The sequence below is a fragment of the Paenarthrobacter nitroguajacolicus genome (assembly GCF_051027655.1).
GTDB classification, from domain to species: domain Bacteria; phylum Actinomycetota; class Actinomycetes; order Actinomycetales; family Micrococcaceae; genus Arthrobacter; species Arthrobacter nitroguajacolicus.
Genome location: NZ_CP073234.1, coordinates 3938644 through 3994001, shown reverse-complemented (window position 1 = coordinate 3994001; position 55358 = coordinate 3938644). Strand labels below are relative to the sequence as shown.

Below are 55358 nucleotides of genomic sequence, written 5' to 3'. Positions count from 1 at the left end.
GTTTCGCGGCCGTCAATGGTTCCAACTTGCTTGGTCTTAGCATCATAGAAAACGAAATAACCGCCGCCACCGATGCCAGCGCTGTAGGGCTCGGTAACTCCAAGGGTTGCTGCCGCGGCGACGGCGGCGTCGGCAGCATTCCCACCCTTCCTCAGTACTTCGATGGCGGCTGCGGAAGCTTCGGGATCGACGGTGCTCACCGCACCGCCGTAGCCCGTGGCCGTCGGGTTTTTCTCGGTTTCGCGGGGATCGGCGAAGGCCGGACTGGCCAGCGCGCCGCTCGTCGCGGTTAGTGCCAAGGCTGCCGTGACAGCAGCCAGTTGACGTCTCACATGTGTCATGGTGTCTCCCAGAGTTGTTCCAGACGATGATGTGGGTGGACGGTCCGGTCACCCTATCGCGGGGTTAGGCGAGGAACAACGGTTGAAATCTGGAGCATAATCGGCATAAAGCGGGCCGTCACCACTAACTTTGAGGCGCCGTGGCGCCGCGACACCCCTTGAAAGCGGCGTGTCGGCCCGGACTTGAAATCAATGTAGGTGGTGGCCGTACGAAGGCGAATCAAACAACCAACCGCAGCGGCCGCTGCCCCAACTGCACCGTGATCTCCTGCCCCCACGACGCCGTCAGCCGGTCGTCCTCCATGCCGTCGCCGAACACCACCAATTGGTCCGACGCCACGGTAATTCGCAGGGCTTCGCCGGTTTCCAGGATGCCTTCCGTCAACGAGGCTCCCGTAACGGGTGAGGGCCACGCTTCCCGGACGAACCACGCGAGCCGCGGATCGGTGGGGGAAGGTAGGGCACGTCCACCGCGTTCCAAGGCGATCGAGGCGCACCACCCGGTAGCGCCGGTGCCGGTGGAAACGATCAGGCCCGACGACGACTGCCGCTCAGTTTGTCCGCCGGGCTGGGTGAAACTCGGCGCTGTGATGGAGTACTTGGCCGACTGGTGCGAAGCGTGCCCGACGAAGACTTCATTGAGCGCCGAAAGCTGCTGGCCGTCGTCGAGCGTTGCCGTCACGGTGGTGAGGCTTTGGCAGCGCAGGCGTCCAACGTCGCCGGCACCCAGAAGGGCAGCGGCTGCCGACGGTGTGTGCCGGACAAGGATGCCGGGGTTCGCGCCGGGCTCGGGGTCGATGCCGATCACCGGTTGGCCGTTCAGATACTTGGCAACGTTCGCCACCAGGCCGTCCTGCCCCACCACGGCGATGATGTCTTCTGCAGTGAGCAGGAAACGGCTCAGGTCCGCGCGTTCCACTTCCGCTTGCCGCCAATCGGACGGTACTGCCGCCCTGATGGTTGCGAGGGCGGAGGTTAGCCGATCATGCCGGTCTTGCGCGTCCTGGATGCTGCGACCGCGGCTACGAAGGAAAAACTCGGCTTGGCCGCGGGTGGCGTGCCGGTCCAGGAGTTCCTGCAGTTCGGTTCGCCGGTGGACGATGACGATGCGCGGGGTTGCCATGACGGTCCTTACTTGGTGGCTTCTACAGGAGCGGTGGGTTCCTTGAACAGACCGGCAAGTGCTCCGCTGAGCAGGTCCGGAGTGATGGTGAGGTTCCCGATGTTCGGCAGGCTACCGGCTGCATCCTTGAGCGCCAAGGCGAGGAGCGTGGCCTGTTCCATACCGCGGTAGACCTCCATGGTTGCGGCTTCGCGGGCTGCGGCTGCTTCGCCAACCAGCCGGATCTGGTTTGCCTCCGCGGCGGCGCCGATGCCCTTTCGTTCAGCAGAGCCTTGGGCCTCAATCAAACCAGCAGCGGCCTTCTCTTCGGCAGCGCGGCGGGCGTTGGCACCTTCCTGCGCCACCAGGTTCTCGCGGCGGACAGCCAGTTCGATTTGGCTCGCCATCTCATTCTCGGAGATCGTGCGTTCACGCTCGACGGCGACCGCCCGCCTTTCGTACACGGCGCGGTCCGCTTCGGCTTGGAGCTGCTCACGAACCGGAGTTTGCAGGGCACGTTCAACATCAGATTCGGGCCGCACGGCCAGTACCTGTACTCCGAGAATTTCGATGCCGGTGGACTGCAATCTGGCGTCTGCCCGGAGTGCTTCGGTGAGGACGAGCCGGAGCTGGCTCACTCCACGTTCGAGTGCTTCGGCGAGTGTTGTGGTGGCGATCTGGTCGATCGCGTGGCTCTGGCAGAGCTGCCCGATGATTGTGGAGACCTGCTCACGGCCGGTCGCCGGAGCCTTGCCAGCAGTTTGCAAACCGAAGTCGAGCCGCATCGAAACCGCCACGGGATCGATGAAGCGGTACGTGACGTTTGCTTGAACGCTGACGTCCTGGTGATCGCGGGTGATGGCGTGGAACAGGGTCGGCAGTTCCTGATCGTCTACCGGAACCTCGCTCAGTACGGAGCTCGCCGGACGGAACCAAAATGCCTGGCCTACTCCTTGGTGGCGCACGGCACCCTTCTGTAGGTGCACGACGTAACCGGTGGGGCTGCCGAGGAAGTGGCTGATCCAGGGGTAGCGCTTGATGTTGGCCATGATGTTCGCCTCTTTCTTTTAGTTGTCGTCAAGTTGACGATAACTAAACATTAGGGTCAATCCGGCTTTATTGTCAACATGACGATAATTACCTACGATTACTTCATGCCTGAAACCCACGCGGCGCCTGAGCGCTTTCCGGTAACCGTCGACGTCGTAGCCCTCACGGTGCGCGACGGCGAGCTGCACGTCCTCCTCATCACGCGCCTCCTCGAGCCTTTCCGCGGAAAGCTGGCGCTCCCTGGTGGTTTCGTCCTCGCGGGTGAGGACCTGCTGGAGGCGGCTGGCCGGGAGCTCGCGGAGGAGACCGGCGTTGAACATCTTCCGGGGCACTTGGAGCAACTGGGCAGTTACGGCCCGAAGGGGCGCGACCCCCGCGGTGACGTCCTCACCGTGGCGCACCTGCTGCTGGCGCCGGATTTTCCGGTGTTGTCGGCTGGAAGTGACGCTGAACAGGCTGCGTGGTACCCGGTTCGCGACGTCATGGAGGGGAGGCTTGAACTAGCTTTTGACCACGCGCGGATCCTCGACGACGCCCTGGAGCGGGCAAAGTCGAAGCTTGAATACTCGCCCTTGGGCGCGGCCTTCTGCGGCGAGGAATTCACCATCGCTCAACTCCGAAGCGTGTATGAGGCTGTGTGGGGCACGCGCCTGGACCCGCGGAACTTCCACAGAAAAGCCACGGGGACGCCAGGTTTTCTGGAGGACACCGGTCGAATGACAACGGGCGACGCCGGACGGCCGGCTGCGTTGTTCAGGCTCGCCCCCGAAGCGCGTCCGACGCCGGGCCAGCCCACCCGGGCGGTACTCAACCCGCCGCTGATGCGCCCGCGGGACTAGGCTGCGCGCCTCCCGCCGGTGTGGCTCAGGATGGCCGCGGCCGCGGGCTCGGGATCCGGCGTTGAGATCATCCATGTTCGGTTTGTGGTCTCAATTGTGATTGCCGGCCCGCCAACCAGAATGCCCCACGTTTTCTGCCCCAGATAGCGAATACCAAACCCCTCAGTGAGCGAACTGGAAGGACTGGGGGAGGCGTCAACGATGTCGTCCCACGGGATAACTCTGGAATAGAACGGACGGCAGCGAAGGACCAAGTTCTGGTCCGTCGCTTCAATAGTTACGGTCAGGCGCAGCACCAACGCTGTAATGAGCAGAATGGCAACAGCTAAGGCAATGGTGATCAGCAGGACGCCACTGGGGACCGCAGTCGCAATGATGAAGAAGCATGCCACTCCGACGACACTCGCGATGACCTTCTGCGACTCGCGGCCGATCTTTGCTTCTGAAATCACCCTAAACGTCCCGTTCACAGTTCGCCTACCAGCACTGGACCCTTGCCGGCATGGGGCGAGCCTACTCTGCAAGCGGGATCATGCAAGTCAAACGTCGCGCTGCAGGCGTTTGGCTAGGCGCCGACCGCCACCTTGGCCGCCATCATGCGATTGACCTGAGCCATGACTTCGTCAGGTTCGCCGTTTGCATCCACCACCACAAAGTCATCGAACTCAGGCAGCGAACGGTAAGCATCCCGGAACGCCCGCAGGTCGGCCACGGTCTCCTGGTCGGTGCCCCGTGCCGTGACCCGCTCGTGCGCGACAGTGGGATCCGCGTCGAAGTGCATGTGAAGATCAGCGGCAGGGAGCTTTTCCAGCAGCCATGGGAGCAAACGCCCACGCTGCAATCCACTGGCCTGGCGCAGCGCGAGTTGGCAATGCAGATGGCGATCCATGACTACCAGGCCGTCGAACTGCCGGGCGCGCGAATGGTTCACCAACACGTTGAATAGGCGAACACCTGTTTCGATGAAGTCCGCAACCCGTGGCGCCATCTTCCAGCCATATCGCGCCGAAAGAAGCGACATCCTCCTGCGTGCGGCGTGATTACTGAGCAGCAGGGCGCTTCGTCCTTCAGCGCTAGCCGAATCGACCAAGGCATGGGCCGCCGTCGTTTTTCCTGAACCGTCAATGCCTGTCAGAACAATGAGCATGAGCCCTCCCTTCGTCTTCTGTGGGACTCGTTCCATGTACAACGCGGGGAGTGCTTCAGTTGTGCCGAGTGAGGCATAGATCACACGCTGGCGCTGTCCGCTACGCTGCGTCGTGCAGTGGGGCTGCCCCGAAATGGGTAATAAGTTTCCTGTCCAAATACTTCGCGCCAGCGGAGTGCGCGCCTATCATGATGCTATGTACGTGCCCCTTAAGGGATGTGGTTTCGGTTTGAACCTAATTCCGCGGGGGTACGTAAGCGATATGGAGAGCAATTCTCCGATCGGTGCCCGTTGGCATGGGTGGCGCTTCAGAAATGGAGTACCAGCGGACGCCTTCCTGAATAGACAACCGTTATTGAAGGGATGCGTAGCTCAATGAATACACTTTTGATAATCGCCGGTGTTATAGCGATCATCTTGCTCCTCGTCGGCGGATTCAACCAAGCCCTCAGCTTCCTCCTGTGGGTGGGAATTATCCTGCTGGTGTTGGCCCTTATTGGCTGGGTACTAGGCCGTGGCCGGTCGCGCGTATGACGACTGATCCAAGCGAGGTTGCCGGTTTTACGCAGGTTCGCGATGGGACAACCACGCCCGGACATCCCATTCCCAGGGATCCCGGGACGCCGGAAGCAAGCAACCAGGTGCCTGTGGGTGATTCGTCGTCGGAAAGTCCGGAAGACTCCGTCGACGCTGGTCCCAGCGAATCAGCCAACCCGCCCGGGCCGGCAGAAGAGAAGGACGAAAAGACTGCGGACCATCGCGGTCTGACGACCGAAACCAACCCTACGGATTGAGCAGGGCAGACGCGGCTGCGGACGGGAGGGATCCTGGTCCGCGGCCGCGTTTCTTTGGTCTTCGACACTTTTGTCAGTATGCTTACTAATAGCTGGGGGTTATCAGTTCAGCGATTGGGGTAGTGATGCGGATCGGGTCGATTGTGGGGCTGTTCGTTGTGGTGTGGCTCATTATTGGGGCCGTAGCAGCGGGTCAGCGCGGGTACTTCACGGCTCCGCCCGCTCAGTGCTCGCAGCTTGCCACCATCACACTCAATATTGTTGCGGGTCCATTAAATTACATGGGTTTGGATCCTCAAGGTGGCTGTGAAATTCCACAGCCGTCTTGATGCGCAAGTGTTTTCAGGGTCGTACGGTAACGCATTCACCCTCAAATTGCTAAGATTGCTGACTAATTTCGTCAGAGCATGGACAGGCCACCAGCTGCACTTATAGGTTCGAAGTGTTCCATAAACACGTTCACCGCTTTGGAAAGGACAGGTCTCATGGACAAGCAAAACGCCACACCGGAAGAGGAAGTGGGAGGCTACGGCACTCCTACGGCTGAGCAAGAGGCCGGCGGCGGCCAGGCACAGCCCCGCGTGGAAGAAGACATCGAGGAAGCCGCCCTCGGAGAAGGCACCGGCGCCCCGAACCTTAGCCACTTGGATCCGGAGGACTCCGACAGTTCCGGAGAGCCAGGCGCGGGCCGCTTTGGCGGAACTGACGAGCAGTACTTGGCCGAGCAGTCCACCCAGCCGGACGGAAACGACGGCGACCTGCCTGACGGCAGCGGCAACGACCTTCCCCAGGAAGAGTCACCCAACGACGATGACGAAGAAAGTTTCGACGCCGGCTAAGAGCTTTGGCTGGCGCGCTTTAGACAGGCGCGCCACTGGTTAAGCAGCCAGCTGGCTGGCGCGCCACCAGCATTACCGCATGAGCACCCGAGACACGATCGAAGGAGCAAAACCTATGGCTACGGTAAATAAGTCAATCGAAGTAGATGTACCTGTATCTGTTGCCTACAACCAGTGGACGCAGTTTGAGACCTTTCCACAGTTCATGAATGGAGTGGAGGCCGTCGAACAGATCGATGAAACGGGCCTTCATTTTTCAACCAACGTGGGTGGTGTGAAGCGGGAGTACAACGCCCAGATCATTGAGCAGGTCCCTGATTCCTTGGTCAGTTGGGCAAGCGTGGACGGACCCCGCAACGGCGGAACGGTGAGCTTCGAGCCCCTTGACGGCGGCAGGACCCGGGTCAACGTGGAGATCGTCTGGGAGCCGGATGGCCTCGCGGAAAAGGCCGGCTCCGCACTTGGTGTGGACAGCCTGCGCGTCGGTGCGGACTTGGACAAGTTCAAGAAGTTCATCGAAGCCCAGGGCCATGAAACGGGCGCCTGGCGCGGCACGGTTTCCGGTGGCGATGTTGACGACACCGGAGAAACCTTCGATAGTGGTGGAGTCGCAACGGCTGAGTTCCCGCCCGTCGATCCGGATCTCGCAGCGCCGGCCGCCAATGAAGGGCCCGCCGAGCCGCCCCAGCCGCGCACCCCGGGGATCTAGCGCGTTGGGTTGATCTAACTCAAACTGGACATGGGACCAAAATAAGCAGCTCCAACGAGGGCCGGCCATCACAACGGGCCGGCCCTCGCGGCATATCCCCGAAAGGCAGGAATTCCGCGGCCATGGCAACCTCCAGCAATGTGGAAGCTGAACAGAAATTCGACGCCGAAGCGTCCACTCCGCTCCCTGCCCTCGAAGCAATTGACGGGATAGGGAGTGTGGGTGAACCCGCGAGCCACAGCCTGGAAGCCATTTACTTTGACACCCGCCACCTGGCCTTGGCATCCCGCGGAATCACACTGCGCCGCCGGACCGGTGGACCGGACGCCGGCTGGCACCTGAAGCTCCCGCACAGTGCGGGCAAGCGAACAGAGATCCAGGCACCGTTGGGCAACGCCGACGCTGTCCCGGTGGAACTCATGGACCGCGTGCTTGCCTACACCCGGGGTCACGCAGTGGCGGCTGTCGCAACGCTGAACACGGAACGAACCAGTTACGCCTTGTACGGCGAGGATGGCCGCCGACTGGCTGAATTCGTGGATGACTACGTTCGTGCCAAAGCGATGCTTGGCGAGCCCCGCGAGCTGGAGTGGAGGGAGTGGGAGGTGGAGCTGGCACCGGAAGAGGCCGACGACGGTGCCGACACCTTGCTGAGCACCCTGACACAGCAACTCTCCGACGCCGGAGCAAAGCCGAGCGAGCGCACGTCCAAGCTGGCCATCGCGTTGGGCGACTTATGGCCTGCTTCGAAGCGAACAGACCGCGAAGAGCTCAGCGGCAACGGTCCAGCCGTCATTCCCGTGCTCAAGTACCTGGACGAGCAAGTGGCCGATCTGCTCCTTCAGGACTCCCATGTCCGCCTTGCGCGTGACGATTCAGTGCACCAAATGCGGTCACAGATACGCCGAATCCGTGCTGTCCTGCATGGTTACAGGGATCTCTTTGAACCGGACCCGGTGAAGGATATCGAAAAGGAACTGAAGTCGCTCGCCAAGACCCTTGGCCGGTACCGGGATGTGGAGGTCTTGCACGAACGCTTGAGGAGCAGCTTCGATGAACTGCCAAGAAAGCTCGTCCTGGGTCAACTCCACAATGAGCTGCAAGAGCGTATGGCATTGAGGGCCGAAACTGCGATGTCTGCCGTAAGGAACAGGTTGAACAGTCCCCGCTATTTCAAGTTGCTGGACGCGGTGGAAGCTTTCATCGACGCTCCGCCCACAACGTCAAAGGGTGAGGCAGCGGCAAAGGAGACCACGGCGAAGCTCGTCAACAAGGCCGGCAAAAGGCTCCGCAAACGGCACGACGAAGCGGTGGGTGCCGCCGTCGGGCCTCAACGCGATAGGGCATTCCACGAAGTACGGAAGGCCGCCAAGAAGCTGCGCTTTGCCGCAGCGGCTGTGGAAGGCATCCACGGCAAACGTGCCGTGAAGTTGGAAGACGCGGCGCACAGGATTCAGTCAATTCTTGGCGACCATCAGGACAGTGTGATGGCGCGGGCGGAACTGCTGAAGCTGGGCTCAGCGCCGGGCGTCAGCAACGGTGCTTTCACTTATGGAGTGCTCCACGCGATGGAGCGCACCGCCGCTGACGCCACTCAGCAGCAGTACCTGCGGAAGGGCAAGAAGGCGCGGAACCTACGCCTCAAAAAGTAGCTCCAGCTTTTACTTCTTGAGGAACGCCAGCAGGGCCTCGTTGATTTCTGCACCATGCGTCCAGAGCAAGCCGTGCGGTGCGCCCTCGATTTCAAGGTACTCGGCGCTGGGCAGGGCATCCTTGAATCGCCGACCCGTGACGTCGATAGGCAGGATGTTGTCCGCCGTGCCGTGGACGATCAAGGCCGGGACATCGATCTTGGGAATGTCCGATCGGAAGTCCGTCAACCAGGTGGGCTGGGCGGCTACTGAGGCGAACGCACCGGATTTGCTGGCAAGGTTCCAGCTGGCATCCACTGATTCCTGGCTGAGCCGTGCGGTGCCAAGGAAGGTGTCCGAGTTGTAGAAGTTCTTGAAGAAGTCGGTGAAGAAGGCGTACCGGTCGGCCTTAACGGACTCGGCGAGGCCATCGAAGACCTCCTGGGGGACGCCGTCAGGGTTGTCGTCGGTCTTCAAAAGGAAAGGCTCCAGCGAACCGAGGAACACGGCCTTTGCAACGCGCGCCGAGCCGTAAGTGCTGATGTAGCGTGCAACTTCGCCTGTACCCATGGAGAAGCCCACCAAAACGGCGTCGTTCAGGTCCAGGGTGTCCAGCACGGTCTTCAAGTCTCCTGCGAAGGTGTCGTAGTCGTAGCCTTCGGTCGGTTGGCTGGACTTGCCGAAACCGCGGCGATCGTACGTGATGACGCGATATCCGGCGTCGAGCAGTGCGGCCGTCTGCTTCTCCCAGGAGGATCCGTCCAACGGGTAGCCATGAATCAGGACCACTGGCTGGCCGGCTCCATGGTCCTCGTAGTAAAGCTCAATCTCAGTGCTGTTTTCGTTTCCGACGGTGATGTAAGCCAAAACTCAAGTCCCTTCGATGCAGTTCAACTCGAACGTTTCCAGCCTACTGTCCGGGGCTGACACTGACACCGGCTCCGGCTCAGGGTGGTGTTCCCACCACCACCATCCGCGGACACTGGTTGCCGACGCTGTTGCAGTGGATTCTTGGATCACCGCCGATGACGAAACCAAGGAACACTCATGCCCCTTGCCCTACGCCCCGCCACCGAGAGTTACGCCTCAATCGACGACCTCTTGGGCGACGGACGCCGCCGCTTCTTCAGCCACGGTTACAAGACCACCAACCCGCGGCTGCGGAACCTTCGCGTTGCCCACACCGTCGCTGAGTCCACGCTGACTGCCCGAGCCAGCTTGGGTGTCGCGGGAGTTTGGTCCGTCAAAGGCAATCAGGAGCAAACACCGCACCTTGGCACCACGGACGTCCTTGTCCTTGCCTGCAGAATGGCGGAAGCCCTGCTGGCCAGCAGGTTTTCGCCGGATATATTGCCGGCCGCTTACCTGACGTCCGTCACCATCTCCGGCGGCAGTGAACCGGTGGAAGACACCTTGGGTGATCTTGGCTGCAAGGCTACGCTGCAGGACCACGGTGACGGGTCCGTCCTGCGATGCTCGGTGGCCTCCATGAGCGCGGTCCTTGAAGTAACCCACGCTCCGGCTGAACTTGGACTTGCTTCCGTCGAGTCACCCTCAGAAGAGGCGTTGGTGGGCGACGCCGCCACGCGACTCTATGGTGACCTGTGGGCCGAACGGCAAGTCACGTTGTCAGACGTGGTTCTCGAACCGGCACAGGGTGCAGCCCACGCGCAGCTCTCGTTTCGCCAGCAACCCACGTTGGGCCACCAGCTGGGTGACCGGCGCGGCCTGGAAGCTGCGTACCCGCAGGCGCTGTCCGCCGTCGAGTACTTTGTGGCCACCCTGCAACTAGGGCAGGTCCTGCTCTACAGCTTGGACGCCATGAACCGTTCCGACAGCAACACGCTCTGGATGCGCAAGACACGGGTTACTTTTACCGGTCCCGGCCCGAAGATTGGGGGCGGGCAGGGAACCGGTCTGAGTGTGGGGTTGCAGAAGAGCCGGCTGATCGGAAAGGACGGCGGGTCCTGGCGCTGCGCCGATGTAGTGGGAACGTTCGACGGCGGCGAGGTAGTCTGCAGCGTCGCCCACCAACTGCCGGCAGGGGCTGTTCAATGAGCGCGAAATCCGCGGTGGTCCGGGGCCTGGGCGGCGCGCTTCCCGAACGCGTGGTGACGAACGAGCACCTCTCCTCCGTCATGGATACCTCCGATGAATGGATCAGGCGCCGGACCGGCATCGCCGAGCGGCGCCACTCGGACGAATCTGAGAGCACCAGCGTCCTTGCCACAACAGCTGGCCGACGAGCGTTGGCAAGAGCCGGCGTCGATACCGTGGGGCTGCTGATCGTGGCGACCTCGACGCCGGACAAGGTCTGCCCTGCCACCGCACCGAAGGTTGCGGCGAACCTTGGGCTACAAGGGATTGCCGCGTTCGATATCTCGGCGGTTTGTTCAGGATTTGTCTACGCGCTCGCTACGGCCAGCTGGGCCATTACCTCCGGCTCCGTTGGCTCTGCACTGGTGATTGGCGCGGACACTTTCACCCGGCTGCTGGACCCGACGGACCGCACCACGTCCGTGATCTTCGGCGACGGAGCAGGAGCTGCCTATCTCTCGGCCGGTACCGCAGAAGAACCCGGGGCCATCCTTGCTACAACGCTGCACTCGGACGGGGACGGGGAAACGCTGATTCATGTTCCACGCAGCGCCGGTGCCTTCTTTGAGATGCAGGGCAAAGAAGTGTTTACGCAGGCGGTGACGGCGATGTCGGACTCCGTGCAGACCGTGCTGGCGAGTGTTGGCTGGACGGCTGGCGACGTCGATTCCCTGATCGCGCACCAGGCCAACCTGCGGATCCTCAACACGGTGGCCTCGGTGACCGGAATACCCGGTTCCAAAGCCGAGGTCCACTTGGACAGGGTGGGAAATACTTCAGCTGCCTCGATTCCACTGGCCATGACCGATGCTGGCACCAAGGGCCACAGGTCTCCCGGGGACAAAGTGGTCCTGACGGCCTTCGGCGGGGGAACCACCTGGGGTGCCATCGCCATGACCTGGCCTTCGATCTCGGTTGTGGACCCGCATTAGGGCCACTACCGATTCCTGCGGGCAGGGTGCCTTGCGGGATCACCGTGGCCCGGCCATCCCGGGCCACACTACAAAGGGGGAAACCAAATGGAAATTACAGCTTTGGACGTCGTTGAGGCTATCCGATCCACCATGGACGAGCTCAGCCACATGGGCCCGGACGACTCCTTCGCGGACCTGGACATCGATTCACTGTCCCTCGTTGAAGCGGCCGTCATCCTCAGCAACAAGTTCGGCGTGCGCGTGGACGAATTCGAACTCGCAGACGCAGGAACTGCCCGGGTTGCGGCCGGACTGGTGACCGGGAAGCTTGCCCTGCAACCCGCCGTCTAACCGGAACCCATTAACGAATCACCTAGCCAGCACATAGACACAGATACGAACATTGAGGACACCCATGGCCACTCCGGCAATTGCAGTTGTTTACTATTCAGGCTCCGGTCACACCAAGGTCCTCGCGGACGCAGTGGTGTCCGCTGCAGCCTCCACGGGAGCCACCGCAGCCCTCCTGCGTGTGGATGAACTTACCCAGGAGTCCTGGGACTTCATCGATGAAGCCGATGCCATCATCTTCGGCGCACCCACTTACATGGGTACTGCACCTTCAGCGTTCCACGCCTTCGCAGAAAAGACGGCAGGCCGTTGGGCTGTGCAGAAGTGGCACAACAAGCTGGGTGCGGGCTTCACCAACGCCGCTTGTAAGGCAGGAGACAAAAACTCAACCCTGGATTACTTTGCTACTTTTGGCGCCCAGCACGGCATGAACTGGATCAACCTCGGCCTGCTCCCGGGCTGGAAGAGCACCAAGGGTACCGAAAACGACCTCAACCGCTTCGGATACTTCAACGGCGCTGCCGCGCAAACCTTCTCGGACGTTGGCATCGAGGGCGTCCACCCCGCGGATATCGCTACGGCCGCCCACTTGGGCCGACGCGTTGCGGAAATCACTGCGGTCTTCGCTGCCGGAAAGGCCGCCCTGGAGAACCGCACCTCAGACAGGGAACTCATCAGCACGGGAGCCTAGCCGTCCTCGCGCCGAGGAGCGGGCTGGACACGGATAAAGCCTGGTGACACGGATAAAGCCTGGTGACACCCATCTTTGGGTGGCGCCAGGCTTTATCCGTGGCGCTGATCCGTCTGGGCGTCCCTACTCGGCTCCGGGGACAGGGTCTTTTCCACGAGTAACCGCACGGCAGGGTTGCCCAAGTGGAACAGATGACCTCCAGTGTCCAGTTTCATCAACCGTGGCTCGGCCGCGCACCATGCCGCCCAGCGGAGGGAGTCGGCAACAGGCACCACGGGATCGTCGGCGCTGTAGAGGACGGTGGCTGGAACTTCCAACTGTTTCCCGGGTGGTCTTCCCGGATATCCCGCCAGGAGATCGAGGTCCTCAAGGAGGACTTCCCGGGCGCGCGGGGACAGTGCGCCCGCAGCGGCAACTGCGGCAGCACCGGCGTCGTGCATTCCCGACGGCGGGCGCGTGGCGGCAAGGAAGACATGGGAGACCCGGCCTGTGTGCTGGAGCCGCAATGCGATCTCGAAGGCGAGGATAGCCCCCATGCTGTGGCCGTACAGGGCTAGCCGGGCAGACGCCGACGCCGTCACGCGCTCTGCGAGGGCATCAGCAGCCGCCCCCAAGGACATGAAGTCCCAGCCACGGTAGCTGAGTTTGGTCACCGTCACGCCGTCGAAGCGCCAGCCTGCGAAACTGGCCGTGGTCCCACCGGCATGGTGCAGGCAAAACAGGTGCACGCCGGGGTCCCGGCCGTCAGTTGAAGGCGAGCCGGTGGCGGTCGTGCTCCAAACGGGACGCTGCAACATCATCCATGTGCTCCTCCGCCCACTCCTTCATTTCAAAGATGATGCGCAGCAGCGAGCGGCCGCGGGGAGTGAGTTCGTAGTCGGTGCGAATAGGAACTGACACCGTGACATGACGGAGGACCAACCCATCGCGTTCCAGGGAGCGGAGGGTGGATGTCAGCATCTTCTGGCTGGCACCTGGTATGAGCTTCCGCAGGTCACTGTGGCGCTGCTGTCCATCCTCAAGGGCAAGCATCACCAAGGTGACCCACTTGCTGCTGATGGCCTCCAGCAATTGCCGGGCCGGGCAAAGGTCCAAGGACGCGTTGTAGTGCTTCCGGGCTTTCTGGCGTTTCTCTTCAGCCGTGAGAGTCATATCCCCAATACTTTCCTCATCAAGTGGACTGCTGGGCACAGTTTACTTGGGGCCTCTGACAGCTGGGGGAACGGTGTCGTAAACCTTAACTCACCGGCGTGGCTGAGACCCTCAGCTTGGCGTCAACCAACAGGGATTCCCCTGCCAAGGCCATGAATTGTAGATCCGAATGATGATCCCCGTAAGCGAAGCTGCCCGCGAGATCAACGTTGTTCGCTAACGCGTGGGCCAGGACGGCACGGGCTTTGGCATCACCCACCAGTGCTTCCTCGATCCCACCCGTGTACTTGCCACCGGCCACCAACGGGCGGGTGCATAACAGCTCAAGGTGGGGCCACCGCCGTCGAACCCGTACCAAGGCCGGCTCGAACGATGCCGTGACTGCCACCAGTCGCCGCCCGGAGTCCGCATGGGCGTCCAGGATGGACACCACAGGCTCCAGGAAAGCCCAGTCGGCCGCCCGCCCATCCTGCAGATCCGCCCAGCGCTCGCCGAGTTCGGCCACCTCTGTGACGCTTCGGCCGCGCCACCAGCGGAAGTAGCGGGCGTTCGTCACCGAACGTGGGACCCCGTTCTCCGCTGCAGTGCGCAGACCTGCGAGGAACTCCTCGGCCTCTTCAGCGCGGGCATGTTCGGCGGCGTCGAAGCGAAGGAACTCGAAAATGGTGTTGTAAGCGGTGACGGTGCCGTCGATGTCTGTGTAGGCAGCTTGGATGTGGCTGCGGGAGGATTCTTCCACAGGAAGAATCCTAGGGACCGATCCGCCGTTCGGAAGCCCCTAAGGGCAGGGCACTTTGAGGTGCCCTAGGCACAAAAAAGTGCGTTCTTACGCGGCGCCGCGCTGTCAGTGAGGATCGATGACGGGGCACAAAGCGTCCCCGAAAGCACAGCCTCGAAAGGAAGCCAATGCCTACCATCCTCCACATCAACGCCTCTCCGCGCTACGCCAACAGCGACTCACTGCGGTTGGCCCGGCACTTCATCGATTCCGTCCAGACTGCCGGTGCGGAGAGTTTCGAAGTGGAGACGCTGAACCTGTTCGACGACGGCGCGCTGCCCGTTTTCGGTCGCGTCGCCGCCGCTGCGAAGATGGCTGTTTTCACCGGACAGGACCAGACTCCCGATCAGGTTGCTGCGTGGGAATCTGCCCGTGCAGTATTCGACCAGTTCGCTGCCGCCGACGCCTACGTCTTCAACATCCCCATGTGGAACTCGGGCGTTCCGTATGTCCTGAAGCAGTGGATCGACATCATCACCCAACCCGGCTGGAGCTTTGGTTTCGACCCCGAGCAGGGCTACCGCGGCCTGCTGGAGGGCAAGCAGGCCCTGGCAATCCACACCAGCGGCGTTTACGCACCGGGCGTTCCGGCCGCGTTCGGCTCTGACTTCAGCAGCACTTTCTTTGCCGACTGGCTGAACTTCGTGGGCATCGAGGACGCCACGCACGTCCGCTTCGCCCCCACGGTGCTCAACGGAGACGTGGATGGCACCCGTAAGGTTGCCGAGGCGGACCTCAGTGACGCCGCCATCGAGTTCGCCGGCAAGCTCAGCGCCGCGGGAACCCTCCAGCTCGTCAACGACTAAGGCGGACGCAGTGCGCATCGGCATTTCAGGTACCTACTCCTCGGGCAAGACGTTCACCTCCATGGCCTTGTCCCACTACACGGGGCTGCCCCGGACCCGGGCAAGGACCATGCGTGAAATCCTCCCCGAGGCCGCGCCGGGCAAGACCCTTGAGGAGTGCACTGCCGCGGAGCTTATCCAGATGATCGTGACACGCCATGTTGAGCGGGCCGTTTACGAGGACAAGCTCTCGGCAGGGTTCATTTCCGACGGATCATCCTTGCAGGAATGGATCTATGGGTCCGTGCGGGTTTCGCTTGGCCTGAATCCCAGTGCCTCGGCGCATCTTTCGGCGGGCGAAACCGTGGAGAAGACGCCGGAACTCGCCTTCTTCGAAGAGGTGATGACCAGCCTTGGCAACAGCTTCAAGAGGCACGTGCAGAACTCCTTCGATGTGTTCGTGCACCTGAAGAACGAGCTCCCGCTCTCCGCCGACGGGCACCGCCCGGTCAATGATCAGTTCCGGAACATGTCCGACGCCATCTTGCAGCAAACCATGGACGAGCTGGGGATGCCGTTCCATGTGGTGTCCGGTTCCGTGGAGGAGCGACTCGAGCAGATCGCTTCCCTGTTCAAGCTGGAGCCACGCATGAGCCCGGAGGATGCTGCTCGTTTGGCCTCCGAAGAGTACGCACAGTTGGACGTCCGTTCTGAAAAGGAACGCGTCCTGCAGTAATCCGCCTGACCCAGGATTCCGGATTCGACTCACCCGTTCGTCCGGCCGACTGCCATAAAGCGGTCGGCCGGACGCTCGTCATTAGTGGAGAACCCATGCCCACCCATCCTTCTGCTTCCCACCAAGCGCGGTCCAACCACGCGCGACTAGGCGAGTTCTTCCGCACCCGCCGCGGGCAGACCCAGCCGGAGGACGTCGGGTTACCGGTCAGCCCACGACGCCGGACTCCCGGACTCAGGCGGGAAGAGGTGGCCGTCCTGGCGAACGTTGGGGTCTCCTGGTACACCTGGCTGGAGCAGGGGCGGGCCATCGGTGCCTCCGCAGAAATTTTGGACGCGATAGCCAATGCCCTGCAGCTCAGCCCGGAAGACAGGAACTATGTCCGCAGGCTGGCGTCCGGGCGTCGGCCCAGCCCTGACGCCGGCAACAGACAAGCCGCTCACAGCGGCTTTGAGGGGACCGGGGAGGGGGGACAGCGTTTCGACGTCGACAACACCCAGCTGGCGCTTCTGCAGCAACTGGTGGATGCCATGGCAAATCCCAGCTACATCGCAGACCCGTTCTGGACCGTCGTGGCAATGAACCCGGCCGCGGCTGACACCTTTGATACCCGGGTGGGCGAAAGCTGCCTCCACCGCTTCTTCACCGATCCGGAGCTTGCCCGGCCCCACGTCCACAAAGAGATGATGGCCCGATCCATGGTTGCCCAGTTTCGTGCGCAATCAGCCAAGTTCCCTGACGATCCCCGGTTCGACACCATGGCCCGGAGCCTCTGTGAGGTCTCGAAGGCCTTCAACGAACTGTGGCAGCGCCAGGTGGTGAGCGACTCGTACCATGTGGACGTTGTCTACGACCACCCAACACTCGGCCGGCTCAGCTTCGCCCCCATGGTTCTGGGCGTGCCGCAGTTTCCCGCCCTTCGCCTCTTTACCTACCTGCCCAAAAGCGGGACAGGGACGCAGGCGGCACTGTTGGGGCTTGGCCGGAAGGCTGTTGTCTAGTGCGGGTCAGAGGTTTGTCATCCGTTCGCCGGCCTCGTTGTAGCGCCCACCCTCCACGGTGATTTTCGCTGCGGCGGCTTCGATCTCGTCAAGCTCTGCAGGCGAAAGTTCGACGTCGGCCGCCGCCAGGTTTTCTTCGAGGCGGTGCAGTTTCCGTGTGCCTGGAATAGGCACGATCCACGGCTTCTGCGCCAGCAACCATGCCAAGGCGATCTGGCCCGGCGTCGCACCTTTTCGTTCTGCGATGCCGGCGAGCAGGTCCACCACAGCCTGGTTATTTTGCATGGCCTCCGGGGTGAACCGGGGGATGGTGCTGCGGATGTCGTTGCCGGATTCGAAGTTGGTGGAAGCGTTGATGGTGCCGGTCAGGAAGCCCTTGCCCAGCGGGCTGAAGGGAACGAAGCCGATGCCAAGTTCTTCGCAAACGTCCAGGACTTCTTCCTCCGGTCGGCGCCACCACAACGAGTACTCGCTCTGGACGGCAGCCACGGGAAGGACTGCATGGGCCCGGCGGATGGTGCCGGCCGCAGCCTCGGACATGCCGAAGTGCTTCACTTTTCCGGCGTCGACGAGTTCCTTGACGGCACCCGCCACGTCCTCGATGGGGACGTCCGGATCAACCCGGTGCTGGTAGTAGAGATCCAGGGCGTCCACTCCCAGCCGCTGCAGTGATCCTTCGACTACCTCTTTGATGACCTCGGGGCGGCTGGTGACCTTGCCGCTGGCTTTCCGCGCGGCGGGGTCAATGTCCCAACCGAATTTGGTGGCGATGACCACCTGGTCCTTGAACGGGGCCAGTGCTTCGCCGACGAGTTCCTCATTAGCGTAGGGTCCGTAGATCTCGGCGGTGTCGAAGAACGTCACGCCGCGCTCCACGCCTGTGCGGATGAGCGAGATCATTTCCTCGCGGTCCGGCCTCTCGCTGTAGCCGCCTGTCATGCTCATGCATCCCATGCCAATGGCGGAAACCTCAAGGCCGCCGGTGCCGAGTGTGCGCTTTTCCATGGTTGGTCTCCTATGGTGTTCGAGCTGATTGCTACCTCGACGGTATGGCCATGCTGAGATGCGAGGGAGTCCCTGGCATTACCCCTCAGTTCCCCTAGTTGCCCACAGCAACCAGACGTAAACTGGCCTTCGGTTCACATCGCCTGGCTCGGAGATTCCATGCTGTGGAAGGTACTTGTTCGCTTCCTGCGGCCGCATCAGCGGCTGCTGATCGCCGTCGTCGTCTTCCAGCTGGCCCAGTCCATCGCTTCCCTTTACCTTCCCACCCTGAACGCCGACATCATCGACAACGGGGTGGCCACCGGGGACACCGACTACATCCTGCGCATGGGCGGCCTCATGCTGCTCATTACCTTGCTGCAGATCGCGTGTGCGGTGGTGGCCGTGTACTTCGGCGCGAAGGCAGCCATGGGAATGGGCCGCGACCTGCGGGACGCCGTGTTTGCAAGGGTGGGGGAGTTCTCGGAGCAGGAGGTCACCAGGTTCGGGGCGCCGTCCTTGATCACCCGGTCCACCAACGACGTCCAGCAGGTGCAGCAGCTGGTCCTCATGTCCTGCACGCTCATGGTCGCCGCTCCCATGCTGAGCATTGGCGGCGTGATCATGGCTGTGCGGCAGGACGCGCAATTATCCTGGCTGATTGCCGTTTGCGTGCCTGTGTTGCTGGTGGCGGTCGGGCTGATCGTGACGCGGATGGTGCCGCTGTTCCGGAAGATGCAGGTCCGGATCGACGCCGTGAACAGGGTCCTCCGCGAGCAGCTCACCGGTATTCGTGTGGTGCGGGCTTTCGTCCGCGAGGACATGGAGGCTGCCCGGTTCGGCAAAGCGAACGACGACGTTACTGATGTTGCGCTCCGGGCCGGCCGTTTGATGGCGCTCATGTTCCCTGTGGTCATGCTTGTCATGAACGTTTCCAGCGTGGCGGTCATTTGGTTCGGATCTTTCCGGATCGAGGACGGCTCCATGCAGGTGGGCACCCTGATCGCGTTCCTAAGTTATCTGATGCAGATCCTCATGTCCGTCATGATGGCCACGTTCATGGCCGTGATGATCCCGCGCGCGTCCGTTTCCGCCGACCGCATCGGCGAGGTCCTGGACACCGAGTCAAGCGTCCAGCCGCCGTCGAATCCGGTCACGGGCGGGATACGCCGCGGCGAACTGGAAATGCGCGACGTCGGATTCGCCTATCCGGGTGCCGAGCAGCCGGTGCTGAGCGGGCTTTCGTTGACCGCCCGGGCGGGGGAGACCACCGCCATTATCGGCAGCACCGGGGCTGGCAAGACCACTTTGGTGAACCTCATGCCTCGGTTGTTCGATGCGACCAGCGGATCCGTGCGGATGGATGGCGTGGATGTTCGGGAGCTGCACCCGGACCTCCTGTGGGGGCACATCGGCCTGGTGCCGCAGCGGCCCTACCTGTTCTCCGGGACGGTCCGCAGCAACCTTCAGTATGGCAAGCCCGATGCCACTGAGGACGATTTGTGGCAGGCGCTCCGGGTGGCCCAGGCTGAGGACTTCGTGCTGGAAATGGAGGGCGGCCTGGATGCGACGATCTCGCAGGGTGGTACCAACGTCTCCGGCGGGCAGAGGCAAAGGCTCGCGATCGCCCGGGCACTGGTGAAACAACCTGAGCTCTACATCTTTGACGACTCCTTCTCCTCCCTGGATACCGCCACCGACGCCAGGCTCCGGCAGGCCCTCAAGCGCCACACCAACGGCGCCACGTTGGTGATCGTCGCGCAGCGCGTCTCCAGCATCGCGGACGCGGACCAGATCCTCGTGCTCGACGACGGCAGGATCGTTGGGCGCGGAACGCACGATGAGCTGTTGGAGACCTCCGAAACCTACAGGGAAATCGTGTCCTCCCAGCTCGCGGCGGAGGACGCGGCATGAGTGCTGTGCCAGCCGGTCCCCGTGGTCCGCAGCGGCCGGCGATGGGCCCGGGCCGCGGAGGCCCCTTCGCCGGAATGAACATTCCTGCCGAGAAAGCCTCGAATTTTGGCGCCTCGGCACGGCGTTTGCTGGGGACACTGCGGCCTGAACGCTTTTGGTTAATAATGGTGCTGGTCTTCGCGGTGGTCAGCGTTACTTTGTCCGTCATCGGCCCCCGGTTGCTGGGCGAGGGCACCAACCTGATCTTCGCCGGCGTCGTCTCCAAACAGCTGCCCGAAGGCGCGTCCAAAGCCGAAGTGATCGCAGGCTTGCGTGCATCCGGCGAGGACAGCAAGGCCGACATGCTGGGGGCCATGACCCTGACCCCCGGCGTCGGAATCGACTTCACGGCGCTGGCCTCGGTGCTGCTGTGGGCGCTGGCGCTCTATGTCCTGGCCTCGGCGTTCGGTTGGATTCAGGCGTACGTACTCAACGGCGTCGTGCAGCGGACCGTGTACCGCCTCCGCCAGCGAATTGAAGCGAAAATCCACCGGCTGCCCCTGCGCTATTTCGACTCCATCCAGCGCGGTGAGCTGCTGAGCCGGGTGACCAATGATGTGGACAACATCTCCCAAAGCCTGCAGCAATCCATCAGCCAAGTGGTCTCGTCCTTGTTGACGGTGGTGGGCGTGCTGGTGATGATGTTCCTGCTCTCGCCGCTGCTGGCGCTGATTGCCTTAGTAACTATTCCGTTGACGCTGGGGACTACACTGCTGATCGCCAAGCGCTCGCAGAAACTGTTCGTGGCGCAGTGGAAGAACACCGGCGAACTCAATGGCCAGATCGAGGAAACGTACACCGGGCACGCGCTGGTGAAGGTGTTCGGACGGCAGAACGAAGTCCAGGAGAGGTTCCGAGCGAAGAACGGCGAGCTGTATCAGGCGAGCTTCGGGGCGCAGTTCGTGAGCGGTCTGATCATGCCGGCCATGACGTTCATCGGGAACCTGGTCTACGTGGGGATCGCCGTGGTTGGTGGCCTGCAGGTGGCCTCGGGCTCAATGCAGTTGGGCGACGTGCAGGCATTTATCCAGTACTCCCGGCAGTTCACCATGCCGTTGGCTCAGCTCGGATCCATGGCGAATATGCTGCAGTCCGGTGTTGCCTCGGCCGAGCGGGTTTTCGACTTGCTGGATGAGGAGGAAGAGTCGGCCGAACCTGACCCTGTTCCGCCGTCGGGTCCGTCGCGCGGGCGCCTCGTATTCGAGAATGTGTCCTTCCGGTACTCGCCGGACAAGCCACTGATCACGGACCTCAGCCTGGTGGCGGAGCCGGGGCAGAGCATCGCGATAGTTGGGCCGACGGGAGCTGGCAAGACCACCCTGGTGAACCTGATGATGCGCTTCTACGAACTGGACTCAGGACGGATAACGCTCGACGGCGTGGACGTCGCCTCGATCCCGCGGCACGAACTTCGGTCCCGCATGGGCATGGTCCTTCAGGACACTTGGCTGTTCGGCGCGACGATCCGCGACAACATCGCCTATGGGCGCCCCTCCGCTTCCGAGACCGAGATCATGGAGGCCGCGCAAGCAACGTATGTGGACCGGTTCGTAAAGTCGCTGCCCGAAGGGTACGACACCTTGCTCGACGACGAAGGCGGCAACGTATCGGCAGGTGAGAAACAGCTGCTCACCATTGCCAGGGCCTTCCTGTCCCGCCCATCGGTGCTGATCCTTGATGAGGCCACCAGCTCCGTGGATACCCGCACAGAGGTACTGGTCCAGAAGGCCATGAACGCGTTGAGGTCCGACCGGACCAGCTTCGTGATCGCCCACCGGCTCTCCACTATCCGGGACGCCGACCTCATCCTGGTGATGGAAGCCGGGCAGATCGTTGAGCAGGGGACCCACGCCGAACTGCTTGCCTCGGGCGGGGCGTACTCCCGGCTGTATGAGGCGCAGTTCGCGGCACCAGCTGCGCTTGAACCCTAGATTTATTGGGCCTGTGGCTTCTGGCCCAGCTACCCGCGTCGGCGGGCCAACGCGTAGGAAGTTTCACGCAGTCGCCTCGTCCAGCCGTACGTTCCTGCTGTTGGAAGCGGATTGAGGACCGGATCATATCGCTCAGCGGTATCTTGGCCCACGGAGTCGGCGAGGCTGAGGGTCAACGTTCCGAACCTGGTCCACGGACCCAGCGGACTGGCGTGATGGAGTTCAAGGATCCACGAACCGCTGCCAAGGAGTGAGCGGAAAGCGCTCGGTTCGACGGGCAACCTGTTCGGGCTCCTGATGGTCCTTGCTGCTATCAAAACGGGGCCGTCATCAGACTTGTAGGGCATCATGCTGGAGAAAACCGCCGCCGCGGCATCCCGACGGAGCCGGAGGATGAAACGCCCAAGTCCTGTCGGTCCGGTGGTAGCAAGGAGCATGTCCGAGAGTTTGTCCTGCTCTGTGAAGCGCACGGCCAGTCCGATGATGTCCGGGAAGGCGTCTGGCAGTCCGATCGAGCGGGAAAGCCTGGCATCCACCACGTTGCTCCCGGCGGTGTCCAGCCAAGGGATGCCCGAGGGCGTGCGCACACTGGAGTCCCTTTCCAGAGTTCCGACCAGCTGGATGCCCTTTGGGTGGATCGGCCTCTGCGGACGCACAACCTTGATGGCCCGGAAGACCGCGGCAAACGCGGATCCGGCGACGACTTGCACTTTGCTGCTCACGGTATCCACCTGACCACCCTATGCGGCGAAACGCTTGATTGACAGGCTCCTGACTTTCGCGGGTGCATCTTTTGCAGGCGCAGGGTGGAGATGCTTAAGGCAACCGCGACGGGCGCAGCACGTTGGCGTCCCCGGCCGTCCTTGGGTCGAGCGGCACAGGACTACTCAGCACGGCGGGACCCCGATGCAACACGCCTCCAGCGATGACCTGGCATCGGACGCCGCCACGCCCACGCATCGCCTTATGGGCGCCCGGGGCAAGCATTTCATCCATCCACGCGCAAGGATGGGCCGGTCGCCCGGCTTTGAGCCGCACAGTGTCCTCACCGGACTCAAGCGTGAACTCATGGCCAAGCAAAGGCGCCAACTCTACTCCACGGAGGACAACGTTCCTCCGGGTCAGCAGGGGATCCAAGGGACCGGCCTCGAGTTCCGACGCGATGGCTTCGAGGGCCTCCATCGCGAACAACGTCACGGCGGCATCCATGTGTGCGGCCTTACCGAAGAACCTGTCGCCAACAATGCCTTTGCCCGCCACCAACTCGGCCTGCCCGGCATCGGTAGTGGGGACATCTGCCGCCCCCTCGCGTGCACGGCCAAAGTAGGCGTGTGCCGGCGACACCAAAAGGTGCAGCACATCGACGCCGTACCTGTACTCAGCGGTCATCCCTCAACGCTAGACCCAGCTTGGACAGTACGCATCAGCTATTGCCCGCCAAAGTAAAGGATGCTTTACTTTTCCCATGAGTAAAGCTTCCTTTACATCGAGGCGGGCGCCGGCTCACCACTACGTCTTGGCGATCATCCTCGGCGCCATCCTGACGGTGGTGGTTTCCGTCCTGGTGGGAGCATCGAACCCGGATGACTTCTGGCTCGCTGCAGCGATCGGCGCCCTTTGCGCCGCCTACCCGGCGATGTCCCTGGGGGGGGCAAGGTGTTCGTATCCAATCACACGATCACCCGCGATCCGCACGGCGAGCAGAGCGTGGAATTGCAGTGGATGCGGCAAGCGGGAGCGGGGGCTTTCCTGGATGTCCTGGTCGCTATCGTGGTCGCTTCACTGGTGCTGGCCATCGGCCGTTTCGCCGTGGACGCACTTCCGGTCCTTTTTGGCCTGATTGCCCTGAGTATGGTTGACGCCGGGCTGCGATACGTGGCCATTCGCCACCGCGCGCTCAAGTGAAGAACAACCTCGCGGAGCGGCGCACCGAACGGCGCTGGACACAGGCGGACCTGGCGGCGGCACTTGGAGTTTCCCGACAGACTGTCATCTCGATCGAACGGGAGAAGTTTGATCCCTCGCTTCCGTTGGCCTTCCTCATCGCACGGACGTTTGACTGTGCCATTGAGGACATTTTCACTGCGGACTAAGGTGCTTTGTGTCCCACGCCGCAGCGCTATGAGCCCCTCCCCGATACTGTTGCACGGTGAACTTTGCTGAGGCCGCCGACGGCGCTGAAATCGCCTGGACATCGGAAGGCGAAGGTGAGCCGATGCTGCTCATCGCCGGCCAGGCGACAGCCATGGATGGTTGGGGTCCGACGGCGGAGCTTCTGTCCCGCTATTACCGCGTCATCCGTTTTGATCACCGGGGGATAGGTCGGAGTGGGAAGGGCGAAGCCGAGCGCTACACTACGCGGCTCCTCGCGGAGGATGCAGCAGCTGTCCTTGACGCTGCAGGGGTGGATTTAGCACACGTGTACGGTCATTCCATGGGTGGTCGAGTTGGGCAGTGGCTGGCTATCGACTACCCGCAGAAAGTCCGCACTCTGATCCTCGCCGCAACGAGCGGTGGAAGATCGCCGGGCGCCGGAATGCAGCCGGACAGGGCGGCCTTGGATGCGCTGGTTAGTGGTGACATGTCCCGGCTTGAACCGCTCTTCTTCGACGCGGATTGGGTCCGGAGCAATCCCGCGGCGACGCACACGTTCTTCAACTCCCACGCGTCAGCATGGGCCAAAGTGCGCCACTTCAAGGCCAGCCGCGAGCACGATGCCTGGCGTTATCTCAGCTCCATCCAGTCGCCGACTCTGATCCTTCACGGCATCGAGGACGCGTTGACGCCCTTGCCCAACGCGCTGCTCCTCCGCGAGCACATTCCCCGCTCGGTGCTGGTGAGGGTTCCTGGTGCTGGTCATGGCTTGCACCTGGACCATCCCGAAACGGTTGAGTGGATCCGGCAATTCATCGCTGGAAAGAGCCGTTCGTCAGGATAATTGGCAGGACTGCTTGGGTGGTCGGCCCTAGAGGGAATGCCCACCAAGGTGCCGGACCAAGGCGTCGACGATAGGGAGTTGCCCCTTGACGAGCTTTGTCCGGGTTACGGGTTCCTCAAACCATCGGGCGTCATCGATCTCCGGGAATTCCTTGATGGCACCCGAGCCCTTGGGCCATTCCATGGGAAAGGTGTTGCTGACAATCTGCTGAGGTTGAAAGTCGGTGGCTTCGGCAGTGAACGCGGTGATTAGTTTGCCGGAGGGCTGCCGAAAAACGCCCAGGAGGTCGTAGTGGGCCGCTGGCGGTGGTGTGCCAATTTCTTCGGTGAATTCCCGTTGGGCGGCAACCAAAGGGTCTTCGTCCTCGGGGAATTCTCCCTTGGGAATTGACCAGGCGTGTTCATCTTTGCGGGCCCAAAAGGGCCCACCCATGTGGGCTATCCACAGTTCCAATTGACCGGCGGTGTTTCGTCGGTGAAGGAGGATGCCTGCGCTGCGAATTGTGATGTGCCCTCCCGGGGTAAGACCCTGCGCGAAAATTCCCAACCACGTCAAGGCTACTCGTGGAGTTGGCGCCGTTATCCAATTGATGTTGTGTGGACGAATTTGCTTGTTCATTTCGCTTCCGGCAGGACCCTGGCTACTTGATAATCGAGGACAGGCGTTTCTCGGGGGGGGGTGGAACGTCGCTGCGGTCAGCGGCATCAGCCGTTGACGGTTCCGGGCGCATCAGCAGGAGGAAACAGCTATGGCATTGTCAGTGAGGCTCCTTCCACGTGGGGGAAGAAAAGCAATGGGGTTGGCCGTCGTCGTTGCGGTTGGCTTATCGATGTTCACAGGAACAGGCCCCTCGCATGCAGCGGACACCACGCCCATGGCTGAGGATCCTGGCCCGGTGGGCAGCTTTGCGTGGAAAGGGTTCAACTGGCAGAAGCGCTTTTGGGGCGGGGCGCCCATGTATAACGCGAGTTGGGATGCCAATAACGTGAGCAGCCCGGACGCGAACGGGTACGTCAAGTTGTCCATCAGCAACCCCACGGGATCGGCTCCGAAGGGAGCGGAATTTCAATCCACGCGTGAAGGCTTCGGTTATGGAACATACAGCACAACCGTGGAAAAGGATGTCAGCGCCCTCCAGAAGGAAGTGGTGTGGGGATGCCTGTTCACCTACGACCCTAATGCGGTGCCTGGCTATACGGAGATTGACCTTTGTGAAGCCTCGGCCTGGGGTGGGGGCGCCGCTTACGGTGAAAACTGGCCTGTGACCCAAGGGCATGGATATTGGTTTGACGCCAGCTTGCCCCCGGGGCAGGGAAACAACACCGTCACTTTTGATGTCACAAATGCCCCGATCCTCACCCACAGGATGGTCTGGGAACCGGGCAAGCTGACTTACGAGACATTTGCTGGGGAAGGCTACGACGGCACATTGCTCAAGAGAACCATTTTGGAGGGACCCACGGTCCCGCTCCCGGCCAAGGAACAGGTTCACTTCAACCTCTGGGTAGCAGGCGGTGGAGGCGGAGATGCAGCACACGTGGTGCCCGAAACAGTCACCATCCGGGACTTCTCCTTCGTTCCCGCGAACCAAGGTCAGCTCGTTGCGCCAACACCCACCATCTCAGGCGCGGCAGCCGTGGGCTCAACATTGACCGCAGTTCCGGGAACCTGGACCACCGGGACCGCCCTGAGCTATCAGTGGTTCCGGAACGGCACGGCTATTGCCGGCGCAACCAGCGCCACCAGGGTCCTTGCCGCCGCGGATCAGGGCACCAGCCTGACGGTCCGCGTCACGGGAACCAAGGCCGGCTACGCAACTGCCGTCAGGGAGTCTGCTCCCACGGCGATAGTAGTTGCCGGTACTTTGGTAGCGCCTACACCGACTATCACGGGAACGCTGACAGTGGGTTCAACGCTCATTGCCAATCCTGGTACGTGGACGTCCGGGACCACCTTGACGTATCAGTGGTATCGCTCCGGTGTGGCAATCCCCGGGGCAACAGCCCGTTCCTACAAGCTGGTGAGTGCTGACCAGGCTGACGCGATGAGCGTGCGGGTTACCGGCACTAAAGCCGGCTACACCACGGTGGTCAAGTACTCAGCCAGCACGACCCCGGTTCTGTAGACCAATAAGGCTGTAGACCAGTACGGCGAATACAACAAACCCGCCGTTGTGTCGCGCTGGAGGTAGCGACACAACTGCGGGTTCGTTGCTTGATGTGGTTCTTTTAGCCTACTTTTGTGCCCGGACTGGAACGATCCTCTTAACGGCGAGTCCGAGAGCCAGCATGGCAAAGGCTGCCAGTGCGAACCAGAAGAGGTCTCCGGCTCCGGTCAATGCGAGCGTGCCTGAGCCCATTCCAGCTGCTACTGCCCCTGTCACTGGGGTTACTGCGTTGTTGTACATGAGTCGATTTACCAAACTTTCTTTCTGTTGAATGCTGCATCCAGGTACGCCTTGGCGTGGACAGCTTGGAGGAAGATATCGATGACGGTTTCGTACATGGTTGCGGCCAGGAGCATGTACCTCCAGCCCCGGTAACGCACAGTGACTATGCGTTCCAGGATGAAAATGCCGGTGACGGTAATCCAGAAGGGCTGAAGGTTCAGGCCCATGCCGGAAATCAACGCGAACAGGAGGGAGCCGAAGTAGGCCAGCGTCACTAAGACGCCGATCATGGAAAGAAACTGGCGTCCCCAATATGGCCTGGTTACTTTGGTCCATCCGTATTGCACGCAGTTCTCCACCGCGCCGCGCTTCCATCGCAGTCGCTGTGACCACAGTTCACGCCACGTGGGCATGACCTCGGTGACCAACGTGCAGTTGGATGGAGATGCGATGCGGTAGCCCAGGGTCAACAGGGCAAAGGAGAGTTCGTTGTCCTCGGTCAGCACCGAGGTGTCATAGACGCCGCCGTTGCCGTTGCCGGGAGGGAGCATGCCCTTCAACCGGGCGGCCACGACGTCCCGCAATGTCTTGACGCGGAAAAGCGCCGCTGTGCCGGTCACTACCAGGCACTTGCCGTGAAGTCGCTTCACGTCACGCGCGTAACGGGCGTATTCGTTGCGCTGCAGATGGCCCACAAAGCCGCCGCCCGGACCGCCGCTGAACACTCCGCCCACAGCGCCTAGCAGTTCGTCCGCGAGCAGGTTCCTGGTGGCGTTCTCGATGAAGTCGAGGGCCAGTTGCGAGTCGGCATCCTGGACCAGGAACAGGTCCTCCGGGTCAGCATCCGGAAGGAGCTCGCTGAGGGCGAAGTTCAGGGCACCGGCCTTCTTGTCTTTGTTGCCCACGGTGCGCATGACTTCGGCGCCCTGAGCGAGGGCAAGCTCTTCGGTGTCATCGGTGCAGTTGTCTGCCACCACGATCACGCGGTCCGGGCGCTGAGTCTGGTTATTCAAGGAGAGCAGCGTCTCGGTGATGCCGGCAGACTCGTTGTGTGCCGGAACCAGGACGGTGACCACCCCGCCTGGCGCCCGGTGGGATCGTCGCGGCCTGACAACCGTCTCCGGCGCGTTAGCCGGGGCCGGTGCAGCTGCGTTGGCCGTGGTTTCCGTGAGCATTGTGATCCCTCCGTTCAGGCGTTGAAGCGTTGACTCACTTAGACTTCCAACGCGAACGCAAGATCAGGGGAGGGAAACCATCAAGGAAGTCTCAAGGTTCCATCAGGACTTTCTGTATGGCGTCACGAACGGGTGGGGGTAGGGACCACTGGTGCCAACTTCCCGGTGGAACCCGGACTTGTTCGCGTCACGAGCCGTAAAACGCCGGGGGAGGCGTACAACTGCGGGAGGCGCTTAAATGCAAGAGGACGACGTCGGGAGGTCCCGGCGTCGTCCTCTTGCGTAGTTCTTGAGCTGCTTAGCGGTTCAGGCTGACCGTGAAGGTCTTAGGGCCGCTCAGGGTAACTGCGATTCCGCAATTTTCGGCGGCAGCGCGGTGTGAGAGGGATTCAATGGCGGCATCGATGGTGTGGTCGATTGCCGACTTGTCCCAGATTTTCAGCGTGATGGAGTCAGTATGTGTCGTCATTGTCAGTACTTTCACTCAGGCCGTTAACAGCCCCAAGCTTCTTCGCAGGGGCCGCATCCTCGTCGGTGAGGATTGCTGATTCAGCTTGTATGGGAACGAATTCCCTCATTCATGGTTCATGCTGCCCACCACGGTTGACAAGTAAATCCGGCTAAGTGTGACCGATTACACGTTGCTTATGACTCCGTTTAACCGTGCAGGTTAACCGTGGGGACTGCCTCCGGCCGCGGGCGGCACGTCCAGCGTGTAAACCACCAGCTGCACCTTCGGAGCTGGCCGTTCCTTCTCCCGCTCAGGACGGCGGACGTAGCCCAGGCGGCGGTAAAGGCGCTGGGAAGGTTCGTTGTCGACGGCGGTGTCCAGCACCACGCGCTCTGCGCCCCTGTCGGCCGCAATGCGGGCTGATTCGTCCAGGAGCCTCCGGCCAAGTCCGCTCCGGCGGGCTTCGGGCAACACCGCGAGGAGCCTGAGTTCAACTTCGCCTTCCTAAGCCTGGCGGCTCAACCGGGAGCCGTAGGGGAGGAGGCTTGCCGTTCCCACCAAGCGTCCGGATTCCTCGTCCTCGGCCACCAGCAGCACACCTTCCCGTGCCCGGGCGGCGGCATTCAGCAGGAGACCAAGGCGCTCGTCGTCCGGCTGGTGCGCGCCGGGAAGATGGTGACCAAAGCCCTCGTACGTCAGCCGCCCCACGGCGTCGTACTCTTCCTGGCGAGCCTCCCGGATCACGTACGTGCCGGTGACGACGTTTGCTGTGGTGGTCATGGTTGTCCTTTCGGCTGCGGATCGAGTCCGAGGTGGGATTTGAGCGTTGTGCCCGAGTACTCGCGGCGGGCGACGCCGCGCTCTTGGAGCAGGGGAATGACCCCGGAGGTGAAGCGCTCCAGGTCCTGGGGCAGCAGGGAGAACATGAGGTTGAAGCCGTCGGCGGCGCCCTCTGCATGCCAGCGTGCCAAAGAACCGGCAACGTGCTGTGGGGTCCCGATGAAGTCATGATTGCGTTTGTCGCCCGTGAGGATCGAGTAGAGATCCTTCAGCGTTACCTCCTCTTCGCGTCCTTGGATCTGCTCTCCGGCAGAGCGAAAATCGGCCCTGGGCTGCGCGATGGTGGGAATGCCGGATTGGGCCACGGTGGCGTCCGCTCCGAGCCCGGTGAAATCGACTGTGCCTTCGCGGGTAGGGCCGGTGAAGTACTCCTGGAGAAAGTCCAGGACCTGCTGGTCAGTAATGAGGTCGTCCAGCTCCCGGATGCGTTCCAGGGCTTCCTCGCGGGTGTCCGCCACAACGGGTGAAATGGCTTGGTAGACGTAGATTTCGTCGGGATTTCGGCCGAACGTTACGGCTTGGGCCCGGACTGAATCCCTGTACTTACGTGCTTGCGGGATGTCCGGATGGCTTGCGAACAGGGCATTGGCGAACTTCGCGCCCAGTTTTCGGCCCGGGACGGAAGTTCCAGCCTGGGCCAGCAACGGGGAGTGCTGAGGGGAAGGGCCGATGTTGAGTGGACCGGCAACCTTGAAGAACTCACCCTCATAGTCCAGGCGGCTGAGTTTTTGGCGGTCAAAGAACCGCCCGGCTTCCTTGTTGTAGAGGAAGGCGTCCGGGCCCCAGGAATTCCACAGGCCTTGGGTAACCTCAACGAACTCTTCGGCGCGGCGGTACCGGAGGCTGTGGTCGGGATGCTCATCGGCGCTGAAGTTGCCGGCCGTGCTGTTGGTGAGGTCGCGGGTGGTGACGATGTTCCAGCCGACGCGTCCACCGCTGATGTGGTCCGCCGTCAGGGCCGCACGGGCGAAATTGAACGGCTCATCGTAAGAGGTGGACGATGTTGCGATGAGGCCGATGTTGCTGGTGACCGCTCCGAGGGCTGTGACCAGGCCGATGGGATCGAACCGGTTGAGGATGCCGGGGTTGGATGTCTCGTCGATCGCGAGGGAGTCGCCCAGGAAGATGGCATCAAACTTGGCCTTTTCTGCGATTCCGGCCAGCTCCACTTGGTGCCTGAAATCGATGCTGGCCTGGGGGAAAGCCGTTTCGTGGCGCCATGAAGCCAGATGGATGCCCGTGCCCACGAGGTAGGCGAAGAAATGGATCTGCTGGCGTTCGCTGATGAGTGTCTGGTTCATGGGCCTGTTCCTGAATATTCGAAGGGTGCCCGCAACAAGGCGGGCACCCTGCAAACAGCTACTTGGTCTTCTTGATGGCTTCTTCTTCGGCGGTGAGGACTTCCTGCAGTTTGGCCGCAGTCCAATCAGCCTTGAACTGAAGGTTGCCGTCATTGAGCTTGGTCACCGAGGCTTCCACCTCGGGGGAGTGGTAGGCATCCACGATCTTCTTCCACGTGGGATCGTCCTTGCGGTCAGCCTTCACCACGAAGCCGTTGATGTAGGGAGCCAGGGATTCCGAATTCAGGTCTTCCTTGAAGATGATCTTCTCGTCCCCCAAGCCGCCCTTCTGGGCCTGCGTGTTATTGACGACGGCGGCATCCGTGGTTCCCTTCAGCGCGTTTACCGTCTGGTTGCTGTCCACCGGGACAACCTTGATCTTGCTCGAGGTGATCTCAGCCGGGGTAGACAGGGAGTTACCGCCGTCCTTGAGCTGCAGCAACCCTGCGGTCTGCAGATTCAGCAGGGCGCGGGCCTGGTTGGTGGGGTTGTTGGGAATGGCAACCTCGGCATCGGCCGGGAGCTCCTCAACAGATTTGAACTTCTCCGAGTAGAGCGCCAGCGGGTACACCGCAGTAGCTCCAACCGGAACCAGCGTGCCGTTGCTGTTGACGTTGAACTGGGACAAGTACTTCAAGTGCTGGAACAGGTTGATGTCCACCTGGCCCTGCTGTGTTGCGGTGTTGATCTGCGCACCATCGGTGAAGTTCTTGACCTCGAGATCGATGCCCTGGTCCTTCAGCTTGTTCTTCAGGAGCGTCCAGTGTTCCTCGGCGCCGTCGTCCACACCGATAACCACCTTGGTGTTCGCAGCGGTTGACGAACCACTTGAGGCACCCCCGCAGGCCGAGAGCGATAGGGCGGCAATCAGGCCGACGGCGGCAACTAACAGGCGGTTCTTCATGATGCTTCTCCGTACAAAGGGTATTGATGCGAATGGAAGGTACGGGGTGTTCCCCCTGCCTCACGCTAGGCAGTTGCCATGGTGAGAATCGAACGTCTTCGCAACACTCCGACGCGCATCGTCAAGGAAAGAAACCGCAGTTCACAGGGGGTCATTGGGTTCGATACGAGGGCTGGGGCGCTGTTGGAATGGGCATCCAACCAACCCAAAAGGAGGCTCCGGTGAGCGCGATCGTTTCGCTGCGCGGCGTCAGCAAAGTGTTCCCGGTTCAAAGCGGCAACCGGGGGCAACGCAGCAACCGCGGCAGGCACGCGGAGCCGGTACGCGCCGTCAATGACGTCACCCTGGATATTGAAGAGGGGACCGTCGTCGGAATCGTCGGATATTCGGGTGCCGGAAAATCCACGCTGGTGAGGCTGCTTAACGGCTTGGAACGTCCCACTGAGGGGCAGGTCCTCGTCAAGGGGCAGGACATCTCCGCCCTACCCGAAGGCCAGTTGCGCAAAGTCCGTTCCGGCATCGGCATGATCTTCCAGCAGTTCAATCTCCTGAAGTCCCGGACCGTGTTCGGAAACGTCGCCTATCCCTTGAAGGTAGCGGGCTGGTCCAAGCAGAAGATCAAGCCCCGCGTAGACGAGCTGCTGGAATTCGTGGGCATCGCGGACAAGGCCGGCTCTTACCCCCGGCGTCTCTCCGGAGGCCAGCAGCAACGCGTGGGAATTGCACGCGCGCTGGCTAACGCTCCGGACATCCTGCTCGCCGACGAAGCCACCAGCGCCCTGGACCCGGAGACCACCCGGGATGTCCTCCGCCTCCTCCGACGCATCAACAAAGAACTCGGCACCACAGTCGTGGTCATCACCCATGAAATGCACGTGGTCCGCGAGATATGCGACACCGTGGTGATGATGGAATCCGGCCGCGTGGTGGAAGCCGGACCAACCTACTCGGTGTTCGCGGACCCCCAAAGTGCTTCCACCCAACGCTTCGTCTCCACGGCCGTGCATGGCACTCCGGAAGCGGACACGGTTAGCCGCCTTGCCGCAGCGCATCCAGGCCGGCTCGTATCCATTGGCATCTCAGAGGCTGCGCCCACCCCGCTCGTGGCCGCCACCTTCGAACGACACGGCGTGGGATCCAGCGTGGTGTTCGGCGGTGTCACCGAGATCCAGAACAAAATTCTCGGCACACTCACCTACGAGCTCACAGGCAGCGACGCGTCCATTGACGCTGCACTCGCCGACTTAGGCAACGTCACCGCCGTCGAACGCCAAATTTCGACGGCGGCAGCTGCCGCCAGTGCCTCACCGCACCTTCCAGCCCCCGTCCCCGCGAACGCCGGAGAATAGCCATGACCGACTGGACAACGCTCCTGCCCGTGCTGGGCGAATCCTTCCAGCAGACCATCTACATGGTGGTCATCACCGTCCTGCTCAGTGGCGCCGCCGGTCTCGCGTTAGGCGTCACCCTCTACGCCTCCCGGCCGGGAAACCTCTTCGCGAACAAGGGTGTTTTCTCGGTCCTGAATTTCGTGGTCAACGTCATCCGGCCCATCCCCTTCATCATTTTCATCACGGCCATTGCGCCGTTGACCCTGATCATCATGGGCACCACCATCGGCACCACGGCGGCGATTCTGCCCATGGCGCTGATGGCCGGCGTGGTTATTGGACGGGTGGTGGAACAGAACCTGGTAGCGTCCGATCCCGGCGTTGTGGAAGCCGCGCGTGCTGTGGGCGACAGCCGGCTGCACATCCTCTGGTCAGTGGTCATCCCCGAATCCTTGGCACCGCTGATTCTGGGCTACACGTTCATGATCATCGCCATCGTGGACATGTCAGCCATGGCCGGGTACATCGGCGGCGGCGGCTTGGGCAACTTCGCCATCATGTACGGCTACCAACAGTTCAATTGGGAAGTCACGCTGGTGACCGTCCTGATCATCATCGTCATGGTGCAGGCCGCTCAGTTGCTGGGTAACTTCCTGGCCCAGCGCATCCTTCGCCGCTAACTCTCTGTTAGGAGAACCACAATGCCCATCGAATTCCTCGGTATGGGTGCCGGCAATGATTCCACGGAAACTTCGCCGGCCACCACGTCCTTTTTCGACCCTGACTACGCTGCCCGCATTGCCAGGATCCACGAGGACAACAACTGGGACCACGTCCTGTTCGCCTACAACTCCACTACGCAGGATCCCTCGATCCATGCTGCGTGGGTTGCGGCCAATACGGAACGGATCCAACTGCGGTTGGCGCACCGGCCCAACGTTTCGCACCCCACATTTGCGGCCCGGTCCTTCCTGACGCTGGACCACATCGCCCAAGGCCGGTTGACCGTGCACTTCATCACGGGCGGAAGCCAGACAGATCAGGCCCGCGAAGGGGACTTCCTTGCCAAGGACGCACGCTACGGCCGGACGCGGGAGTACATGCAGATCGTGCGGCGGGCGTGGTCCGGAGAATCGTTTGATTGGTCCGGCGAGCACTACAGATTCGAGAATTTCGCCAGCGGCTTGGGGCCTTTCAACGGCAAGCGGCCCGGCATCTCGTTTGGTGGTTCTTCCGAAGCGGCCTGGGCTGTGGGCGCCGCTGAGGCAGATATCTATGCGCTCTTCGGCGAACCGCTAGCCGATGCCGCCGGCCAGCAGGAACAGATCCTTGCACGGGCTGCGTCGCTCGGGCGCCGTGAGCCGTTGCGCTGGCAGATAGCCTTCCGGCCCATCGTTGCCGCTACGGACGAGCTGGCCTGGGAGAAGGCCCAAACCGTCCTTGCGAGGCTCGAGTCCCGCCGGGACAACGGCGAGGTCATCGACCCTGTCCGCCACTACAACCAGAAACCCGAAGCCGCCGGTACCCAGCGGCTCCTCGCGGCGGCGGAACGCGGCGACCTTCACGACCGCGCCCTCTGGACTGCCCTTGCCAAAGCGGCGGGTGGTGGAGGCGGAAGCGCGACGGCGTTGGTGGGCTCCTACGACACCGTCACGCAGGCGATTCTGGACTACCACAAGCTCGGCTTCGAGATTTTCGGCCTTCGCGGCTACGACTTCGTCCCTGATGCCCTTGAGTTTGGCCAGCACGTGATCCCGCAGCTGAAACAGGAAGTGGCGCACCGGGAGCATGGCCGGACCGCCGAGGAACTCCGGGCAGGCCAGGCAGCGGCGCGGGCACGCGTGTTGGCTGGCGCCTCCTGACCCTCTTTGAGTGGCCTCCGGGCCCAAACCAACCCTATGTGGTTGTTTTCGATCATCCACCGAGGCAAAACAGGTCAGGAAGGAACGCGATGAACGGCCCAGGAAATCACGCCAAACGTTCTGCCCTCTGGCTTTGCCTGGGCGCAGGATTCATCACGCTCCTTGACCAGTCAATGTTCGTGCTGGCGGTTCCCGCGATGTCCGCCTCGCTCCACGCCGATTCAGGCTCTGTGCAATGGATCCTGGCGAGCTACTCACTGGCGTTTGGTGTTGCGTTGGTTCCCGCGGGCAGGCTTGGGGACATTGTCGGCCGGAGAACCCTCTTCATCGCAGGCATTGCTGTTTTCGGCGCATCGAGCCTGCTGGGCGGCCTGGCCGCGGACCCATCACTGGTCATCATCGCCAGGCTCCTCCAAGGGCTCGGCGCGGGAACCCTGAATCCGCAGGTGCTTGGCCTCCTGCAGGACGTCTATTCCGGGCCCGACCGCGCCAAAGCCCTCGGTGCCTACGCTGCCGCCGGGGGTTCCGCTGCGGTCTGCGGCCCGCTGATCGGCGGACTCGTCCTCTCACTGGGCGACCCGTCGATCGGCTGGCGGATCCTGTTCCTGGCGAATGTTCCCTTGGTGCTGGTTCTGGTTCCGCTGGCCTTCCGGCTACTGCCACGGCCGGCCGGCAAAGACCCGCGAAACGGCACGGCGAAGCCCTCGATCGACATCCTGGGCGCATTGTTGCTCGGCGGTGTGGTGATCGCCTCGCTCATCCCGACAATCTACGGTGCAGGCACTATTGCCGTGACGTCGCTGGCGATCGGCGGGGGTGCGCTCCTCGCCTTCGCCGGTTGGGAAATTCTCTACCACCGGCGCGGCAGAACTCCATTGATCAGTGCCGCGCTGATGAAATCCAGGGGCTATGCCTTGGGCACTGTTGTGGCGCTCTGCCAGTTCGGTGTCGGTGCCGGAATGGCCGCTGTGACGGCGTTCTACTTCCTTGCCGGGAGCGGAATGGCTCCTTTGGCAGCTGCAGCCATCCTCGCGCCGCAAGCAGCCGGGATGCTGTTGGCGTCCAGCTTCAGTTGGCGCTTCGTAGCCCGATACGGACGTGGTGGGATCGTCTTCGCGCTCGTGGGCAGTCTGGCCTGCTTGGTAGCCAAGGACCTTTTCGTGCAAGGGCTCGACGGCGGGACAGCGGCCCTTGCCGTGGCCGCCGTCGGGCTCTTCCAAGGAGTGGCGACCGGCCTGGTAGTCGCACCGAACCAGACACTGACTCTCGCTCACGCACCCGTAGGCGCCGCCGGAGTGGCAGCAGGTTTCTACCAGCTCAGCCAACGTTTTGCTGCAGCACTATGCTCGGCTGCGGCGGCGGGCATGTTCCTGGACGCGCACCGAGCGGCCACCGGCGAAGCGTCAAAGGATGCCTTCCACCAAGGCATCGTCATGTGCTGCATTCTGCTTGGTGTCGCCTTGCTTGCGGGCGGACTCGACTGGCTGCGTGAGGCGCGGGACCGCAGAAACAGAAATGCCGCCGTCGTGACTTCCGGAAAGGAAGCCCCGACGACGGCGGCAGGTACTCAGCGCTCTGAAGCCACCGAAGCGGTTGACGCCTGAGCTGTTGTCGGGGCTGTTTCAAGGGGCGCAACCGTTGGACCCGTGGTGGGGACGCCGGCGTCGCGCAGGGCCGGGAACCCTCCATCCACGTGGACTGCGTTGGCATAGCCGAGGACCTTGAGCTTCTGCGCGACGGGACGTGAGCCGTTCACGGAGCCGCAGAACACCACGATCTTTTGGTCTTTCCCGCTGACCTGCCCCAAACGATGGGCGGAATCAGGGTTGAAGTCCTCCTCAACATGCTCGCGGTTGACCACCACGGCACCAGGAACCGCGCCTGTGCTGGCGCGGCCGCCTTCGCTGCGGACATCGATCAGTAGGGCGCCCTCTTCGATGAGCTTTGCTGCTTCATCAGCGGTGATCAGCTGGGTATCCTGCACTTCGGTTTCGATGGACATATTGCTCCCTTTGTATTTGGTGGTTGGTAATCCGGAAAACTAGAGACCCCACGCCTCGGCGAGCAATTGGTACGAGCTCTGCCGGTCGGCGTGGTGGTGGGCAATGGTGGTGATCAGGAGTTCCTGGGCTCCGGTTGCGTGTTGCAGCGCGCGTAGCTTGTGGCTGACTTGGTGGGGGTCGCCCACAAAGCGGGTATCCACACGGTCTTTGGTCAGTTCCTCGGCTTCCACGTCCAAGGGAAGATCAAGGGCATCGTCCGGCGAAGGGTAGGGGATGGCGCCCTGGCCGCTGCGGATACCGTAAACCCACTGGGCGTAGCCGCGGGCCAAGCGCTGAGCCTGATGTTCGTTCGGGGCCACCAGCACGTCCGCCGAGACGATCACATGCGGTTCCTGCAAGGCGGCGGACGGTTCGAAGTGGGACCGGTACTCAGCGATGGAATCCAGCACCCCTGCCGGTGCTACGAGGTAGTTCGCGCCGAAGGGAAGACCCAGCTTGCCAGCGAGCCGGGCACTTGGTCCGGCTGTTGAGCCGTGGATCCAGAACTGCGGCGCCTGGCCAAGGGCCGGTGTTGCCGTGACTTCCTCGCCGTGCTTCGTCCGATAGTCGCCTGTGAAAAACCCGATAATGTCCTGCACGTCGGTCTCGAAATTGTCGGTATCGCCAGGGACTCTGCCAAGCAGTTCCCCCTGCAGCCGGAACTTCCGGGGAAGGACGGCACCGAAGACAGGGCGTGGGGAGGGGATCAGCAGACCGTCAATCACACGGTCGCCGGCAGCGGCCACATCAGCTGCAGGCACCACCCCAGGTGCCGGTTCGCTGGGAGACTTGGGCGGCCCGGAGCGACCAAAGCCGAGGTCCAAACGGTCAGGAAAGACCGCGGCGAGCGTTCCGATGCTCTCCGCAATCTGAAGCGGCTTGTAGTTTCCCAGCAGGGTGGCCGCGGTTCCCACGCGGATGGTCTTGGTGGCCGACGCCACCAGACCGGCAAGGATATGCGGAGCAGAACCAGCAACGCCGGTATTGAGGTGGTGCTCGGCCAACCAGTACCGCGAATAGCCGGAAGCCTCTGCGGTGGCGGCAAGGTCAAGGGTGCTGCGCAAAGCCTCGCCGGGGGTCTGCCCGGCTGACACCGGACTTAGGTCAAGGACGGACAGGGGAGTAACTGAAGGCTTCGGCATGGCACGACACTACGGAGCGCAGTGCCTCAGCCAAAGCGGATCCGTCACCCCGCTCAACGGGGCTAAATCCAGCGAAATCCGGCGAAACGGACCGTCATAAGGACCTCCGGCTACGAGTCTGCGATCCCTGCATCAATTGCTAAGACCCCGGTACAAATCCGAACATTCCCCAACGAATTCGCACAGGTATTTCTTGTCAAAGTCTTGACCGGGGGAATGAGGCACTGGTAAACCTTGGGGGCGGAAAGCGTTTTCTCATGCCGCGGCACCATCGCCCCAAGGTTGGAGGCGGTTCTGTTCGTGGTGTGTGAAACGTTCCAATCAAGGTGCGGCAGATCCCCCTGCCGCCCAGCATCAAAGGAGATGTTCTTTGGCTTACCCCTCGAAATGTTCCTACCGCAGTACCCGTAACCGGACTTGGAAGGCCGTTCCCATGGCGGCTTCTGCTTCACTTGCCGCTGCCGCCATCGCGCTGACGGGCGTCCCGCTCGCTCAAGCAGCCCCCGCCCAACTCCCGCAAGCAGCGCAAGCCGGCCTCCCCGGCGTCGTGCCTGCTGCGAAGGATCCATCCACCCTCAAGCGGCAAGTGGAGAACCTGGATCGGGCGCCGGTTGCTGTCCTGACGGATCAGGGCGTCACGGTGAGCTGGCGCATGCTCGGCCTGGACAAGGACAGCGTCGGTTTCCAGGTCCTGCGCGACGGGGTGAACATCACCCCGGAACCACTCCGAAATGCCACAATGTTCGTGGACCCGGATGGAACGGCGGAGTCCAACTACGTCATCAAGACCGTCGGGAATGGGCAAGGCGAGGACAAGCTGAGCGAAGCGGTGACGCCGCTGGCGCAGAACCATGTGGCCATCAAGCTGGACAAGCCGGCCGATGGAGTGACGCCTGACGGGAAGCCCTACACCTACTCCGCCAACGATGCGACTGTCGCGGACCTCGACGGTGATGGCAAATATGAGGTCATTCAAACCTGGGCACCTTCCAACGCCAAGGACAACTCCCAGTCCGGATACACGGGCAACGTCTACGTGGACGCCTACAAGCTCGATGGCACCAAGCTGTGGCGTATTGACCTGGGCCGCAACATCCGCGCCGGCGCGCATTACACCCAGGTTTTGGCCTACGACTTCGACGGCGATGGCAAGGCTGAGGTTTCCCTCAAGACAGCGGACGGCACCCGCGATGCCGCCGGAACGGTCATCGGGAACGCCAACGCCGACTTCCGCAACAGTGCCGGTTACATACTTTCCGGTCCTGAATTCCTGACCGTCTTCAAGGGCGGGACCGGCACCATCATGGACACTGTGGCCTACGAGCCCCCGCGTGGCACTGTCGGCGGCTGGGGCGACAACTACGGAAATCGCGTAGACCGCTTCCTGGCCGGCGTGGCCTACCTCGACGGGGTGCATCCATCCATGATGGTCAGCCGCGGCTACTACACGCGCACCGTCCTGGTCACCTACGATCTGGTGGACGGCAAGCTCGTGAAGCGCTGGACCTTCGATTCGAACCTTGCCGGGGATGAATACAAGGGGCAGGGTAACCACAACTTGTCCGTTGCTGACGTGGACCAGGACGGCAAGGACGAGTTCGTCTTCGGTTCCATGACCATCGACGACAATGGCCAGCCTCTTTACAACACCAAGCTTGGCCACGGCGATGCCATACACACCAGCGACCTCGACCCGTCCAGGCCTGGGCTGGAGACGTTCGCCGTCCACGAGAGCATGAGCCAGAGCGGCAACCGTGGAGCAACATTCCGCGACGCCGCTACCGGTGAAGTCCTCTGGAGCATCCCCGCGGCCAGGGACACCGGTCGCGGTGCGGCAGGTGACATCGATCCCCGCTATGCCGGGGCGGAAGGCTGGGCCGTCGGAGGTACGGCCGCGTGGGATTCACCCGTTGGTCAGTTGGTATCGGCCAAGGGCGAGCTGATCGCCGGGAAGATCCCCGCCGCGAACTTCCTGGCATGGTGGGATGGTGACCTGCTCCGCGAAATTGTGGACCACGACTATGACGCAACGTTGTCCCGCGGCGTTCCCACCATCTCCAAATGGAACTGGGAAACCGAGTCCAGCGATCGGCTCCTGACTGCCGAAGGTGCACGCAGTAACAACACCACCAAGGGCAACCCGTCAATCCAAGCGGACATCCTGGGTGACTGGCGCGAAGAGATCGCCTGGCCGTCCACCGACAGCAGCGAGTTGCGGATCTACACCACTACGGCCCCCACCGAGGTTCGCCTGAGGACCCTCATGCATGACACGGTCTACCGCACAGCTGTGGCCCGCGAAAACGTCGCCTACAACCAGCCGCCGCACCCGAGCTTCTTCATTGGTGAGGGCATGCAGGCTCCGGCGATTCCCGACGTCGTCTACACGGGGACCAGTAAGTAGCCGGTTCCCTGCCGGCGAAGACCCTTTACAACAGGGTGCTTAACAAGTGAATGCCGCCGGGGTCGCGTTGAACCCGGGCGGCATTCACTCTTTGGGGCTTACCGCTGTCCCGGCAGCCCACCTAGCGGCGGGATGAAGCCTGGGCCGCGGTCCTCGTCGTCGTGCCGTTCGGCGGCACTGCGGGTGTCGCTGTCAGCGGTTTCATCGGAGTCGCCCTCAAGGTCCACCAACCCGTTGGTTTGGTCAAAGACGTGGGTGACGGGATCGACGATCGGCGGCGAATCCGAGGTGGGGGTGCCGGAAGTCCCCGTGCCGGTGGCGCTGGCCGTGGTGGTTGACCCCGTGGTCTCGACGCCGGTCTCCGGTGCCTGCTTCTCGATGTACTCCTTGAACTTCTTCAAGTCTGACTCAGCCTGCCTTTCAACAATGTGCAACTTGTCTCCCAGGAATTCGAGGACGCCGTGCGGTTCGTATTCCAGGGACAGATGCAGGGACGTCTGGCTGGGGCCCGCCTCCTTGAAATCAACCCAGCCGGCATTCTTGGCACCCTCGACGGCGGCCCAGGCCACAGCGCGGTCCACGTCCTGCTGAACGATCTTGGCCTCCCAGCGGCGATGGACGCCCGCTATTTCGGCCACCCATTCCAGCCGGTCGTCGCTGAGCCGTGTCACGCGCTCGACCCCGCCCATGAAGTGCGGAAAGTCCTCGAACTTGGTCCACTGCCTGTAGGCCGTACTGACCGGAACGTTGACCATGATGGTCTTGTTCACTTTCGTGGTCATCATGTCCTCCTACTCGATATTGATCAGCATACTTACATTATCGAGCTTTTGGGAGGGTAATAACAGGCCCGGCCAGCCCAAACGCTCTCTCACCTAACGGCCCCTTCCGCCGAACGCTCTATCACCGGGTGATAGAGCGTCGGCGGAAATGGCGCGTTAAGTGAGAGAGCGTCGGGAAGGACTGCACACGCGGCAGGCACAGAAACTAGGAGATCACCCGGCCATCCTGGATGAGGTATTCAAGATGCTCGGAGATGTCGGCCAGCACGGAAATATCCGCAACAGGGTCGGCCCCGAGGACCAGCATGTCGGCGTCCGCACCAGGCGAGATCACGCCAAGTTCGCCTTCGCGCTCAAGCAGCAGGGCCGCCGTCGTGGTTGCGGAGCGGATGGCGTCAATTGCCGGCTGGACCTTGCCGAGCAGCCTGAACTGCTCGTTCTGGTGTCGGTGCATCCCGCCCAGGAGGTCCGAACCGAAGGCCATTTTGACGCCCGCTTCGTGGGCGCGGGCGATCGCTTCGAGTCCGCTGGTGAGTACGGAATCCACTTTGGCCCACATTTCCTCCGTGAGCCCGAATTCCTTGCCCTCTTCCTTCAGCGCCCAGTAGGTGACAAGGGTGGGTACCAGGAAAGCGTCCTTTTCCAGGAATAGCTTGAGGCTCTCGTCGTCCAACAGGTTGCCGTGTTCGATCGAGCGGACGCCTGCTTCCAGGGCGCGGTTGATAGCGCGGGCGGTGTAGGCGTGGGCGGCGACGTAGCGGTTGGCGGCTTGGGCCTCTTCCACGGCGGCGCGCATCTCTTCCATGGAGTACTGGGTGGAGTCGATGCGGTCCGTGGGAGAAGAGACGCCACCGGATGCCATGATCTTGATGTGGTGGGCGCCTTTGCGGATCTCGTCGCGAGCGGCGGCGCGGACCGCATCCACGCCGTCGGCCACGCGGCCGATGCCGCAACAGCCGCGTCCGTTAGGGTCATGGTCTTCGCCTGGCAGGCGCATATCGCCGTGACCGCCGGTCTGGCTGAGCGCGTGACCGCAGAAGTGGATCTTCGGCCCCTCGAGCAGGCCTTCCTCCTGAGCCATCGCCAGCCCAAAATCGGCGCCGGACAGGTCTCGGACAGTCGTGAAGCCGCGACGCAGCATCTGTCCCATGATCCGGGCCGTCTGCGCGTAGACGTAGGACGCCGGGGTGTAGGTGAGTGAACGGAAGTCGGCGCTGGAAGCCACCACGTGGACGTGGGCATCGATCAGGCCGGGGATAACAAATTTGCCGGTGCCGTCGATGACTCGCGCGCCGGAGGGCATTTCGGCGTTTGGCCCGACGCTGCTGATCTTTCCGTCAACGCTTACGACGTCGGCAGTGGAGTAAGTGCCCGCCTCGACGTCCAGGACGCTCGCGTTGCGGATGACCAACGGGGTGGTTTCTGGGGTGGTACTCACGTTAAACGGTGTCCTTCGCAGGGGTTTCGGGGGCTTTGGTGGGATGCGCTTCAAAGGCCTGAACCAGTTCAGCCCGGTTCGCGTTGATGACGTCGACGGCGGTTTCCACACTTTCCTGCGTGTACTTCCCTTCTGCGTCCAACAGGGCCAGGACGCCCACAACATTGTGCTGCTGGTCGAGGACGGGCACGTTGATGACGGCGCCGCAGCCCAGTTGCTGGATGAGTCCGGAGTCTGAAAAGACTTCCCGTAGCGCTTCCAGATCGGGGGCGAGGAACGGCTCCTTGTCCTCAATGACCGTTCCCAACCAGCCGGGGGAGATCTCTACGGTCTTCTCGCCGCCTACCGGGTATTCGGCCGGATGGCTGGTGAAAAGGCGCTTAAGGCTGGACCGCTCCGGAATCCACTGCAGGGCGGTGAACAGAATGACTCCTGGTCCCTGCTGGATTGCCTCGAAGGTCTGCTGGAAAACTGCGTCTGCATTCATCGCTTTCACTTGCTTCCTGCCGCGGCCGGGTCATGTTCGGCGCGGGCGTTGATGTCCTCCAACGACTTGCCCGCCGTGGAGGCGCCGAAGATCACGACGCCCAGCACGCCGATGGTCAGTACCACCGTGGTCATGGTGAACACTCCACCGAAGCCAAGGGAAGCAGCGAAGATGCCGATGATGGACGGAGCCAGGATGCTGCCGATGCGGCCTACCGCGCTGGCCAGGCCGACACCTGTGGCACGCATCCAGGTGGGGAAGAGCTCCGGAGTGTAGGCGTAGACGCCGGCGTAGGTTCCGTTAAGGAAGAAGGACAACGTTGCGGCTGCTACGAGGATCATGCCGGAGTCGTTGGATTGGCTCAACCAGAAGGCGCTGATGGCCGATCCCGCCAAGTACAGGGCAATGGTGTTCTTACGGTCAATCCGGTCACACAACCAAGCGGCGGAGAAGTAGCCCGGGATCTGCGCCAAATAAATGAGGATGGAGAACTCGAAGCTCTTGGTGATGGTGATGCCGCGGCCTACAAGGAGGGTGGGAATCCAGGAGAAGAAGCCGTAGTAGGAGAACGTGATGACGAACCAGATCAACCAGATCACGGCGGTCCGGCGACGCATGGCCTTGGACCACATGAACTTGAGGGCGTTCCAGATGCTGATTTTCTGCTCGTGTTTAGTGATCTCTTCCTCGGCAGGCGGCAGGGGCGCGAGTGGTTTGCCGGTGGCCTTCACTACGCTCTGCTCAAAACGATCCACCACTTCCGTGGCCTCGGCTATGCGGCCACGACTGATGAGGTATCGAGGTGATTCCGGCAGGCTGCGGCGCCACCAGAGAAGGAGCAGGATGGGAATAGCAGTGATCACCTGCGCCCACCGCCAGCCGTCCTCCCCCAGCGGGACAACGAAGCGGCCGATGAGTGCAGCGCCCACGAAGCCGAAGGAGAAGAATCCCGCCAGGGTTCCGATGAACCAGCCGCGACGCCTCGGAGGAATGAACTCGGAGAGGAACGGTGCAATGATCACACTTTCAGCACCTGCACCCAAACCTGCAAAGATCCGTGCAATGAGGAAGACTTCAAAGTTCGGGGCCATGGCCGCCACCACTGACATGACGCAGTAGAAGGCGAGTGCCCAGAGCATGACCTTCTTACGGCCAAAGCGGTCGCCCATCCAGCCGGCCAGGATTGCGCCGAAGAAGAAACCGAACGGGGCCGCCGAGCCCACCAAGCCGAGGCTGGCGGTGTTGAGGCCCCACAGTTCCTGGATGCGCGGGAGCAGGAAGGCGACCACTGCCCCGTCCATACCGTCGAACGAGTAGCCGAGGCCTCCGATGAGGAGAAGCTTGTAGTGTGGTCGACTGAGAGCCAGACGATCCAAGCGTGCTGTGAGAGACATGGTGATTCCTGCCAAAGTGGGCCAAGTTGTACATTTTGAGGAATATGCACGGGTCTGTGCAGAAGCGATGTATCGAAGTTACGGCCAAAGTGTGAGGTAGGTCAATAGGTGGAAGAAGATTTCGACTCGTCAACGTTGACCGAGTGGCTGGATAGTCGCGTCCAAGGGCGGAAGCTCGCGGCGCGCCAAATGCAAGTGATCGGCATCCTCCGATCCCAGCCCCGGCTTGCGTCTTACGGCTCCGTCAGCGACATTGCCGCAGTGGCGGCCTCGAACGCCTCGACCGTGACCAGAACCGCGCAAACACTGGGATTTAAAGGGTGGGCGGACTTTCAATTTGAGCTGCGCTCGCGGTTCCTGGCGTCGCTGAGCGCAGTGGAGGTTGCGGCCGAACACAACGGCCACATCAGCAGTCCTGCGCAGGCCGCGGTATCTACTGACCGGGCGAATCTGGCGCATTTCGAGCGCACCTTGGACGCCCGCACTCTCCATGATATTGCGAAGGCGATCGCAGGTGCGCGGCAAACTTTCATCGTCGCGGCAGGAAGTTACGCCATCCCCGGCAAGGCGCTGGAGCACAATGCGATCATCGCCGGCTACAACGTTCGGCTCCTTGATGCTGACGTTGCGGCACTCACCAATGCCATTGCGCGGCTCGGGGCAGAGGACCTGGTGATCGCCATCAGCCTTTGGCGGGTCTATGACAGCACCATGCGGGCTGTGGACATCGCCCACAATCTTGGCACGCCCATCGTTTCGATCACTGACAGTGCGGGATCGCCTGTGGCGGTGCACGCTGACCATCGGATTGTGGTGCCCACGGAGGGCGCCGGCTTCTTCCCATCCCTGACAGGTGCGGTGGCCGCGGTCCAGGCGATCGCCGTCGAGCTTGCCTCCTTGGACCGCGAACGCTCCAACCAGAACATCGCCGCCTCGGAGCGGACCTGGGATCAGATGCGTATCATGCATCCCCGCTCAAGTTCCTAACGCGGGGACATTGACTTAGCCCGTTGGCCGGCGATATCGTACAACCAAATGGTTGTAGATCAGCTCAGGACAAGCCCCTCGGACGCCGAAACCGACCGCCTCTTCCACGCGTTGGCAGATGCGACGCGCAGGGACATCGTGGCCCGGGTGACGGCGGGGGAGTACTCGGTCTCCGGGCTCGCGGCGCTCTACACCATGAGTTTCGCGGCCGTGCAAAAACATGTCGCGGTCCTGGAACGGGCCTCCCTGGTCACCAAGGAAAAGCGTGGGAGGGAGCAGATCGTGCGGGGGAACCATGAAGGATTGCAGAAAGCGCGCCATCTGCTGGATCAACTCGAAATGATCTGGCGGCAACGTGCCGGCCGGATTGCGGACATACTCGCCGAAGATGATGAAAGGGATCTGCCATGACTGTTGTCAGCGTGAACAAGGATGTTGAGGCCCTGAGCTTCAGCATTGTTTCTGAATTCGATGCCGACGTGAAGCGCGTCTGGAGGATCTGGGAAGACCCCCGGCAGCTTGAGCGTTGGTGGGGACCGCCCACCTGGCCGGCGACTTTTGAGACGCATGAATTCACCGTTGGCGGGAAGGCCGCCTACTACATGACCGGGCCGGACGGCACCAAGGCGCGGGGTTGGTGGAAATTCACCGCCATCAACGCCCCGGACCACCTTGAGTTCGATGACGGCTTCGCGGACGAGCAAGGTGCGCCCGTGGACGACCTCGGTATCACCCACGCCACAGTGAAGCTCGAGCCCCTGGACAACCGCACACGCATGACCATCACCTCCACCTTCGACTCCGAGGAGCAGATGCAGAAGATGGTCGAGATGGGCATGGAAGAAGGAATGCGGGAGGCAGCCGAGCAGATCGACGCCGTCCTTAAGGAATCAGCCAACGCCTGACGACTGGACCACCAGCAAAAAGATGCCGACGACGGCGGGTGCCTCCCGTCGTCGTCGGCGTATGGTTAAGTCCCGGCTGCCTCTCGAAACGGACCAGTGTCATGGCGCGATTGATCATCATGGGCCCTCCGGGTTCCGGCAAAGGCACGCAGGCGGAGCATATCGCGCGGCATTTTGGGATCCCTGCCATTTCTACTGGTGAGCTGTTCCGCGCCCACGTCCTCGAGAAGACGGAGTTGGGTGCTGAAGCCAGCGGATACATGGATCGCGGCGAGTTTGTGCCGGACCACGTCACCACGGCCATGCTGAGGGTGCGGCTTGAAGAAGCCGATGCCGCGGCCGGTTTCCTCCTGGACGGCTATCCCAGGACCGTCATCCAGATTGGTGCGCTGGACGAGATCCTCGCTGATCGGCAGCAAGCCCTTGAAGTGGTCCTCGAACTAACGGGTTCCGATGATGAACTCATTGCCCGGATGTTGCTCCGAGCGCAGGAAGAGGGGCGTGCCGATGACACGGAACCCGTGATCCAACGCCGTCTGGAACTGTACCGTGACGAGACGCAACCGGTGCTGACGGCTTACGCGCACCGCGGGATTCTGCTCCGTATTGATGGATCCGGGCAACGGGAAACGATCACGAAGGCAGCGATTGCCGCATTGGAGGGGGCGCTGCGGGGTTAGCTGCTGGCGGGTTAGCCGCTGGCGGCAGTCGGAAGCTCGGCAGGGGGCAGTTCAGCTGCAAGGGAGCGCAGATACGCGGCGAATCCTTCCGGAGCACGGGCGTGCGTCCGCCCCGAGGTCAAAACGCGGATGGTGTCCGTAGCGGTGACCGCAAAACCATGCCGGCGGAGCCGCTCCACCAGGACGCGGTCCTCGTGGGCGCGCAGCGCCGGGAAGCCGCCTGCAGTGAGATAGGCCGAGGCACGGATGCCCAGATTGGCGCCATAAATGTGCTGGTGATCCTCACGAAACGGATGGAGTTCCAGCCAACGGCGATGGATAACGGGATCCATGTCCTCCGGGTCGGGTTCCACTGATCCAAGTACGGCGTCCGCTCCCGCGTTGGCCAGTTCCACTTGCCGTGTCAACCAATGCTGCGGAACGGTGGAATCGGCGTCTGTGGTGGCCAGCCAGATACCCTCCGGCCCGTTCGCTGGCAGGCATTCCAATGCCGTGCGGAAACCGGAATCCCGGCTCGCCCCCGTGCTGCGGAGCTTGACGTTGACCACGCGGAAGCGAGCATCGTTGGAGACATGCGCGGCGGTGATCTCAGCCGAACGGTCACTGCAGTTATCCAACACCACAACGATCTTGGCTTCCATGGCGCGGTGTTGCCGTTCCAACTCATCAGCGGCCGTCTTCAGCGCGAGCAGGGCTTTGCCGATGTGTTGCTCCTCGTTGTGCGCAGGCATCACCACTCCCACGCTCTTGATATCGCGTCCGCCAGGCACGGTTATCCTGTCCTGCCCGGAGCAAGAAGGACCTCCAGCATGAAATCCTTCTCGCGGTAGAGTCCGTGCGTTGACCAGCCGGGTTGGTTGCGGGCCATCGCATGGACCGCCTCCGCATCCAATTCCCATCCGGAGATGGGGTGCCGCCAATGGCACAGGAGCAGTGTGCCGCCGGGACGGGTGGATGCTTCAATATGAGCCATTAGTTCGGTGAGCTCATCCGGCGAAAGATAGTAGCCCGTCTCGGACAACACCACCAGATCGAAGGTACCCTCGGGCCACTCGCCGGGCATTGTGAGGTGTCTTGCCTCCGCGGAGGGGAACTGGGAAAGCCGCTCAGTTGCCTGGGCAAGTGCAGCACCGCTGGCGTCCACAGCCAGGAACTGACTGCAACGTTTCGCGAGTTCCTCACTGAGGGTGCCAATGGAACAACCTATTTCCAGGCCGGATTCATAAGATTCCTCCGGAAGTGCGGCCAGGGTTAGTGCCCTTTTGCGCCGTTCGTACCAGCTGGTGGTGTAGCTCCAGGGATCCTCGGCTTTGGAGTGGACCTCGTCGAAGATCCGCTCCGCGTCGGCGGCACTGTTGCTGCCCGCCTTGGAAGGATGCCAGGCGAAGGTTTCCCACGGCCTCTTGAAATGCTCAAGGAAGCCGTCCGACAGTAGCGTCTCATCGCCCGGCTTACTGGACAGCGGCTGCGTTTGCGAGGCGTGGGCGCTCATGGCGTTGGCCTTGGCTTGCTGTTCGTGGTTGTTCAATGGGACCCGAACCCACGACTCCCACGTTGCGTCATCCGGTCCCGACCATAGCCAGTACCAGATGGGATATTCCAGGAGCCCGTGGCCGTCCTTGGTTGCGACTTCCGCGGCGACAGTGCCCAAAACGTCATGGTCCGTGTGCCCATCAGCACGGTACGGGGCCACAAGCACAACGTGCTCCGCGGCGTGGCCGAAGGACGCGACGGCTTCCCTGACGGCTTTGGCGATAACCTCGGTGTGGGCCGCAAGTTGCCCATCGGGAAGTTCCAGAAACCGCCATGTGGCGCTGGGAGCCAGCCCGGACACTCCCGTGTCGAACTCCGTGAGCCTGACAGCGGCAAGCTGTTCCGGCGTCGTGGTTTGTGAGTCCGGGTGCGACGCTTCGCCCGCAGTGCACAGCAAGAAATGCACTGCAGCTCCGGCTGTATGAAGTTTGGCCACGAAGCCTCCGGCGCCAAGAGATTCGTCGTCTGGGTGCGCGGCCAGCACCACGAAAGCTGTGGCCGCAAGTTCGGACGGATCCAACGGCAATTCCGGCAGGGCCGCAACTCCGCTGGCCGCCCATTCCGACTCGACTGTCCCGGTGTCCGTGTGCGAGAAAGCTACCACCAGCGGTCCCCTTTCAGAGCCAGTGCGCCCAGTTGGGCATCGTCCCTCATGGCGTGATGCTGCCGGATGTACAGCGACAGGTCCGCCATGCGCTTTCCATACGTTTCGTTGAAAGCCAACGGCCCGGGACCGAGGTTTTGCGACACCAGCATTTGAACACGCTCGACGGCGGCGGCAACAGTCCCGCGGACACGGAGGGCCTCGCTCCAGGCGCTCGGGCTGCCCGGGCAGGGAGCGCTTGATCCGTCCACGCCGGAGCCGTCAGCGTTGGCGTCGTCCAGCTCGCCGGCGTCGATGCGTTCTGCCGTCTGGGCAAGAAAACCCGTGATTGAGCTGATGATCCGGTCAATTTCGCCTAAGTGAGCCAGTGCCACTTGGTCGGGTTCGCGGCCGTTGGCTGCGGCCTTCGTGAGGGCTTGGGCGTAGTCGCGAGCCACGGCGATGGCACCGCCAAACCAACACGCGGCCACGCCCATGCCGCCCCAGGCGAAGCCCGGTCGCTGGAAATACCAACTTCCTTGGTTCACGGGCTGCGCTGCGACTTGGTCAAAGTGGACGGTACCACTGGGGATTTCCTGCAGGCCGCGACTGGTCCATTGAGGAGTTTCGCAGGAGACGCCGGGGTCCTTTAGATTCACGGCGAAGGCAGCCCTGCTGTTGTCTTCTGTGTGGGCTGTGATCACGGCGCCGTCCAGCTGCGCGGCGAGTGAGCACCACGGCTTGGAGCCGTTGAGGACGTAGTTGCCGTCAGCGGTGCGCTTGGCCTCGAGCTTCATCCCCGGGCCTTCCGCTGCGAAGACTCCCCATGTTCCCTCTTGCGGTTCTTCTACGCCGGCTTGGGTGTGGATTGCCAAGGCATCAAGGTGTGGTTCGAGCACTCGTCCCGCAGCGACATCCACGGCTGTTACGGAAGCAAGGAGCTCCCAGAGCTTGGCGGTGTTTCCCTCGCCTGGCTTTGGGGCGGTCCGGCCGATGTCCTCGGCAATGGTCAGCAACGCCTGCACGTCGCCCACAGCGGCCCGCACTTTTTCGAGCACGGGTTCCAGTGCTTGCAGCTGCACGGGCTCGGAGCTGATGCGGACGGGCTGGGCTTCGGTGTCGCTCATGAGACCCAGCCTATTCTAAGGAGCCTTAGGGTCATGCCATGTCGTCCGCTTTGCGTTGTTTCTTGGTGCTAGATGATCAGGTTCATGGCGTTCCAGCCGGAGCCGACCAGGCCGCGGGGGAGCCAGCCTCCTTGGCCGTTGCTGGGGTAGAGCCACAGGGCGCCTCCGGCGTCACGGGCAAGGAGGTCCACGTTGCCGTCGCCGTTGAAGTCACCGGGGCCGACGATTGCGGTCATGGCGTTCCAGCCGTTTCCGATCGTGCCAGGACCAAAGAATCCGGCAGAGGTGCCGCCGGGATACGGCGTGGCATAACCGGTGTACAAACGCAAGGACCCGGCTCCGTCAACGGCCAGGAGGTCCGCAACGCCGTCTTTTGTGAAATCACCGGGTCCCACCATCGTCGTGAGAACCTGCCAGCCGTTGCTCATCCAATTCTGTGAAAGCCAGCCGCCTTTGCCGTTTCCGCGATAGAGCGAGAGATAGCCGGATGAGTCTTTTGCCACCAGGTCCGCGTTGCCGTCCAGGTCGAGGTCGCCTACGGCGGTAATGCCGCTCATGGAGGTCCACCCCTGGCCCACTTGGACTCTAGGGAACCAGCCGCCCCCGCCGTTGCCTGGGTAAAGCCAAAGAATCCCGCCTGCATCGCGGGCCAACACATCAGCTTTGCCGTCACCATTGAAGTCGCCCGGGGCCACAATGGAGGTCATCATGTTCCAGCCCTGCCCAACCTGTACCCGGGGGAGCCATCCGCCGTTGCCTTGGCCGGGATAGAGCCACAGGTTGCCGTTGGCGTCCCGGGAAAGGACATCGGGCTTCTTATCGCCGTTGAAATCGTGCCGTATAGCGGCCGCGATGGTGATGGTCGCAGCAGAGGTCACGGCATCAGGGCTGTAACCATTTGAGGCAGAGACATTGAAGGTGAACGTACCTGCGGAGGTCGGAACTCCGGAAAGGCTGCCGCCGTCGCTAAGAGTCAATCCGGGCGGGAGGGAGCCGCTAACAACTTTGAAGGTCGGGGTGAGCGAACCCTTTGCCGCGAATCGATGCTCGTAGTAGGTGCCAACTGTCCCTCTTGACGGGGGAGGGCCGGATGTGAATGTGGGGGCAACGCTCTTGCCGTCGATAACGACGATATTCTTGCTGTCTTCGTTGATGCTGTACGGCAGATTTCTTACATAGATTTTGTTGGTCTTCGTATTGATTGCCATCTTGCCCGGCATGCTGAAGCCTGGAAGGCTTCCAGCAGCGTTGGTGGTTCCGTCAAAGACCATCACACGGGAGCGGTACCAAAGGGGTACGTAAACCTTGTTGGTCACCTCGTTGACTGCCAGACCTGAGGCATTTTCGCCCGTAGGAATGCTGGCAATCGTCTTCGTTGCGCCATCCAGGACGGTCATGCTGGCAAGCTCAGAGTTCAGCGCGTAGACCTTGTTGTTGCTGCGATTCAGCGCAATCTCCTTGGGCCCGGAGTCCACGCCAGTGGGAACTGTTGTGACCGCAAGTGTTCCACCATCAATAACCGCGATCGCCTTGGAGGCAAGGCACGTAGCAAAAACCGTATTGGTGGCATCGTTCACTGCTACCCCGCGAGTATCGCTGCAGACAGGAATCGCCGAGACGGTGTTCGTTGCACCATCCACAACAGTCACTTGGCTGCTGCCTCGGGTTACTCCGTAGATCTTGTTGGTTTTCTCGTTGACCGCGAAGGAGTAGACCGTTGCCGGAAGGGCTGTTGTGGCGCCCGTGGCACCGTCAAGGACAGTGACGCCGTTCGTGCCGGATGTTGAGACGTAGACCTTATTGGTGGTCTCGTTCACCGCAACTGCCATAGGGTCACCCATCAAAGCGACGGTCTTCGTGGTACCTGTTGCTCCGTCAATGATGCTCACGGACGAACTGCCGTTGTTCGCTACGTAGATCTTGTTGGTTATCTCGTTGACGGCAAGTTCGCGGGGCCGCACCCCTACCGGTATGGTCTTTTCCAGCTTGGTCGCCCCGTCCAGGACGATGACGGAGTTGCTCTCCTCGCTGGTGACGTAGACCTTGTTGGTGACTTCATTTACCACTACGGCAAAAGGCTCGGAGCCGATGCGGATGCCATCTGTGATGGTGTCAGCTTGAGCGGGCAGGGAAACTCCTACCAAGACTGCCCCAGCAGTGGCCACAGCCACCAGAGTGGCGGCGATTCGGTGCCGGAGGCTGGTGGAAGAAAACGTGAAAATACCCAGAGCAGCCAAAGGCTCGACCCCCATAATTCAGTGCGCGACCGTCGCGTCAACCTGCGAAGTTTATATGGCGAAGGGCCGTTACGCGGCATCGGCGGGTTATGCAACAGTGTTGCTGCCCCGGGACGAAAGCGAACGACGGCGGGAGGTTCCCGCCGTCGTTCGCTTTGCTTTGTTTCCTGGTGCTAGATGATCAGGTTCATGGCGTTCCAGCCGGAACCGACCTGGCCGCGGGGGAGCCACCCTCCCCAGCCGTTGCTTGGATAGAGCCACAGGGCGCCTCCAGCGTCACGTGCGAGGAGGTCCACTTTGCCGTCGCCGTTGAAGTCACCGGGGCCGAGGATTGCGGTCATGGCGTTCCAGCCATTACCCGCTAGATGGGGACCGGCATATCCCCTTGAGCTTCCGTCATAGCCATAAAGCGTGCCGATTGTGTCTACGGCGAGAAGATCCTCGTGATTGTCCCCGTTGAGGTCGCCTGGACTTATCGTGGTTGTCATGATGTTCCAGCCTCCACCAATCACACTCTGACTCAGCCAGCCGCCACGCCCGTTGCCTCTGTAGAAGGAGAAGTAGCCGCTGAAGTCCCGGGCTACGAGGTCTGCATTTCCGTCGTGGTCGAGGTCCCCCGCAGCTGTGATCTCCTTCATGACATTCCAGCCTTGCCCGGCTTGGACCCTTTGAAGCCAGCCGCCGGAGCCGTTCCCCGGATAAAGCCACAGGGCGCCACTGAAGTCTCTTGCCAACAGATCGGGCTTTCCGTCACCGTTGAAGTCTCCCGGGGCAACAATCGATGACATCACGTTCCAGCCTTGGCCAACATGCTCCCGCGCATACCAGCCTCCTGAGCCATTGCCGGGATATAGCCACAGGTTCCCATACCCGTCACGTGAAATCACGTCTGGCCTCTTATCGCCATTGAAGTCACGGATAAGTTGGGCTGGCTTGATTGTTACCGAATGAGTTGGACTTGACGCATTCGGTTCGTAGCCATTTATCGCGGACACACTGAAAGTGAACGTCCCGGCGACTGTGGGGATGCCCTGGAGATCTCCGTTTTCGCTGAGGGAAATACCGGGCGGCAGCGCTCCGGAAGCTACTTTGAAAATGGGAGTCAGGGAGCCGGTCGCAGTAAATTTGTGCTGGTAGTGGTCCCCAACTCTGCTAGCGGGCGGTGCTGTGGAGGTGATGGCAGGAGGAACATTCTGGCCATCAATTATTGCAACATCACCCAGCACCACATCGGCAACATAGATCCTGTTGTTAGGTTCATCAACCGCTATATCCCTACCCGAATACACGCCTGATACTTTGCCTTCAGAGCCAGTGATCCCGTTGAACACCAGCACATTCCTTTGCGTTCCACTTGAGGCATAGACCTTGTTCGTAGATTCATTTACGGCTATATCGGCAAAGAAATATGTCTCGCTTGTTGGGATGTATTCGATGACTTTAGTCATGCCATCAATCATTATTAGGCTGCCGCCGGACCGATTAATTGCATACACGCGATTCGTCCTATGGTTCACCACCATTCGTCCAGGGACCGCACCAGGCTTGATCGGCAAGTACTCGACGGTGTTGTCTTTCGCGTTCAAGATTGCAATTGATTGAGGTTGGGCGATGTAGACCGTGTTTGTTGTCGTATTGACCATCAGCGATTGCCCGCTGCTCTCCATGTTGATGGTGGTCAGTACATTGGTTGCTCCGTCGAGAACGCCAACCTGCATTCCGGGCCCACCAGTCATGTACAACTTATTTGTAACTACATTCAACCCGATGGATGATACATATTGTGGGGTTGGTAATGACACGACTGTGTTCGTGGCAGCGTCAATAATTGACAAACTGTTATCATGTGACACGTACACCGATTTGTTGCTTCATTAACAACAATTCCTCTAGGTGATTTATTTATTGCAATTTTTGTTGTCTGGTTTGTGATGCCATCAATGACGGTCATCCCGCCCGTGGCGGCATGAGTAACATAGATCTTGTTCGTCTTGTTATTCACTGCCAGCAGTTGAGCGTGCTCGGTGACTGGAATGTTTTTAGTGGCCCTGGTCCACACATTCACTTTCGTTACTGATGTGCTCAGCTCGTGAATGAGGTAGACGCTTTCTGCGGCACTATTGAAAACCATCTCGCCACTGTTGGGTGCTGGGATCTGATCGGTGAGAATGTCAGCCTGCGCCGGCCCGGCTCCAACTCCGACGAGGACCGTCGCCGTTGTAAGCAAGACCAGGAGCCCGGCAGCCAGACGCCTGCCAGCACCGACAAAAGACATGGATATACCCCGAGCAGCCAAGGCTCAACCCCCAATAAATTCGATGAGCGACTATCGCTTCAACCAGCGAAGTTTACAGCCAGCAGCGCACCGGATGTGATCCGGGTCCCAATGTTTCATCCAAGCGGCCAAAGCTCCGGACCCCCAACGCGCTCCACCCCCGCCAAAGTTCCCATTGGTCCCAACATGAAGCGCATCTTCACAGCTTTTGTCACGCTTGTCACATCTTGTTGTCATTGACGGTGACAGATTCCGTAGCTTGGAAAGGGTCAGCAGTCCGAGCTAGG

General features: G+C 61.8%; 60 protein-coding genes (1 of these 60 running past the window's edge). 28 read left to right on the top strand and 32 right to left on the bottom strand.

The window, feature by feature from the left end:
• The 3 genes from ggt to KCX59_RS18775 all read right to left on the bottom strand — a co-directional run.
• On the bottom strand, positions 1 to 341 hold the 5' end (the start) of the coding sequence (gene ggt / locus KCX59_RS18785) for a gamma-glutamyltransferase (RefSeq protein ID WP_179017658.1). 1495 nt of this gene lie to the left of the window's left edge; only the first 341 of its 1836 coding nucleotides appear in the window; the start codon lies at positions 339 to 341; its stop codon lies off the left edge, out of view.
• Between the two features lie 220 nt (positions 342 to 561).
• Complete coding sequence (locus KCX59_RS18780; protein WP_178994108.1) at positions 562 to 1464, bottom strand: NAD(+)/NADH kinase; 903 nt, start codon at positions 1462 to 1464, stop codon at positions 562 to 564.
• 8 nt (positions 1465 to 1472) lie between these two features.
• On the bottom strand, positions 1473 to 2492 hold the full coding sequence (locus KCX59_RS18775; RefSeq protein WP_179017657.1) for an SPFH domain-containing protein: 1020 nt from the start codon (positions 2490 to 2492) through the stop codon (positions 1473 to 1475).
• A gap of 78 nt (positions 2493 to 2570) precedes the next feature.
• Here KCX59_RS18775 and KCX59_RS18770 point away from each other — a divergent pair, with 78 nt between their 5' ends.
• Positions 2571 to 3332 carry an NUDIX hydrolase gene (locus KCX59_RS18770; RefSeq protein WP_178994112.1) on the top strand — a complete coding sequence of 254 codons (762 nt, stop codon included), beginning with the start codon at positions 2571 to 2573 and terminating at the stop codon, positions 3330 to 3332.
• On the opposite strand, the gene KCX59_RS18765 is transcribed toward KCX59_RS18770, so the two are convergent.
• Both KCX59_RS18765 and KCX59_RS18760 read right to left on the bottom strand, forming a co-directional pair.
• Complete coding sequence (locus KCX59_RS18765; RefSeq protein ID WP_179017656.1) at positions 3329 to 3784, bottom strand: hypothetical protein; 456 nt, start codon at positions 3782 to 3784, stop codon at positions 3329 to 3331. The genes KCX59_RS18770 and KCX59_RS18765 overlap by 4 nt on opposite strands.
• A 113-nt stretch (positions 3785 to 3897) precedes the next feature.
• Positions 3898 to 4479: a dTMP kinase gene (locus KCX59_RS18760; RefSeq protein WP_179017655.1), complete on the bottom strand. Its 582-nt coding sequence runs from the start codon at positions 4477 to 4479 to the stop codon at positions 3898 to 3900.
• Between the two features lie 375 nt (positions 4480 to 4854).
• Between KCX59_RS18760 and KCX59_RS18755 the strand changes: the two genes are divergently transcribed.
• The 5 genes from KCX59_RS18755 (at position 4855) to KCX59_RS18735 (ending at position 8473) form a co-directional block, all read left to right on the top strand.
• Positions 4855 to 5013 carry a hypothetical protein gene (locus KCX59_RS18755; protein WP_017200690.1) on the top strand — a complete coding sequence of 53 codons (159 nt, stop codon included), beginning with the start codon at positions 4855 to 4857 and terminating at the stop codon, positions 5011 to 5013.
• Positions 5010 to 5273: a hypothetical protein gene (locus tag KCX59_RS18750; RefSeq protein ID WP_091470233.1), complete on the top strand. Its 264-nt coding sequence runs from the start codon at positions 5010 to 5012 to the stop codon at positions 5271 to 5273. The genes KCX59_RS18755 and KCX59_RS18750 overlap by 4 nt, the downstream gene beginning before the upstream one ends.
• A gap of 407 nt (positions 5274 to 5680) precedes the next feature.
• Positions 5681 to 6112, top strand: coding sequence for a hypothetical protein (locus KCX59_RS18745; protein ID WP_091470236.1), 432 nt, complete (start codon positions 5681 to 5683; stop codon positions 6110 to 6112).
• 115 nt (positions 6113 to 6227) lie between these two features.
• Positions 6228 to 6821 (top strand): SRPBCC family protein, encoded by a 594-nt coding sequence (locus tag KCX59_RS18740; protein ID WP_179017654.1) that lies wholly within the window; start codon positions 6228 to 6230, stop codon positions 6819 to 6821.
• 122 nt (positions 6822 to 6943) lie between these two features.
• Complete coding sequence (locus KCX59_RS18735; protein ID WP_179017653.1) at positions 6944 to 8473, top strand: CYTH and CHAD domain-containing protein; 1530 nt, start codon at positions 6944 to 6946, stop codon at positions 8471 to 8473.
• Positions 8474 to 8482: 9 nt separating this feature from the next.
• Here the strand turns inward: KCX59_RS18735 and KCX59_RS18730 are convergent, their stop codons facing one another.
• The gene (locus KCX59_RS18730; RefSeq protein WP_179017652.1) at positions 8483 to 9319 is read right to left on the bottom strand and encodes an alpha/beta fold hydrolase; all 837 of its coding nucleotides are present in this window, start codon (positions 9317 to 9319) and stop codon (positions 8483 to 8485) included.
• A 180-nt stretch (positions 9320 to 9499) separates the two neighbouring features.
• On the opposite strand from KCX59_RS18730, the gene KCX59_RS18725 reads away from it, so the two are divergent.
• The 4 genes from KCX59_RS18725 (at position 9500) to KCX59_RS18710 (ending at position 12505) form a co-directional block, all read left to right on the top strand.
• Complete coding sequence (locus KCX59_RS18725) at positions 9500 to 10510, top strand: AvrD family protein (protein WP_179017651.1); 1011 nt, start codon at positions 9500 to 9502, stop codon at positions 10508 to 10510.
• The gene (locus KCX59_RS18720) at positions 10507 to 11481 is read left to right on the top strand and encodes a beta-ketoacyl-ACP synthase III (RefSeq protein WP_179017650.1); all 975 of its coding nucleotides are present in this window, start codon (positions 10507 to 10509) and stop codon (positions 11479 to 11481) included. Before KCX59_RS18725 ends, KCX59_RS18720 begins: the two co-directional genes overlap by 4 nt.
• Before the next feature lie 87 nt (positions 11482 to 11568).
• Positions 11569 to 11814, top strand: a complete 246-nt coding sequence (locus tag KCX59_RS18715; RefSeq protein ID WP_017200682.1) for an acyl carrier protein — start codon at positions 11569 to 11571, stop codon at positions 11812 to 11814.
• Positions 11815 to 11878: 64 nt separating this feature from the next.
• Positions 11879 to 12505, top strand: coding sequence for a flavodoxin family protein (locus KCX59_RS18710; protein WP_178994122.1), 627 nt, complete (start codon positions 11879 to 11881; stop codon positions 12503 to 12505).
• Positions 12506 to 12597: 92 nt separating this feature from the next.
• Here the strand turns inward: KCX59_RS18710 and KCX59_RS18705 are convergent, their stop codons facing one another.
• From KCX59_RS18705 to KCX59_RS18695, 3 genes are all read right to left on the bottom strand, one after another.
• Entirely contained in the window at positions 12598 to 13305 is a 708-nt protein-coding gene (locus KCX59_RS18705; protein ID WP_179017649.1) for a thioesterase II family protein, read from the bottom strand.
• Positions 13250 to 13657, bottom strand: coding sequence for a winged helix-turn-helix transcriptional regulator (locus tag KCX59_RS18700; RefSeq protein ID WP_091470253.1), 408 nt, complete (start codon positions 13655 to 13657; stop codon positions 13250 to 13252). The genes KCX59_RS18705 and KCX59_RS18700 overlap by 56 nt, the downstream gene beginning before the upstream one ends.
• An 85-nt stretch (positions 13658 to 13742) precedes the next feature.
• A complete protein-coding gene (locus tag KCX59_RS18695; RefSeq protein ID WP_179017648.1) occupies positions 13743 to 14396 on the bottom strand; it encodes an HAD family hydrolase in 654 nt (217 codons plus the stop codon).
• A 167-nt stretch (positions 14397 to 14563) separates the two neighbouring features.
• Here KCX59_RS18695 and KCX59_RS18690 point away from each other — a divergent pair, with 167 nt between their 5' ends.
• The 3 genes from KCX59_RS18690 (at position 14564) to KCX59_RS18680 (ending at position 16957) form a co-directional block, all read left to right on the top strand.
• Positions 14564 to 15241 carry an FMN-dependent NADH-azoreductase gene (locus KCX59_RS18690; RefSeq protein WP_017200677.1) on the top strand — a complete coding sequence of 226 codons (678 nt, stop codon included), beginning with the start codon at positions 14564 to 14566 and terminating at the stop codon, positions 15239 to 15241.
• A 10-nt stretch (positions 15242 to 15251) separates the two neighbouring features.
• A complete protein-coding gene (locus tag KCX59_RS18685) occupies positions 15252 to 15956 on the top strand; it encodes an AAA family ATPase (RefSeq protein WP_091470258.1) in 705 nt (234 codons plus the stop codon).
• Between the two features lie 95 nt (positions 15957 to 16051).
• The gene (locus KCX59_RS18680; protein WP_179017647.1) at positions 16052 to 16957 is read left to right on the top strand and encodes a helix-turn-helix transcriptional regulator; all 906 of its coding nucleotides are present in this window, start codon (positions 16052 to 16054) and stop codon (positions 16955 to 16957) included.
• Positions 16958 to 16963: 6 nt separating this feature from the next.
• On the opposite strand, the gene KCX59_RS18675 is transcribed toward KCX59_RS18680, so the two are convergent.
• Positions 16964 to 17962 carry an aldo/keto reductase gene (locus tag KCX59_RS18675; RefSeq protein ID WP_179017646.1) on the bottom strand — a complete coding sequence of 333 codons (999 nt, stop codon included), beginning with the start codon at positions 17960 to 17962 and terminating at the stop codon, positions 16964 to 16966.
• A gap of 159 nt (positions 17963 to 18121) precedes the next feature.
• Here KCX59_RS18675 and KCX59_RS18670 point away from each other — a divergent pair, with 159 nt between their 5' ends.
• Both KCX59_RS18670 and KCX59_RS18665 read left to right on the top strand, forming a co-directional pair.
• A complete protein-coding gene (locus tag KCX59_RS18670) occupies positions 18122 to 19855 on the top strand; it encodes an ABC transporter ATP-binding protein (protein ID WP_179017645.1) in 1734 nt (577 codons plus the stop codon).
• Positions 19852 to 21825, top strand: a complete 1974-nt coding sequence (locus tag KCX59_RS18665; RefSeq protein ID WP_306294670.1) for an ABC transporter ATP-binding protein — start codon at positions 19852 to 19854, stop codon at positions 21823 to 21825. Before KCX59_RS18670 ends, KCX59_RS18665 begins: the two co-directional genes overlap by 4 nt.
• A 29-nt stretch (positions 21826 to 21854) precedes the next feature.
• On the opposite strand, the gene KCX59_RS18660 is transcribed toward KCX59_RS18665, so the two are convergent.
• Both KCX59_RS18660 and KCX59_RS18655 read right to left on the bottom strand, forming a co-directional pair.
• Positions 21855 to 22547 (bottom strand): hypothetical protein, encoded by a 693-nt coding sequence (locus KCX59_RS18660; protein WP_256871446.1) that lies wholly within the window; start codon positions 22545 to 22547, stop codon positions 21855 to 21857.
• A 94-nt stretch (positions 22548 to 22641) separates the two neighbouring features.
• The gene (locus KCX59_RS18655; protein ID WP_179017643.1) at positions 22642 to 23214 is read right to left on the bottom strand and encodes an MOSC domain-containing protein; all 573 of its coding nucleotides are present in this window, start codon (positions 23212 to 23214) and stop codon (positions 22642 to 22644) included.
• Positions 23215 to 23481: 267 nt separating this feature from the next.
• Here KCX59_RS18655 and KCX59_RS18650 point away from each other — a divergent pair, with 267 nt between their 5' ends.
• The 3 genes from KCX59_RS18650 to KCX59_RS18640 are packed head-to-tail and all read left to right on the top strand — an operon-like array spanning position 23482 to position 24763.
• Positions 23482 to 23730: a hypothetical protein gene (locus KCX59_RS18650; RefSeq protein ID WP_256871445.1), complete on the top strand. Its 249-nt coding sequence runs from the start codon at positions 23482 to 23484 to the stop codon at positions 23728 to 23730.
• A complete protein-coding gene (locus tag KCX59_RS18645; RefSeq protein ID WP_054808874.1) occupies positions 23727 to 23918 on the top strand; it encodes a helix-turn-helix transcriptional regulator in 192 nt (63 codons plus the stop codon). The genes KCX59_RS18650 and KCX59_RS18645 overlap by 4 nt, the downstream gene beginning before the upstream one ends.
• A 56-nt stretch (positions 23919 to 23974) precedes the next feature.
• A complete protein-coding gene (locus tag KCX59_RS18640) occupies positions 23975 to 24763 on the top strand; it encodes an alpha/beta fold hydrolase (RefSeq protein ID WP_370629189.1) in 789 nt (262 codons plus the stop codon).
• 27 nt (positions 24764 to 24790) lie between these two features.
• Here KCX59_RS18640 and KCX59_RS18635 read toward each other — a convergent pair whose 3' ends face one another.
• The gene (locus KCX59_RS18635) at positions 24791 to 25270 is read right to left on the bottom strand and encodes an NUDIX domain-containing protein (RefSeq protein WP_179017809.1); all 480 of its coding nucleotides are present in this window, start codon (positions 25268 to 25270) and stop codon (positions 24791 to 24793) included.
• A gap of 241 nt (positions 25271 to 25511) precedes the next feature.
• On the opposite strand from KCX59_RS18635, the gene KCX59_RS18630 reads away from it, so the two are divergent.
• Positions 25512 to 26888 carry a hypothetical protein gene (locus KCX59_RS18630; protein WP_256871444.1) on the top strand — a complete coding sequence of 459 codons (1377 nt, stop codon included), beginning with the start codon at positions 25512 to 25514 and terminating at the stop codon, positions 26886 to 26888.
• Between the two features lie 108 nt (positions 26889 to 26996).
• On the opposite strand, the gene KCX59_RS18625 is transcribed toward KCX59_RS18630, so the two are convergent.
• The 7 genes from KCX59_RS18625 to KCX59_RS18595 form a co-directional block, all read right to left on the bottom strand.
• Positions 26997 to 27170 (bottom strand): hypothetical protein, encoded by a 174-nt coding sequence (locus KCX59_RS18625; protein WP_166660328.1) that lies wholly within the window; start codon positions 27168 to 27170, stop codon positions 26997 to 26999.
• Between the two features lie 8 nt (positions 27171 to 27178).
• On the bottom strand, positions 27179 to 28327 hold the full coding sequence (locus tag KCX59_RS18620; protein WP_218649243.1) for a glycosyltransferase family 2 protein: 1149 nt from the start codon (positions 28325 to 28327) through the stop codon (positions 27179 to 27181).
• A 298-nt stretch (positions 28328 to 28625) separates the two neighbouring features.
• Positions 28626 to 28796 (bottom strand): hypothetical protein, encoded by a 171-nt coding sequence (locus KCX59_RS18615; protein ID WP_178994140.1) that lies wholly within the window; start codon positions 28794 to 28796, stop codon positions 28626 to 28628.
• A gap of 201 nt (positions 28797 to 28997) precedes the next feature.
• Complete coding sequence (locus KCX59_RS18610; RefSeq protein WP_434122526.1) at positions 28998 to 29252, bottom strand: GNAT family N-acetyltransferase; 255 nt, start codon at positions 29250 to 29252, stop codon at positions 28998 to 29000.
• Positions 29253 to 29282: 30 nt separating this feature from the next.
• On the bottom strand, positions 29283 to 29558 hold the full coding sequence (locus KCX59_RS18605) for a hypothetical protein (protein WP_256871443.1): 276 nt from the start codon (positions 29556 to 29558) through the stop codon (positions 29283 to 29285).
• Positions 29555 to 30919 (bottom strand): LLM class flavin-dependent oxidoreductase, encoded by a 1365-nt coding sequence (locus tag KCX59_RS18600; RefSeq protein WP_178994144.1) that lies wholly within the window; start codon positions 30917 to 30919, stop codon positions 29555 to 29557. The genes KCX59_RS18605 and KCX59_RS18600 overlap by 4 nt, the downstream gene beginning before the upstream one ends.
• A gap of 58 nt (positions 30920 to 30977) precedes the next feature.
• The gene (locus tag KCX59_RS18595; protein ID WP_179017642.1) at positions 30978 to 31862 is read right to left on the bottom strand and encodes a MetQ/NlpA family ABC transporter substrate-binding protein; all 885 of its coding nucleotides are present in this window, start codon (positions 31860 to 31862) and stop codon (positions 30978 to 30980) included.
• Between the two features lie 221 nt (positions 31863 to 32083).
• Here KCX59_RS18595 and KCX59_RS18590 point away from each other — a divergent pair, with 221 nt between their 5' ends.
• The 4 genes from KCX59_RS18590 (at position 32084) to KCX59_RS18575 (ending at position 36659) form a co-directional block, all read left to right on the top strand.
• Entirely contained in the window at positions 32084 to 33211 is a 1128-nt protein-coding gene (locus KCX59_RS18590; protein ID WP_179017641.1) for a methionine ABC transporter ATP-binding protein, read from the top strand.
• Between the two features lie 2 nt (positions 33212 to 33213).
• Positions 33214 to 33873, top strand: coding sequence for a methionine ABC transporter permease (locus tag KCX59_RS18585; RefSeq protein ID WP_179017640.1), 660 nt, complete (start codon positions 33214 to 33216; stop codon positions 33871 to 33873).
• A gap of 21 nt (positions 33874 to 33894) precedes the next feature.
• Positions 33895 to 35055, top strand: coding sequence for an LLM class flavin-dependent oxidoreductase (locus tag KCX59_RS18580; protein WP_178994152.1), 1161 nt, complete (start codon positions 33895 to 33897; stop codon positions 35053 to 35055).
• An 89-nt stretch (positions 35056 to 35144) separates the two neighbouring features.
• Positions 35145 to 36659, top strand: coding sequence for an MFS transporter (locus KCX59_RS18575; RefSeq protein ID WP_179017639.1), 1515 nt, complete (start codon positions 35145 to 35147; stop codon positions 36657 to 36659).
• Here KCX59_RS18575 and KCX59_RS18570 read toward each other — a convergent pair.
• A complete protein-coding gene (locus tag KCX59_RS18570) occupies positions 36623 to 37057 on the bottom strand; it encodes a rhodanese-like domain-containing protein (RefSeq protein WP_179017638.1) in 435 nt (144 codons plus the stop codon). The genes KCX59_RS18575 and KCX59_RS18570 overlap by 37 nt on opposite strands.
• A 39-nt stretch (positions 37058 to 37096) precedes the next feature.
• Positions 37097 to 38239, bottom strand: coding sequence for an LLM class flavin-dependent oxidoreductase (locus KCX59_RS18565; RefSeq protein WP_179017637.1), 1143 nt, complete (start codon positions 38237 to 38239; stop codon positions 37097 to 37099).
• A gap of 370 nt (positions 38240 to 38609) precedes the next feature.
• Between KCX59_RS18565 and KCX59_RS18560 the strand changes: the two genes are divergently transcribed.
• Positions 38610 to 40643 carry a rhamnogalacturonan lyase gene (locus tag KCX59_RS18560; protein ID WP_178994160.1) on the top strand — a complete coding sequence of 678 codons (2034 nt, stop codon included), beginning with the start codon at positions 38610 to 38612 and terminating at the stop codon, positions 40641 to 40643.
• A 98-nt stretch (positions 40644 to 40741) separates the two neighbouring features.
• Here the strand turns inward: KCX59_RS18560 and KCX59_RS18555 are convergent, their stop codons facing one another.
• From KCX59_RS18555 to KCX59_RS18540, 4 genes are all read right to left on the bottom strand, one after another.
• The gene (locus tag KCX59_RS18555) at positions 40742 to 41425 is read right to left on the bottom strand and encodes an SRPBCC family protein (RefSeq protein WP_179017636.1); all 684 of its coding nucleotides are present in this window, start codon (positions 41423 to 41425) and stop codon (positions 40742 to 40744) included.
• Between the two features lie 205 nt (positions 41426 to 41630).
• Entirely contained in the window at positions 41631 to 42863 is a 1233-nt protein-coding gene (locus KCX59_RS18550) for a metal-dependent hydrolase family protein (RefSeq protein WP_179017635.1), read from the bottom strand.
• Between the two features lies 1 nt (position 42864).
• Entirely contained in the window at positions 42865 to 43350 is a 486-nt protein-coding gene (locus KCX59_RS18545; RefSeq protein ID WP_179017806.1) for a GAF domain-containing protein, read from the bottom strand.
• 5 nt (positions 43351 to 43355) lie between these two features.
• The gene (locus tag KCX59_RS18540; RefSeq protein ID WP_178994163.1) at positions 43356 to 44744 is read right to left on the bottom strand and encodes an MFS transporter; all 1389 of its coding nucleotides are present in this window, start codon (positions 44742 to 44744) and stop codon (positions 43356 to 43358) included.
• Positions 44745 to 44852: 108 nt separating this feature from the next.
• Here KCX59_RS18540 and KCX59_RS18535 point away from each other — a divergent pair, with 108 nt between their 5' ends.
• The 4 genes from KCX59_RS18535 to KCX59_RS18520 all read left to right on the top strand — a co-directional run bounded on the left by KCX59_RS18535 (position 44853) and on the right by KCX59_RS18520 (position 47316).
• The gene (locus KCX59_RS18535) at positions 44853 to 45731 is read left to right on the top strand and encodes a MurR/RpiR family transcriptional regulator (RefSeq protein WP_178994165.1); all 879 of its coding nucleotides are present in this window, start codon (positions 44853 to 44855) and stop codon (positions 45729 to 45731) included.
• Positions 45732 to 45779: 48 nt separating this feature from the next.
• Entirely contained in the window at positions 45780 to 46142 is a 363-nt protein-coding gene (locus KCX59_RS18530; protein ID WP_178994167.1) for an ArsR/SmtB family transcription factor, read from the top strand.
• On the top strand, positions 46139 to 46636 hold the full coding sequence (locus KCX59_RS18525; RefSeq protein ID WP_179017634.1) for an SRPBCC family protein: 498 nt from the start codon (positions 46139 to 46141) through the stop codon (positions 46634 to 46636). Before KCX59_RS18530 ends, KCX59_RS18525 begins: the two co-directional genes overlap by 4 nt.
• A 101-nt stretch (positions 46637 to 46737) precedes the next feature.
• Entirely contained in the window at positions 46738 to 47316 is a 579-nt protein-coding gene (locus tag KCX59_RS18520) for an adenylate kinase (protein ID WP_179017633.1), read from the top strand.
• Positions 47317 to 47327: 11 nt separating this feature from the next.
• On the opposite strand, the gene KCX59_RS18515 is transcribed toward KCX59_RS18520, so the two are convergent.
• From KCX59_RS18515 to KCX59_RS18490, 6 genes are all read right to left on the bottom strand, one after another.
• The gene (locus KCX59_RS18515) at positions 47328 to 48086 is read right to left on the bottom strand and encodes a glycosyltransferase (protein WP_179017632.1); all 759 of its coding nucleotides are present in this window, start codon (positions 48084 to 48086) and stop codon (positions 47328 to 47330) included.
• Between the two features lie 2 nt (positions 48087 to 48088).
• A complete protein-coding gene (locus KCX59_RS18510) occupies positions 48089 to 49453 on the bottom strand; it encodes a PIG-L family deacetylase (protein WP_179017631.1) in 1365 nt (454 codons plus the stop codon).
• Complete coding sequence (locus tag KCX59_RS18505) at positions 49447 to 50559, bottom strand: acyl-CoA dehydrogenase family protein (RefSeq protein ID WP_179017630.1); 1113 nt, start codon at positions 50557 to 50559, stop codon at positions 49447 to 49449. Before KCX59_RS18505 ends, KCX59_RS18510 begins: the two co-directional genes overlap by 7 nt.
• A gap of 68 nt (positions 50560 to 50627) precedes the next feature.
• Complete coding sequence (locus KCX59_RS18500) at positions 50628 to 52811, bottom strand: FG-GAP-like repeat-containing protein (protein ID WP_179017629.1); 2184 nt, start codon at positions 52809 to 52811, stop codon at positions 50628 to 50630.
• A gap of 158 nt (positions 52812 to 52969) precedes the next feature.
• Positions 52970 to 54532, bottom strand: coding sequence for an FG-GAP-like repeat-containing protein (locus KCX59_RS18495; RefSeq protein ID WP_179017628.1), 1563 nt, complete (start codon positions 54530 to 54532; stop codon positions 52970 to 52972).
• A gap of 23 nt (positions 54533 to 54555) precedes the next feature.
• Positions 54556 to 55071: a YncE family protein gene (locus KCX59_RS18490; RefSeq protein ID WP_179017627.1), complete on the bottom strand. Its 516-nt coding sequence runs from the start codon at positions 55069 to 55071 to the stop codon at positions 54556 to 54558.
• Positions 55072 to 55358: the final 287 nt, after the last annotated feature.

Bases quoted from the DNA above. Each gene is read 5' to 3' on its own strand.
- KCX59_RS18625 (WP_166660328.1), bottom strand. From the start codon at position 27,170: ATGTACAACAACGCAGTAACCCCAGTGACAGGGGCAGTAGCAGCTGGA.
- KCX59_RS18490 (WP_179017627.1), bottom strand. From the start codon at position 55,071: ATGTCTTTTGTCGGTGCTGGCAGGCGTCTGGCTGCCGGGCTCCTGGTC.
- KCX59_RS18655 (WP_179017643.1), bottom strand. From the start codon at position 23,214: ATGACCGCTGAGTACAGGTACGGCGTCGATGTGCTGCACCTTTTGGTG.
- KCX59_RS18775 (WP_179017657.1), bottom strand. From the start codon at position 2,492: ATGGCCAACATCAAGCGCTACCCCTGGATCAGCCACTTCCTCGGCAGC.
- KCX59_RS18565 (WP_179017637.1), bottom strand. From the start codon at position 38,239: ATGCCGAAGCCTTCAGTTACTCCCCTGTCCGTCCTTGACCTAAGTCCG.
- KCX59_RS18505 (WP_179017630.1), bottom strand. From the start codon at position 50,559: ATGAGCGACACCGAAGCCCAGCCCGTCCGCATCAGCTCCGAGCCCGTG.
- KCX59_RS18520 (WP_179017633.1), top strand. From the start codon at position 46,738: ATGGCGCGATTGATCATCATGGGCCCTCCGGGTTCCGGCAAAGGCACG.
- KCX59_RS18700 (WP_091470253.1), bottom strand. From the start codon at position 13,657: ATGACTCTCACGGCTGAAGAGAAACGCCAGAAAGCCCGGAAGCACTAC.
- KCX59_RS18735 (WP_179017653.1), top strand. From the start codon at position 6,944: ATGGCAACCTCCAGCAATGTGGAAGCTGAACAGAAATTCGACGCCGAA.
- KCX59_RS18630 (WP_256871444.1), top strand. From the start codon at position 25,512: ATGGCATTGTCAGTGAGGCTCCTTCCACGTGGGGGAAGAAAAGCAATG.
- KCX59_RS18705 (WP_179017649.1), bottom strand. From the start codon at position 13,305: ATGATGTTGCAGCGTCCCGTTTGGAGCACGACCGCCACCGGCTCGCCT.
- KCX59_RS18600 (WP_178994144.1), bottom strand. From the start codon at position 30,919: ATGAACCAGACACTCATCAGCGAACGCCAGCAGATCCATTTCTTCGCC.
- KCX59_RS18525 (WP_179017634.1), top strand. From the start codon at position 46,139: ATGACTGTTGTCAGCGTGAACAAGGATGTTGAGGCCCTGAGCTTCAGC.
- KCX59_RS18715 (WP_017200682.1), top strand. From the start codon at position 11,569: ATGGAAATTACAGCTTTGGACGTCGTTGAGGCTATCCGATCCACCATG.
- KCX59_RS18665 (WP_306294670.1), top strand. From the start codon at position 19,852: ATGAGTGCTGTGCCAGCCGGTCCCCGTGGTCCGCAGCGGCCGGCGATG.
- KCX59_RS18615 (WP_178994140.1), bottom strand. From the start codon at position 28,796: ATGACGACACATACTGACTCCATCACGCTGAAAATCTGGGACAAGTCG.
- KCX59_RS18585 (WP_179017640.1), top strand. From the start codon at position 33,214: ATGACCGACTGGACAACGCTCCTGCCCGTGCTGGGCGAATCCTTCCAG.
- KCX59_RS18675 (WP_179017646.1), bottom strand. From the start codon at position 17,962: ATGGAAAAGCGCACACTCGGCACCGGCGGCCTTGAGGTTTCCGCCATT.
- KCX59_RS18690 (WP_017200677.1), top strand. From the start codon at position 14,564: ATGCCTACCATCCTCCACATCAACGCCTCTCCGCGCTACGCCAACAGC.
- KCX59_RS18745 (WP_091470236.1), top strand. From the start codon at position 5,681: ATGGACAGGCCACCAGCTGCACTTATAGGTTCGAAGTGTTCCATAAAC.
- KCX59_RS18725 (WP_179017651.1), top strand. From the start codon at position 9,500: ATGCCCCTTGCCCTACGCCCCGCCACCGAGAGTTACGCCTCAATCGAC.
- KCX59_RS18710 (WP_178994122.1), top strand. From the start codon at position 11,879: ATGGCCACTCCGGCAATTGCAGTTGTTTACTATTCAGGCTCCGGTCAC.
- KCX59_RS18570 (WP_179017638.1), bottom strand. From the start codon at position 37,057: ATGTCCATCGAAACCGAAGTGCAGGATACCCAGCTGATCACCGCTGAT.
- KCX59_RS18595 (WP_179017642.1), bottom strand. From the start codon at position 31,862: ATGAAGAACCGCCTGTTAGTTGCCGCCGTCGGCCTGATTGCCGCCCTA.
- KCX59_RS18530 (WP_178994167.1), top strand. From the start codon at position 45,780: ATGGTTGTAGATCAGCTCAGGACAAGCCCCTCGGACGCCGAAACCGAC.
- KCX59_RS18495 (WP_179017628.1), bottom strand. From the start codon at position 54,532: ATGACTGGTGGGCCCGGAATGCAGGTTGGCGTTCTCGACGGAGCAACC.
- KCX59_RS18780 (WP_178994108.1), bottom strand. From the start codon at position 1,464: ATGGCAACCCCGCGCATCGTCATCGTCCACCGGCGAACCGAACTGCAG.
- KCX59_RS18545 (WP_179017806.1), bottom strand. From the start codon at position 43,350: ATGAATGCAGACGCAGTTTTCCAGCAGACCTTCGAGGCAATCCAGCAG.
- KCX59_RS18760 (WP_179017655.1), bottom strand. From the start codon at position 4,479: ATGCTCATTGTTCTGACAGGCATTGACGGTTCAGGAAAAACGACGGCG.
- KCX59_RS18670 (WP_179017645.1), top strand. From the start codon at position 18,122: ATGCTGTGGAAGGTACTTGTTCGCTTCCTGCGGCCGCATCAGCGGCTG.
- KCX59_RS18580 (WP_178994152.1), top strand. From the start codon at position 33,895: ATGCCCATCGAATTCCTCGGTATGGGTGCCGGCAATGATTCCACGGAA.
- KCX59_RS18740 (WP_179017654.1), top strand. From the start codon at position 6,228: ATGGCTACGGTAAATAAGTCAATCGAAGTAGATGTACCTGTATCTGTT.
- KCX59_RS18720 (WP_179017650.1), top strand. From the start codon at position 10,507: ATGAGCGCGAAATCCGCGGTGGTCCGGGGCCTGGGCGGCGCGCTTCCC.
- KCX59_RS18555 (WP_179017636.1), bottom strand. From the start codon at position 41,425: ATGACCACGAAAGTGAACAAGACCATCATGGTCAACGTTCCGGTCAGT.
- KCX59_RS18755 (WP_017200690.1), top strand. From the start codon at position 4,855: ATGAATACACTTTTGATAATCGCCGGTGTTATAGCGATCATCTTGCTC.
- KCX59_RS18540 (WP_178994163.1), bottom strand. From the start codon at position 44,744: ATGTCTCTCACAGCACGCTTGGATCGTCTGGCTCTCAGTCGACCACAC.
- KCX59_RS18500 (WP_179017629.1), bottom strand. From the start codon at position 52,811: ATGGGGGTCGAGCCTTTGGCTGCTCTGGGTATTTTCACGTTTTCTTCC.
- KCX59_RS18620 (WP_218649243.1), bottom strand. From the start codon at position 28,327: ATGCTCACGGAAACCACGGCCAACGCAGCTGCACCGGCCCCGGCTAAC.
- KCX59_RS18770 (WP_178994112.1), top strand. From the start codon at position 2,571: ATGACGATAATTACCTACGATTACTTCATGCCTGAAACCCACGCGGCG.
- KCX59_RS18575 (WP_179017639.1), top strand. From the start codon at position 35,145: ATGAACGGCCCAGGAAATCACGCCAAACGTTCTGCCCTCTGGCTTTGC.
- KCX59_RS18680 (WP_179017647.1), top strand. From the start codon at position 16,052: ATGCCCACCCATCCTTCTGCTTCCCACCAAGCGCGGTCCAACCACGCG.
- KCX59_RS18750 (WP_091470233.1), top strand. From the start codon at position 5,010: ATGACGACTGATCCAAGCGAGGTTGCCGGTTTTACGCAGGTTCGCGAT.
- KCX59_RS18605 (WP_256871443.1), bottom strand. From the start codon at position 29,558: ATGACCACCACAGCAAACGTCGTCACCGGCACGTACGTGATCCGGGAG.